Annotated in this window: 61 protein-coding genes and 1 riboswitch (2 of these 62 only partly in view); of the genes, 8 read left to right on the top strand and 53 right to left on the bottom strand. The window is 45.6% G+C overall.

The features are described 5' to 3' along the window. From lpdA to FQV28_RS05890, 5 genes are all read right to left on the bottom strand, one after another. Positions 1 to 642, bottom strand: partial view of a dihydrolipoyl dehydrogenase gene (gene lpdA, locus FQV28_RS05910; RefSeq protein WP_146494641.1) — the beginning only. The gene continues 786 nt to the left of window position 1, outside the view; the window shows 642 of its 1,428 coding nt (coding positions 1-642); its start codon is at positions 640 to 642; its stop codon lies off the left edge, out of view. A 23-nt stretch (positions 643 to 665) separates the two neighbouring features. After that, a complete protein-coding gene (buk, locus tag FQV28_RS05905; RefSeq protein WP_146494640.1) occupies positions 666 to 1,751 on the bottom strand; it encodes a butyrate kinase in 1,086 nt (361 codons plus the stop codon). A 21-nt stretch (positions 1,752 to 1,772) separates the two neighbouring features. After that, on the bottom strand, positions 1,773 to 2,867 hold the full coding sequence (locus tag FQV28_RS05900) for a Leu/Phe/Val dehydrogenase (protein WP_146494639.1): 1,095 nt from the start codon (positions 2,865 to 2,867) through the stop codon (positions 1,773 to 1,775). Positions 2,868 to 2,889: 22 nt separating this feature from the next. Beyond that, positions 2,890 to 3,801, bottom strand: coding sequence for a phosphate butyryltransferase (gene yqiS / locus FQV28_RS05895; protein WP_146494638.1), 912 nt, complete (start codon positions 3,799 to 3,801; stop codon positions 2,890 to 2,892). Between the two features lie 133 nt (positions 3,802 to 3,934). Further along, the gene (locus FQV28_RS05890) at positions 3,935 to 5,980 is read right to left on the bottom strand and encodes a sigma-54 interaction domain-containing protein (RefSeq protein WP_146494637.1); all 2,046 of its coding nucleotides are present in this window, start codon (positions 5,978 to 5,980) and stop codon (positions 3,935 to 3,937) included. A 125-nt stretch (positions 5,981 to 6,105) separates the two neighbouring features. Between FQV28_RS05890 and FQV28_RS05885 the strand changes: the two genes are divergently transcribed. Continuing rightward, positions 6,106 to 6,339: a DUF2627 domain-containing protein gene (locus FQV28_RS05885; RefSeq protein WP_146494636.1), complete on the top strand. Its 234-nt coding sequence runs from the start codon at positions 6,106 to 6,108 to the stop codon at positions 6,337 to 6,339. Between the two features lie 65 nt (positions 6,340 to 6,404). Here FQV28_RS05885 and FQV28_RS05880 read toward each other — a convergent pair whose 3' ends face one another. The 18 genes from FQV28_RS05880 to FQV28_RS05795 all read right to left on the bottom strand — a co-directional run bounded on the left by FQV28_RS05880 (position 6,405) and on the right by FQV28_RS05795 (position 24,276). Further along, a complete protein-coding gene (locus FQV28_RS05880; protein WP_146494635.1) occupies positions 6,405 to 6,848 on the bottom strand; it encodes a plastocyanin/azurin family copper-binding protein in 444 nt (147 codons plus the stop codon). 328 nt (positions 6,849 to 7,176) lie between these two features. Continuing rightward, on the bottom strand, positions 7,177 to 7,926 hold the full coding sequence (gene spo0A, locus FQV28_RS05875) for a sporulation transcription factor Spo0A (RefSeq protein WP_146494634.1): 750 nt from the start codon (positions 7,924 to 7,926) through the stop codon (positions 7,177 to 7,179). A 35-nt stretch (positions 7,927 to 7,961) separates the two neighbouring features. Further along, positions 7,962 to 9,659 (bottom strand): DNA repair protein RecN, encoded by a 1,698-nt coding sequence (recN, locus tag FQV28_RS05870; RefSeq protein WP_146494633.1) that lies wholly within the window; start codon positions 9,657 to 9,659, stop codon positions 7,962 to 7,964. 18 nt (positions 9,660 to 9,677) lie between these two features. Next, a complete protein-coding gene (ahrC, locus tag FQV28_RS05865; RefSeq protein ID WP_106532627.1) occupies positions 9,678 to 10,127 on the bottom strand; it encodes a transcriptional regulator AhrC/ArgR in 450 nt (149 codons plus the stop codon). A gap of 97 nt (positions 10,128 to 10,224) precedes the next feature. Further along, positions 10,225 to 11,046 (bottom strand): TlyA family RNA methyltransferase, encoded by an 822-nt coding sequence (locus FQV28_RS05860; protein WP_146494632.1) that lies wholly within the window; start codon positions 11,044 to 11,046, stop codon positions 10,225 to 10,227. Further along, positions 11,043 to 12,947, bottom strand: a complete 1,905-nt coding sequence (gene dxs, locus FQV28_RS05855; protein ID WP_146494971.1) for a 1-deoxy-D-xylulose-5-phosphate synthase — start codon at positions 12,945 to 12,947, stop codon at positions 11,043 to 11,045. The genes FQV28_RS05860 and dxs overlap by 4 nt, the downstream gene beginning before the upstream one ends. 93 nt (positions 12,948 to 13,040) lie before the next feature. Next, on the bottom strand, positions 13,041 to 13,919 hold the full coding sequence (locus tag FQV28_RS05850) for a polyprenyl synthetase family protein (RefSeq protein ID WP_146494631.1): 879 nt from the start codon (positions 13,917 to 13,919) through the stop codon (positions 13,041 to 13,043). Then, the gene (xseB, locus tag FQV28_RS05845) at positions 13,916 to 14,152 is read right to left on the bottom strand and encodes an exodeoxyribonuclease VII small subunit (RefSeq protein ID WP_146494630.1); all 237 of its coding nucleotides are present in this window, start codon (positions 14,150 to 14,152) and stop codon (positions 13,916 to 13,918) included. Before xseB ends, FQV28_RS05850 begins: the two co-directional genes overlap by 4 nt. A 1-nt stretch (position 14,153) precedes the next feature. After that, positions 14,154 to 15,506, bottom strand: coding sequence for an exodeoxyribonuclease VII large subunit (gene xseA / locus FQV28_RS05840; protein ID WP_146494629.1), 1,353 nt, complete (start codon positions 15,504 to 15,506; stop codon positions 14,154 to 14,156). A gap of 70 nt (positions 15,507 to 15,576) precedes the next feature. Beyond that, complete coding sequence (gene folD, locus FQV28_RS05835) at positions 15,577 to 16,452, bottom strand: bifunctional methylenetetrahydrofolate dehydrogenase/methenyltetrahydrofolate cyclohydrolase FolD (RefSeq protein WP_146494628.1); 876 nt, start codon at positions 16,450 to 16,452, stop codon at positions 15,577 to 15,579. Between the two features lie 15 nt (positions 16,453 to 16,467). Further along, positions 16,468 to 16,857 carry a transcription antitermination factor NusB gene (nusB, locus tag FQV28_RS05830; protein WP_146494627.1) on the bottom strand — a complete coding sequence of 130 codons (390 nt, stop codon included), beginning with the start codon at positions 16,855 to 16,857 and terminating at the stop codon, positions 16,468 to 16,470. Between the two features lie 228 nt (positions 16,858 to 17,085). Beyond that, positions 17,086 to 17,484, bottom strand: coding sequence for an Asp23/Gls24 family envelope stress response protein (locus FQV28_RS05825; RefSeq protein WP_146494626.1), 399 nt, complete (start codon positions 17,482 to 17,484; stop codon positions 17,086 to 17,088). Positions 17,485 to 17,503: 19 nt separating this feature from the next. Then, entirely contained in the window at positions 17,504 to 18,853 is a 1,350-nt protein-coding gene (accC, locus tag FQV28_RS05820; RefSeq protein WP_146494625.1) for an acetyl-CoA carboxylase biotin carboxylase subunit, read from the bottom strand. A gap of 13 nt (positions 18,854 to 18,866) precedes the next feature. Then, positions 18,867 to 19,373 carry an acetyl-CoA carboxylase biotin carboxyl carrier protein gene (gene accB, locus FQV28_RS05815; protein ID WP_146494624.1) on the bottom strand — a complete coding sequence of 169 codons (507 nt, stop codon included), beginning with the start codon at positions 19,371 to 19,373 and terminating at the stop codon, positions 18,867 to 18,869. A 124-nt stretch (positions 19,374 to 19,497) separates the two neighbouring features. Next, positions 19,498 to 20,055, bottom strand: coding sequence for an elongation factor P (gene efp / locus FQV28_RS05810; protein WP_146494623.1), 558 nt, complete (start codon positions 20,053 to 20,055; stop codon positions 19,498 to 19,500). A gap of 17 nt (positions 20,056 to 20,072) precedes the next feature. Next, on the bottom strand, positions 20,073 to 21,140 hold the full coding sequence (locus FQV28_RS05805; protein ID WP_304608780.1) for a M24 family metallopeptidase: 1,068 nt from the start codon (positions 21,138 to 21,140) through the stop codon (positions 20,073 to 20,075). Continuing rightward, entirely contained in the window at positions 21,137 to 21,577 is a 441-nt protein-coding gene (aroQ, locus tag FQV28_RS05800) for a type II 3-dehydroquinate dehydratase (RefSeq protein WP_146494622.1), read from the bottom strand. Before aroQ ends, FQV28_RS05805 begins: the two co-directional genes overlap by 4 nt. 140 nt (positions 21,578 to 21,717) lie before the next feature. Continuing rightward, entirely contained in the window at positions 21,718 to 24,276 is a 2,559-nt protein-coding gene (locus FQV28_RS05795) for a vitamin B12-dependent ribonucleotide reductase (RefSeq protein WP_146494621.1), read from the bottom strand. Positions 24,277 to 24,685: 409 nt separating this feature from the next. Here FQV28_RS05795 and FQV28_RS05790 point away from each other — a divergent pair, with 409 nt between their 5' ends. Then, positions 24,686 to 25,069, top strand: coding sequence for a rhodanese-like domain-containing protein (locus tag FQV28_RS05790; protein WP_146494620.1), 384 nt, complete (start codon positions 24,686 to 24,688; stop codon positions 25,067 to 25,069). A gap of 150 nt (positions 25,070 to 25,219) precedes the next feature. Here the strand turns inward: FQV28_RS05790 and FQV28_RS05785 are convergent, their stop codons facing one another. The 11 genes from FQV28_RS05785 to comGA all read right to left on the bottom strand — a co-directional run bounded on the left by FQV28_RS05785 (position 25,220) and on the right by comGA (position 34,347). Continuing rightward, positions 25,220 to 25,567, bottom strand: a complete 348-nt coding sequence (locus FQV28_RS05785; RefSeq protein WP_186763788.1) for a hypothetical protein — start codon at positions 25,565 to 25,567, stop codon at positions 25,220 to 25,222. A gap of 178 nt (positions 25,568 to 25,745) precedes the next feature. Continuing rightward, positions 25,746 to 27,209 carry an aminomethyl-transferring glycine dehydrogenase subunit GcvPB gene (gene gcvPB, locus FQV28_RS05780; RefSeq protein ID WP_146494618.1) on the bottom strand — a complete coding sequence of 488 codons (1,464 nt, stop codon included), beginning with the start codon at positions 27,207 to 27,209 and terminating at the stop codon, positions 25,746 to 25,748. After that, entirely contained in the window at positions 27,202 to 28,569 is a 1,368-nt protein-coding gene (gene gcvPA, locus FQV28_RS05775; RefSeq protein WP_146494617.1) for an aminomethyl-transferring glycine dehydrogenase subunit GcvPA, read from the bottom strand. The genes gcvPB and gcvPA overlap by 8 nt, the downstream gene beginning before the upstream one ends. A 27-nt stretch (positions 28,570 to 28,596) precedes the next feature. Further along, entirely contained in the window at positions 28,597 to 29,706 is a 1,110-nt protein-coding gene (gcvT, locus tag FQV28_RS05770; RefSeq protein WP_146494616.1) for a glycine cleavage system aminomethyltransferase GcvT, read from the bottom strand. A gap of 183 nt (positions 29,707 to 29,889) precedes the next feature. After that, positions 29,890 to 29,981: riboswitch (glycine riboswitch) on the bottom strand. A gap of 141 nt (positions 29,982 to 30,122) precedes the next feature. Continuing rightward, entirely contained in the window at positions 30,123 to 30,635 is a 513-nt protein-coding gene (locus FQV28_RS05765; RefSeq protein WP_146494615.1) for a shikimate kinase, read from the bottom strand. A 205-nt stretch (positions 30,636 to 30,840) separates the two neighbouring features. After that, entirely contained in the window at positions 30,841 to 31,275 is a 435-nt protein-coding gene (gene comGF / locus FQV28_RS05760) for a competence type IV pilus minor pilin ComGF (protein WP_146494614.1), read from the bottom strand. Beyond that, entirely contained in the window at positions 31,263 to 31,559 is a 297-nt protein-coding gene (locus tag FQV28_RS05755; RefSeq protein ID WP_255472816.1) for a hypothetical protein, read from the bottom strand. Before FQV28_RS05755 ends, comGF begins: the two co-directional genes overlap by 13 nt. Further along, a complete protein-coding gene (comGD, locus tag FQV28_RS05750) occupies positions 31,552 to 31,995 on the bottom strand; it encodes a competence type IV pilus minor pilin ComGD (protein ID WP_255472839.1) in 444 nt (147 codons plus the stop codon). Before comGD ends, FQV28_RS05755 begins: the two co-directional genes overlap by 8 nt. After that, the gene (gene comGC, locus FQV28_RS05745) at positions 31,977 to 32,294 is read right to left on the bottom strand and encodes a competence type IV pilus major pilin ComGC (protein WP_146494612.1); all 318 of its coding nucleotides are present in this window, start codon (positions 32,292 to 32,294) and stop codon (positions 31,977 to 31,979) included. Before comGC ends, comGD begins: the two co-directional genes overlap by 19 nt. 12 nt (positions 32,295 to 32,306) lie before the next feature. Further along, complete coding sequence (gene comGB / locus FQV28_RS05740; protein ID WP_146494611.1) at positions 32,307 to 33,350, bottom strand: competence type IV pilus assembly protein ComGB; 1,044 nt, start codon at positions 33,348 to 33,350, stop codon at positions 32,307 to 32,309. After that, positions 33,304 to 34,347: a competence type IV pilus ATPase ComGA gene (gene comGA, locus FQV28_RS05735; RefSeq protein ID WP_146494610.1), complete on the bottom strand. Its 1,044-nt coding sequence runs from the start codon at positions 34,345 to 34,347 to the stop codon at positions 33,304 to 33,306. The genes comGB and comGA overlap by 47 nt, the downstream gene beginning before the upstream one ends. A gap of 372 nt (positions 34,348 to 34,719) precedes the next feature. On the opposite strand from comGA, the gene FQV28_RS05730 reads away from it, so the two are divergent. Next, on the top strand, positions 34,720 to 34,962 hold the full coding sequence (locus FQV28_RS05730; protein WP_146494609.1) for a DUF2626 domain-containing protein: 243 nt from the start codon (positions 34,720 to 34,722) through the stop codon (positions 34,960 to 34,962). Between the two features lie 55 nt (positions 34,963 to 35,017). Here the strand turns inward: FQV28_RS05730 and FQV28_RS05725 are convergent, their stop codons facing one another. After that, on the bottom strand, positions 35,018 to 35,656 hold the full coding sequence (locus FQV28_RS05725) for an MBL fold metallo-hydrolase (protein ID WP_146494608.1): 639 nt from the start codon (positions 35,654 to 35,656) through the stop codon (positions 35,018 to 35,020). 155 nt (positions 35,657 to 35,811) lie between these two features. Here FQV28_RS05725 and FQV28_RS05720 point away from each other — a divergent pair, with 155 nt between their 5' ends. Next, positions 35,812 to 35,991 carry a DUF2759 domain-containing protein gene (locus tag FQV28_RS05720; protein ID WP_146494607.1) on the top strand — a complete coding sequence of 60 codons (180 nt, stop codon included), beginning with the start codon at positions 35,812 to 35,814 and terminating at the stop codon, positions 35,989 to 35,991. Positions 35,992 to 36,147: 156 nt separating this feature from the next. Here the strand turns inward: FQV28_RS05720 and FQV28_RS05715 are convergent, their stop codons facing one another. From FQV28_RS05715 to FQV28_RS05655, 13 genes are all read right to left on the bottom strand, one after another. Continuing rightward, on the bottom strand, positions 36,148 to 38,055 hold the full coding sequence (locus FQV28_RS05715; protein WP_146494606.1) for an LTA synthase family protein: 1,908 nt from the start codon (positions 38,053 to 38,055) through the stop codon (positions 36,148 to 36,150). 169 nt (positions 38,056 to 38,224) lie between these two features. Beyond that, the gene (locus FQV28_RS05710; protein WP_146494605.1) at positions 38,225 to 38,413 is read right to left on the bottom strand and encodes a YqgQ family protein; all 189 of its coding nucleotides are present in this window, start codon (positions 38,411 to 38,413) and stop codon (positions 38,225 to 38,227) included. After that, positions 38,410 to 38,982, bottom strand: a complete 573-nt coding sequence (locus FQV28_RS05705; RefSeq protein ID WP_146494604.1) for a 5-formyltetrahydrofolate cyclo-ligase — start codon at positions 38,980 to 38,982, stop codon at positions 38,410 to 38,412. The genes FQV28_RS05710 and FQV28_RS05705 overlap by 4 nt, the downstream gene beginning before the upstream one ends. Positions 38,983 to 39,046: 64 nt before the next feature. Continuing rightward, positions 39,047 to 39,196 (bottom strand): 50S ribosomal protein L33, encoded by a 150-nt coding sequence (gene rpmG / locus FQV28_RS05700; RefSeq protein WP_146494603.1) that lies wholly within the window; start codon positions 39,194 to 39,196, stop codon positions 39,047 to 39,049. 165 nt (positions 39,197 to 39,361) lie between these two features. After that, positions 39,362 to 40,021, bottom strand: coding sequence for a phosphate signaling complex protein PhoU (phoU, locus tag FQV28_RS05695; protein ID WP_146494602.1), 660 nt, complete (start codon positions 40,019 to 40,021; stop codon positions 39,362 to 39,364). Between the two features lie 18 nt (positions 40,022 to 40,039). Continuing rightward, entirely contained in the window at positions 40,040 to 40,852 is an 813-nt protein-coding gene (gene pstB / locus FQV28_RS05690; protein WP_370455117.1) for a phosphate ABC transporter ATP-binding protein PstB, read from the bottom strand. Between the two features lie 33 nt (positions 40,853 to 40,885). Further along, entirely contained in the window at positions 40,886 to 41,764 is an 879-nt protein-coding gene (gene pstA / locus FQV28_RS05685; RefSeq protein ID WP_146494600.1) for a phosphate ABC transporter permease PstA, read from the bottom strand. Position 41,765: 1 nt separating this feature from the next. Beyond that, a complete protein-coding gene (gene pstC / locus FQV28_RS05680; RefSeq protein WP_146494599.1) occupies positions 41,766 to 42,692 on the bottom strand; it encodes a phosphate ABC transporter permease subunit PstC in 927 nt (308 codons plus the stop codon). 69 nt (positions 42,693 to 42,761) lie between these two features. Beyond that, a complete protein-coding gene (locus FQV28_RS05675; RefSeq protein WP_146494598.1) occupies positions 42,762 to 43,730 on the bottom strand; it encodes a PstS family phosphate ABC transporter substrate-binding protein in 969 nt (322 codons plus the stop codon). A 170-nt stretch (positions 43,731 to 43,900) separates the two neighbouring features. Next, complete coding sequence (locus FQV28_RS05670) at positions 43,901 to 46,081, bottom strand: peptidoglycan D,D-transpeptidase FtsI family protein (protein WP_146494597.1); 2,181 nt, start codon at positions 46,079 to 46,081, stop codon at positions 43,901 to 43,903. 112 nt (positions 46,082 to 46,193) lie between these two features. Further along, positions 46,194 to 46,802, bottom strand: coding sequence for a superoxide dismutase (locus FQV28_RS05665; RefSeq protein ID WP_146494596.1), 609 nt, complete (start codon positions 46,800 to 46,802; stop codon positions 46,194 to 46,196). A gap of 110 nt (positions 46,803 to 46,912) precedes the next feature. Continuing rightward, entirely contained in the window at positions 46,913 to 47,392 is a 480-nt protein-coding gene (locus FQV28_RS05660; RefSeq protein WP_146494595.1) for a DUF456 domain-containing protein, read from the bottom strand. A gap of 110 nt (positions 47,393 to 47,502) precedes the next feature. Next, entirely contained in the window at positions 47,503 to 49,134 is a 1,632-nt protein-coding gene (locus FQV28_RS05655) for a Na/Pi cotransporter family protein (RefSeq protein ID WP_146494594.1), read from the bottom strand. Between the two features lie 167 nt (positions 49,135 to 49,301). Between FQV28_RS05655 and FQV28_RS05650 the strand changes: the two genes are divergently transcribed. The 3 genes from FQV28_RS05650 (at position 49,302) to FQV28_RS05640 (ending at position 51,675) form a co-directional block, all read left to right on the top strand. Then, positions 49,302 to 49,820, top strand: coding sequence for a DUF1189 family protein (locus FQV28_RS05650; RefSeq protein WP_146494593.1), 519 nt, complete (start codon positions 49,302 to 49,304; stop codon positions 49,818 to 49,820). A 145-nt stretch (positions 49,821 to 49,965) separates the two neighbouring features. Then, complete coding sequence (gene ispG / locus FQV28_RS05645) at positions 49,966 to 51,084, top strand: flavodoxin-dependent (E)-4-hydroxy-3-methylbut-2-enyl-diphosphate synthase (protein ID WP_186763803.1); 1,119 nt, start codon at positions 49,966 to 49,968, stop codon at positions 51,082 to 51,084. A gap of 12 nt (positions 51,085 to 51,096) precedes the next feature. Next, positions 51,097 to 51,675, top strand: coding sequence for a hypothetical protein (locus FQV28_RS05640; RefSeq protein WP_146494591.1), 579 nt, complete (start codon positions 51,097 to 51,099; stop codon positions 51,673 to 51,675). A gap of 161 nt (positions 51,676 to 51,836) precedes the next feature. Here the strand turns inward: FQV28_RS05640 and FQV28_RS05635 are convergent, their stop codons facing one another. From FQV28_RS05635 to FQV28_RS05615, 5 genes are all read right to left on the bottom strand, one after another. After that, on the bottom strand, positions 51,837 to 52,247 hold the full coding sequence (locus tag FQV28_RS05635; RefSeq protein ID WP_146494590.1) for a Fur family transcriptional regulator: 411 nt from the start codon (positions 52,245 to 52,247) through the stop codon (positions 51,837 to 51,839). Further along, positions 52,244 to 53,098 carry a metal ABC transporter permease gene (locus FQV28_RS05630; RefSeq protein WP_146494589.1) on the bottom strand — a complete coding sequence of 285 codons (855 nt, stop codon included), beginning with the start codon at positions 53,096 to 53,098 and terminating at the stop codon, positions 52,244 to 52,246. Before FQV28_RS05630 ends, FQV28_RS05635 begins: the two co-directional genes overlap by 4 nt. Beyond that, a complete protein-coding gene (locus FQV28_RS05625; RefSeq protein ID WP_146494588.1) occupies positions 53,091 to 53,864 on the bottom strand; it encodes a metal ABC transporter ATP-binding protein in 774 nt (257 codons plus the stop codon). Before FQV28_RS05625 ends, FQV28_RS05630 begins: the two co-directional genes overlap by 8 nt. A 273-nt stretch (positions 53,865 to 54,137) precedes the next feature. Beyond that, positions 54,138 to 55,031 (bottom strand): deoxyribonuclease IV, encoded by an 894-nt coding sequence (locus FQV28_RS05620; RefSeq protein WP_146494587.1) that lies wholly within the window; start codon positions 55,029 to 55,031, stop codon positions 54,138 to 54,140. Between the two features lie 13 nt (positions 55,032 to 55,044). After that, positions 55,045 to 56,340 carry a DEAD/DEAH box helicase gene (locus tag FQV28_RS05615; protein ID WP_146494586.1) on the bottom strand — a complete coding sequence of 432 codons (1,296 nt, stop codon included), beginning with the start codon at positions 56,338 to 56,340 and terminating at the stop codon, positions 55,045 to 55,047. A gap of 128 nt (positions 56,341 to 56,468) precedes the next feature. Here FQV28_RS05615 and FQV28_RS05610 point away from each other — a divergent pair, with 128 nt between their 5' ends. After that, positions 56,469 to 56,749 carry the start of a 4-hydroxy-3-methylbut-2-enyl diphosphate reductase gene (locus FQV28_RS05610; protein WP_146494585.1) on the top strand. It continues 700 nt past the right edge of the window, so 281 of the gene's 981 nt are visible here — the first part of the coding sequence; the start codon lies at positions 56,469 to 56,471; the stop codon falls past the right edge of the window.

The following is a 56,749-nucleotide window of genomic DNA, read 5'->3' as shown; positions in this document are numbered from 1 at the left end:
CGCATATTCGATGACCGTTACTTCAACACCAAAATCATTGAGCATCGACGCCCATTCGATTCCAATAACGCCTCCGCCGACAATCAGAATTGATTGGGGCAGTTCTTCCATTAACAAAGCTTCATCAGAACTCATAACAAATTTGCCGTCAATGGCTAAACCAGGCAACGTCCGCGGACGGGATCCGGTTGCAATGATGACATTATTTGGAATAAGCATTTCATTTTCTTCGCCATTATTCATTTCGACCGATACCGTACCGGCATTCGGGGAAAAGATGGACGGCCCGAGAATGCGGCCGATTCCTTCATATACATCAATTTTGCCTTTTTTCATCAATCCTTGGACACCAGCGTGCAGTTGATCGACGATGCCTTGTTTGCGCTGCTGGACACGCGAAAAATCAAGCGACACTTCTCCGGTTTGAACACCGTAGTCCGCTGCATGATTTTTTGTCGTGGAGTAAACTTCAGCGCTTCTGAGCAATGCTTTGCTTGGGATGCACCCTTTATGTAGGCATGTACCACCGAGGTTGCCTTTTTCAACAATCGCTGTTTTCAAGCCAAGCTGGGACGAACGGATGGCAGCTACATAACCGCCTGTTCCGCCTCCGAGAATGACTACATCGTAATTTTGAGCCATAAAGATGGCCTCCTTTTTAACTTTTATCCATTTGGATAGATTTTCGCTTTTTCTTCACCTTTTAATACACGCACCGCGCCTTCAGCCAATGCTTGAAGTTCGTTTTCACCTGGATGCACAGCTACGTCCGCAATCCAACTGACGCGTTTTGAAATGGACTCGACAAAGCCTTTGCCGTAGGCCAGGCCACCCGTCAAAATGATTGCGTCGACATTGCCTTTTAGAACAGCGCTGGCAGAACCGATTTCGCGTGCAACTTGATAAGCCATCGCTTCGTAGACCATTTCAGCCTCTTGGTCACCTTTTTGGATGCGTTTCTCAACCGTGACAGCGTCATTGGTTCCTAAATACCCGACCAAACCGCCTTGCCCTACCAATTTTTTCATGATTTCATGGCGATAATATTGCCCCGAGAAACACAATTCCACCAAATCACCCGCCGGTACAGTACCGGCGCGTTCCGGACTGAACGGTCCATCTCCGTGAAGGCCGTTATTGACTTCGATTACTCGCCCTCCGGAATGGACGCCTACAGTGATGCCTCCGCCCATATGGGTGACGATTAAATTCAACTCTTCGTATTTTCGGCCCTGGTCTTTCGCATAATGCCTGGCGACCGCTTTCTGGTTTAAGGCATGAAAAATCGACTTGCGGTCAATCAATGAAAAGCCCGAAATGCGGGCAATTGGATCCAGCTCATCGACAACTACTGGATCGACGATGAACGAGGGGATATTCAACCCGCTTGCAATTTCAAAAGCGATAATGCCTCCTAAATTGGATGCATGCTGGCCTGAATAGCCCTTCCGCAAATCTTCTAGCATGGCATCATTGACTGAGTAAGTTCCACCTTCAATCGGGCGCAGAAGCCCGCCCCTTCCACATACCGCAGAAAGGTTGGAGACGTTCATCCCTTCTTCATCAAGGGCTTCTAGAATCGTCTGTTTGCGAAAAGCGTATTGATCGATAATAGAGGAAAAGCCGGCAATCGCTTCGGCAGAGTGCCGGATGGACTTTTCCATGATCAGGACATCGTTGTCAAAAACGCCGATCTTAGTCGAAGTTGAACCAGGATTGATGACTAGTACCCGATACAGCTGTTCTTGCACAGCGGCCCCTCCGTTCTGTCTTTAGCGTCTGCTAAGAATATTGTGTTCATTGCGCAAAAATTGGCTGCGTGAAGTCCGGACGCGTTCGATGCGCTCTTCTGCCATGCGGTCAGCTGCGATATAGCTTGGAACGTTGTCGCGTTTTGAGATTTCAAAGATTTTTGTGATGCTGTCGTAAATTGTTTCAACACGCTTCATTGCGCGTTCTTGGTTATAGCCGTATAGCTCATCTGCAACGTTGATAACACCGCCGGAGTTGATAACAAAGTCAGGAGTATAAACGATGCCGCGCGCTTCCAGTTCGTCGCCGTGGCGAGCTTCTTTTAATTGATTGTTTGCAGCGCCAGCTACTAATTTCACTTTTAATTGCGGAATGGTTTCGTCATTAATGATGGCACCCATCGCACAAGGCGCAAAAATATCCGCTTCTTGTGAATAGATTTCATTCGGCTCTACTGCAGTTGCGCCAAAATCATTGACCGCTCGCTGCACGGATTCTTGGTTGATATCTGTGACAATCAGCTTTGCGCCTTCTTCATGAAGGTGTTTGCAAAGTGTATACGCAACGTTGCCGACGCCTTGTACCGCTACTGTTTTGCCTTCCAGTGAATCGTCGCCAAAAGCTTCCAAGGCGGCTGCTTTCATTCCGGTATACACACCGTAAGCTGTCACCGGCGAAGGATTGCCCGATGAACCAAATGCTGGTGATACGCCGGTTACAAAGTCGGTTTCCTCACGGATCAAATCCATATCGGCAACAGTTGTACCCACATCTTCAGCTGTGATGTACCGCCCGTTCAAGCCTTGGATAAAGCGGCCAAACGCACGGAACATTTCTTCGTTTTTATCTTTTAACGGATCACCGATAATTACCGTTTTGCCGCCGCCCAGGTTAAGGCCGGCCGCTGCGTTTTTATATGTCATTCCGCGTCCAAGGCGGATGGCGTCTTCAATCGCTTCTTCCTCTGTTGCATAGTTCCACATGCGTGTACCGCCAAGTGCCGGTCCGAGTGTTGTGTCGTGGATACAGATGATTGCTTTCAAGCCGGAATTTTTATCTTGGCAAAAAATCAATTGCTCGTAGTCGTGCTCTTCCATCTTTTTGAAAATTTCCATTGTCAGTTCCTCCTAGTGGGTCTCATGAAATAGTTGATGAACAGATTGCTAAAGCGAGCGAAAATAACTTGCTTTCTGCGCTGTCTGCGCGGGATGTCAAGACGATTGGCGCTTTTGCACCGGCAATGACCCCTCCCACTTTCGCATTAGAAAAGTATACCAATGATTTGTATAAGATGTTGCCGGATTCAATATTCGGCACGAGAAGAATGTCGGCTTTGCCGGCGGTATCCCCCAGTATTCCTTTGTGTGCAGCCGCTTCAGGCGAAATGGCGTTATCAAGCGCCAATGGCCCGTCGACAATGCAGTCTGTGATTTGTCCGCGCCGGTTCATGGCAGTCAAAGCTGCGGCATCGAGCGTGGCTTGCATATTCGGATTGACCACTTCAACCGCAGCCAGCGGCGCCACAATCGGCTTCTCAACGCCGACAGAACGCGCAATCCGAACGGCGTTTTGGATAATTTGGGCTTTTTGTTGAAGATCCGGGGCAATATTCATCCCCGCATCTGTAATAAAGATCAATCGGTCGAATCCTTTGATTTCAAAAGCCGCCACGTGGGATAACACATTGCCAGTGCGCAAACCGAAATCAGGATTCAAAACAGCTTTTAAAAGAACAGCTGTCGGTATATGGCCTTTCATCAGTACATTGGCATCATTCATGTAAACTGACTTTACAGCTTCTTTGGCTGCTTGTGCAGCACCTTTGACGTGAAATGTCTGTATTCTCGGATGGTATTCCAAATGAGGAAAGCTGTTTTGGATCAATGCCTTTAGCTTCGACTCATCATCATACAACCGGAAACTGGCTAATCCATGCCCTAAAGCTAAACTTACTGCCTCCAATACCGCACTGTCAGCAGCTGCTGCAACTGCAACAGAATTTTCTTCGTTTTCCGAAATGCTGTCTACCAAATCGGTTAATGTGGTCATATTTGGTCACCCCATTCCTTTTTATTAAAACAGATAAAACCCAATGATATAAGGCATGTAAGCGTTTTATTTCACTTTTCAGCCCTTATATTCTGCAAATAATTGCAAAACCGTGCAAGGTTTTGCAAAATGTTTAGTTCAATCCATATTTTTCTAATTTATAGTACAAGGTCCGCAATGAAATTTCGAGTTGTTTGGCCGTCTTTGATTTATTACCTTTAAATTGTGTAAGCGCATGATGCAAAATCGCCCGCTCTACAGTATCCAGCTGTTCTTGCAGCGGAACAGACGCTTCAACGACCACTTCATTTTTGGCTTCTGCCGCTTTTAGCATATTCAGCGGAATATGTTTTTCGGTCAATACATGCTCATGCATCTGCATGAAAATCATCGAACGACTGATGACATTCTCAAGCTCCCGGACATTGCCAGGCCAGTCATAGACGCGCAAAAGCTGCAGCGCTTTGTCGGTGATTGCCTCCACTTTTCGGCCGTATTCCTGATTAAGCTTCAAAAGCAGCCGTTCCGCGATGCTTGGAATATCTTGCTTGCGGCTGCGCAGCGGCGGAAGCAAGATAGGCATCCGGTTCAGCCGGTAATACAAATCTTCCCGAAAGGTCCCATCAAGCAACGCTTTTTCCATATTGGCGTTGGTCGATGCAATAACCCGGACATTGACCGGTATCGGTTTTGTTCCTCCTACGCGAAGCGTTTCATGTTCTTGCAAAACACGCAGCAGCTTGCTTTGGATCGCAGGTGAAAGTTCCCCGATTTCATCAAGGAAAATGCTGCCGTTATTCGCTTCTTCAAAAAGCCCGCGCTTTTCTCCGCTTTTGGCAAACGGAACCGCGCCTTCTTCATAGCCGAAAAGCTCGCCCTCCAGTATTTCTTCAGACAGCGCTGCACAGTTGACGCGCACAAACTTGTTATATTTCCGGTCGCTCGCGCTATGGATAGCATGGGCAAACAATTCTTTCCCTGTTCCGGATTCACCGCGCAGCAAAACGGTGACCAATGTTTGTGCCGCAAGTTTCGCCTGCTGAAGCGACAGCTGCATTTCAGATGAATTGCCGACAATATCATCAAACGTGTATTTCGACTCCAGTGTCCGGATGATGCTGCGTGCACGGTCCAACTCCTTCATCAAGGATCTGATTTCAGTCGTGTCATGGATGACGCCGACACTGCCTTTTAATTTATTGTCGACGATGATCGGCGCTACGTTGACAATCACTTCCCGGTTTGCAGGGCCGACTTTCATTTTAACGCCGCGGACCGGCTTGCGGGTCTTCAGCGCTTTAAAATGCATGCTTTCCCCTTCTGAAATATCGGCTGAAGCTGGCTGGCCGATCACGTCTTCGGTCTGCAAACCCGTAATGCGCGTATATGCCGGATTGACGATTAACCCGTTGCCCTTTTCGTCTACAACTGAAATGGCATCGTCGCTTGACTGGATGATTGCTTGAAGCATCGTCTGGACTTCTTTTAAATCGGTAATTTCTTCTGCCAACGACACAACTTCCGTAATATCTTTGAAAACCGCAAAAGCGCCGATAATTTCTCCGTGTTCATCAATCATCGGAAATCGGGAAGTCACAATTTTCGAGCCGTTCTGCAATTGCAATTCCTTATTTAGTTCAGTCCGGCCGCTTTCGCAAATTCGCGGCAGTTCGCTCATGGAAATTAATTCGTGGATGTGCAGGCCGATAGATGAAGCAATATCGACTTCAAGCATGCGTGCTGCACTTTTGTTCAGAATAATGACACGGCTGTTTTTATCAATTCCAACCATGCCTTCTTCAATGGAATTGAAAATGATTTTTTGTTTATGGCTTTCTTCGCTTAATCGCGTAATAAAGTGCTCTTTTTCATTGAGCAAATTGACGAGCACATTGGCAATGCTGCCTGGAATAATGACCGTCTTTTTCAAAAAATGGATTTGCAAATCGCGTTGGACTTCATCGCTGCCAGTTGCATTAAAGACGATATCAACATCGGATTTCTCAAACTCACGATAAGTTTCAACAGTGCGAATGCCGCTTTTTTGAGCGGTATGGATGGCAGTAGCATCCAGATTGATATCCACTACGCCATGGACATGTAAAAAATCAGATTCCAAGAGCATTTTCAAAATGGCAGATCCACCAATGCCGCCCCCGACAATCAAAACATTTTGCAACTTCGTTCACACCCCTAACTAAATTCCATGCAAAAGCTTGCACTCCTTTCTTTAGCGTAACGCAGGATGGATTTCTTGACAACTCTAATGGAATTGGGAACAATAGAGCTTGAAGGAGTGGAAACATGGGACGTTTTTTAGCATTTTTAGTCTTGCTTATTCCCGGCATTATGGCTGCTTATGGCATAAAGCTTATGCGTGATACATTGTTTAACAAACTATTGGAACCTTTTCCGGCATTATGGCTGCAATTCACACTTGGTACGATTTTCGTTGTGCTTGGCATCGGCTTTTTCGCAGGTTTTTTGCTCAACCGCGACCGCAAAAAAGGCAATGTCCAAAAAAGATTCCAGAAATAAAAAAAGCTTCCGCCATGCTGCGGAAGCTTTTTTTGTCCGGCCTGCTATAATGCGAAACCACTTTATTAATCGAACGTAACATTATGTTCAACATCGTCTTGATTGGTCCAAGTAATCACAGTTCCAGGTTCTACAGTAATGGTTTTATCCGCAAACTTAAAATCAGCAATATCGATCGCGGCTTCGCCAGAATTAGCAGCTCCTTCTTCTACAGTGACAATCATTTGCATTTTCGGATGGGGTTGGCAATGAATCGGAAACTCTCCAGGATCACTAAAAACATAACTGGTTGTTTCTCCTTTAGCCAAAAGCGGAGAAGCTTCACCACTGTTAGCTTCCGGGGCATCCTGTGCATTCGCTTCATTTCCAGTTTGACCCTCTACATCCGGACCTTCTTCCATTTCCTGCTCAACCGCAATCATATCATCTTCTGCCGGTTGAGTTTCTGTGCCATAGGCTCCCGTCAACAACAACCCTCCAATAAGAAAAACACCCGATCTTTTGTTCATATGAACTTCATCCTTTCAAGAATAGTGGATATAAAGAAAAAGGAAACCGGCTGCAGCTTTTCTTATTGGACGCGTATTATCAACTCTTCTTACTTGCTAGTATGCGCGTGAACCAGAAGACAAGCAACCGGTTTTTGGTCCTCACAATTGAAGATCTCCTTTCTTGTTTCTTGTTTTTGTTTTCTGAGTTTTCCTTATGTAAATTATTACAATTACTTTTTTAACATTTTTTATTTAGGTTTATAGAAAAAAGCCTATTAAACGGAATCGTTTAATAGGCTTCTTCAATATATTTAAATTCTTTTTAATATAAAAAAAGGAGTCCGCTTCAATCAAATTTCAGGCTTTCAGCCACCATTGCTATGAATTGTGAGTTTGGAGGCTTAGCTTCCAGATGTTCCTCGCTATAGCCGAATATTTTAGATAATTGCTTGGTTTCGTTGTTGCTCCAGGCGATTTCAATAGCGTTACGAATCGACCGTTCTACACGCGGCGGTGTTGTGTCGAACTTTTTTGCTACTCCTGGATACAACAACTTGGTCACTTTGTTCAGCATGTCCGGATCGTCCAACACAAGTGAAACGGCTTCTTTCAAATAAGCATACCCTTTCAAATGTGGAGGAATGCCAATTTCTTTAATGAAATTATTGATGAGTTCGTCCCGCTGCTTTTTCTCAGTTTTCGGATCAGCCGGCGTTTCCCGGTTTTGCATAATGTGATTGATCTGTATCGCAAGCCGTTCTGCTTCAAAAGGTTTCATAATGAAATAAGAAGCCCCATATTCCGCTGCCTGGCTCATAATCGCCTCTTGCCCAAAAGCCGAAAGCATGATGACGGAAATAGCTTTCAAATCTTCGTCTTCTTTTATGGCATCAAGCACAGCAATGCCATCTAAATACGGCATGATGACATCAAGCAACAAAATGTCAACCTGATGTTCTTTTAGCATATTGATGCACATCTTGCCGTTATATGCAATTGCCACCACTTCCATATTCGGCTGGCTGCTCAAGTAATCGCTCATAAGGTCTACTAATTCGCGATTATCATCTGCAATTGCAATTTTTATTTTGTCCATCAACTTCTCCCCCTGGTGACTGTTTCTTGCTTAAATTATCTCATTGCGAGTTTGCGGTCATGGGCGAGGGTCAGAAGCTCTTCAGCGTGCTGCAGCGTCAAATCCGTAATCTCCGCACCAGACAGCATCCGGCTCATTTCCTCGGTGCGTTCCCGCCCGCTAAGCTCATTGACGGCTGTGATGGTCCGCTGGTTTTCAACCCGTTTTTCAATAAACAAATGCTGGTCCGCCATGGCTGCCACTTGAGGAAGATGGGAAATGCACAGCACTTGGGAATGGACGGAAATCGCGGCGATTTTCTCAGCGATGGCTTGCGCCACACGACCGCTGACGCCTGTGTCAACTTCATCAAATATAAGCGACGTCACGCCTTGGTGTTTTGAGAAGATTGTTTTCAGCGCCAGCATCATCCGGGACAACTCACCGCCAGAAGCCACTTTGGTCAGCGGTTTCAATGGTTCGCCCAAGTTGGTGGAAATGTAGAACGAAATGGCATCCCGTCCGTTGCGGTCGAATTTATTGTTTGGCAGCGCGTCAAAAATCACTTCAAACGAGGCTTTGCCCATATGCAGTTCCTGCAATTGCTCCATAATGGCCTGGCCCAGTTGTTTGGCCGCCTTTTTCCGGAGCATAGTCAGTTCCTCCGCTTCAACACGAAGATCTTCGGTCAATTCTTTCAATTTTTCCTGGTCAAGCTGAAGCCGTTTGTCGCGGTTCATCAGTTTGTCCAGTTCGTCTGCCTGGGTTTCCTGATAAAGCAGGATATCTTCCACAGATGCGCCATATTTTCGTTTTAACGACTGGATCAACGCCAATCGCTGTTCGATTTCATTCAGCCGCTCAGGGTCGAACTCCATATCGTCAATAATCCGTTTGATTTCTGCTGAAACGTCTTGGATCTGGTAGAAAGCGCCCGACAGTGTTTCGGAATGGGGCGTAAACTGCTCATCCACGGACGCAGCGTGTTCTAGTTCGGACATTGCCGAACCCACCCAATCCAGCCCTTTCGATTCGCCTTGAATCGCTTCGTGGGCGGCAGACACAGATTCGTAAATTTTGTTGAAATTCTGAAGCTTTTTGCGCTCTTGCAGCAGCTCTTCGTCTTCCCCTGCAACAAGCTCTGCCGCACCAATTTCGCGCAATTGAAAAGTCAGCAAATCGATGCGCTGGGCTATTTGCTGCTCATTTTCATTATACGACGCAAATTCGCGCTTCAAACGGCTGTATTTGTCATAAGTATGCGCATAGCTTTCTCGCGCTTTCGTCAGGCTTCCCCCTGCAAACTGGTCCAATAAATGCAAATGCTGCTTTTCATCCATCAGTTCCTGGGTTTCATGCTGGCCATGGATATCAATCAAGACGCCGCCTATTTCACGCAAAATGGATATTGTCACCAACTTGCCATTGATTCGGCAGACGTTCTTCCCTTTATCGTTCAACTCGCGCCGCAGTACAATGTCTCCATCACTTGAAGGAATGCCGAACTCCTCCAATTTGCGGAAAACGGGATGCCCCTCGTTGTCGAGCGAAAACAAGCCCTCGATTTCGGCTTTCTTGGAACCGTGGCGGATAAACTCCTGGCTTCCGCGTCCTCCGGCCAACAAATGGACGGCGTCAATAATGATCGATTTACCGGCACCCGTTTCTCCTGTCAGGACAGTCAAGCCCTCCGTAAAACTGACGGTCAATGCATCGATGATTGCAAAATTGCGAATATCCAATTCCCTCAGCATAATGATGTCACCTCTTCGTTAAAGCATTTCAATCAAGCGCTGTTTTAAAATTTCCCGGTGCTCGGTATCCCGGCAAATGATCAAGCATGTATCGTCTCCACAAATCGTCCCTAAAATTTCTTCCCATCCGAGATGGTCAATCAATGATCCTATGGCGTGTGCATTCCCCGGCAGCGTTTTCATAACTAAAAAATGGCTTGCCCCGTCAATGCTGACAAATGCGTCCGTCAGCGCCCGGTGCAGCTTCTGCATCGGATTAAACCGCTGGTCTGCAGGCAAACTGTATTTATAGCGCCCATCTTGAAGCGGCACTTTCACTAGATGGAGCTCTTTTATATCGCGCGAGACGGTCGCTTGTGTTACGGCATAACCCGACGCTTTTAATAGGTCGACCAAATCGTCCTGCGTTTCGATTTCCTGGTTCGAGATCAAATCTCTGATTTTTATATGACGTTGCCCTTTGTTCATCGGGACCTCCTTGGATGAATAAATATTCTATATCCTTAATATCGTACCTTTAAACTGACCTAAAAACAAGAAAACACATCCCAAAAAGGGATGCGTTTTACAACTTTTCGTGTGCCGTTTTCACCACTTCATCAACGTCCGCTTCCGATATTTCGTGTATTTCGCTATTTTCATTGGCAGACTGCAAATGAAACAAGAATTCGATGTTGCCTTCGCCTCCAGTAATCGGAGAAAAACTCATATTTTTCACATGAAATCCTGCCTGTACCGCAAACTGCCCTACTTTTAATAACACAGCGCGATGGACTTTCGGGTCACGGACAATGCCTTTCTTCCCGACATGTTCCCGGCCAGCCTCGAACTGGGGTTTTACAAGGGCGATCACATCGCCGCCTGGCACAAGAATCCCTTTCAATACAGGCAAAATGATTTTCAGCGAAATAAATGACACGTCAATGGTCGCAAATTCCGGAAGGCCCTGCTCGAAATCCTCCGGCTTGGAATGGCGGAAATTGGTCCGTTCCATAACCGTCACTCGTTCGTCCTGGCGAATTTTCCACGCAAGCTGATTGTATCCCACATCAAGCGCATAGCAATGCTTTGCTCCGTTTTGCAGTGCACAATCTGTAAACCCCCCGGTAGAAGAGCCAATATCAAGCATCAATTTCCCTTCGACAGACAAATCAAATTCAGCCAGCGCTTTTTCAAGTTTCAACCCGCCGCGGCTGACGTATTTCAGATCGTTGCCTTTCATTTGAAGCGGCGCATCTTCCGGGATTTTTTCTCCTGGCCGGTCCATCCGCTCTTCGTTCGAATAGATGATGCCGGCCATGATGGCCCGCTTCGCTTTTTCACGCGTCTCACAGATTCCCCGTTCGACTAACAAGACATCCACGCGCTCTTTTTTCGGTTTGTTCATAGTGCTTTAAATCCTGCTTTTGTTTGAATTTGGACATGCTTTCTTACTCTATTTACAACTTCATCACTATTCAGATGAATTTCGTCCATCAATTCGGCTACGTCTCCGTGCTCGATAAATTCATCCGGAATCCCCAGTCTGTCAATTACTGCATCCCGGTAACCGGCTTCTTGCGCAAATTCCATCACTGCGCTGCCGAAACCGCCTTGCAGTACCGCTTCTTCAATTGTGATAACCGGCACGCCGCGGCCGAAAATTTCATGGAGCATCGCCGTATCCATCGGTTTGATAAAGCGGGCATTGACCACTTCTGCGCTAATGCCTTGTTCCTCTAAATGCATCGCTGCGTTCAAAGCCATTGGGATCGTAGTCCCAAATGTCAGGATGACAGCTTCAGCTCCCGGTTTCAAGACTTCCCAAGATCCGATCGGCAGAACTTGCAATTCGCTGTCCATTGGAACGCCGAGGCCATTTCCGCGCGGATAGCGGAGCGCAATCGGTCCGTCATTGTACTCGATTGCCGTTTTGACCATATGCTGGCCTTCATTTTCGTCTTTCGGCATCATGATGACCATATTCGGCAAATGTCGCAAGAAGGCGATATCAAAGACGCCTTGGTGCGTTTCTCCATCTGCCCCCACCAATCCAGACCGGTCGATGCCGATAAAGACGTTCAAGTTCTGGCGGCAAACGTCATGGAGCACTTGATCATACGCACGCTGCAAAAACGTCGAATAAATTGCAAGGAACGGTTTCATGTCTTGTGTGGCAAGTCCAGCAGCCATTGTTGTGGCATGCTGCTCAGCGATGCCGACGTCAAACATGCGTTCCGGAAACTCAGAAGCAAAACCTTCGAGTTTTGAGCCGACCGGCATTGCCGGGGTGATTGCCACAATGCGTTCATCGGTGCGGGCCAGCTTCCTTACTGTTTCTGCAACCAGACCGCTCCAAGAAGGTGCTTTGTTCGACGATTTCACTAAATCGCCGGTTTCCGTTTTATAAGGGCCGGTTCCATGCCAAGTACCAATTACGTCTTGTTCGGCTGGCAAAAAACCTTTTCCTTTTTTTGTCAAAACATGCAAAAGGACAGGGCCTTCCACTTTTTTCGCATAGCGAAGGTTCTCTTCCAGCTCTTCCAAGTTGTGCCCGTCAATCGGCCCCAGGTACGTAAAGCCAAGTTCTTCGAAAAAGACGCCGGAAACCAGCAAATACTTCAAGCTGTCTTTGACGCGTTCTGCAGTTGATGCCAATTTGCCGCCTACTGCAGGAATTTTTTTCATCAAATATTCAAGGTCGTCTTTTGCTTTGTTGTATTTGCCTGCAGTCCGCAGTCTTCCCAATACATTATGCAGGGCACCGACATTCGGTGCAATCGACATTTCATTGTCGTTTAAGATAACGATCATATTTGTCTGTTCATGCCCAATATGATTCAAGGCTTCAAGTGCCATACCGCCCGTTAAAGCCCCATCTCCAATAATCGGAATAACGTGGTTTTTGTCTTTTTTGATGTCTCGGGCAGCGGCCATGCCCATTGCTGCTGAAAGCGAAGTGGAGCTATGGCCAGTTTCCCAGACATCGTGGGCGCTTTCATTCCGTTTTGGAAACCCGCACAAACCTTTAAACTGGCGCAAGCTATCAAACTGGCTCGCACGGCCTGTTAAAATTTTATGTACATAGGACTGGTGCCCCACATCCCAGATCAGCTTATCTGCAGGGCTATCAAACACTTTATGCAAAGCAATTGTCAGCTCTACCACGCCTAGATTCGGGCCGATGTGACCGCCTGTTTTTGATAAATTTTCAATTAAAAATCTCCGAATATCTTCACTTAATCGAACGAGCTGCTTGTTGTCCAGCTCTTTTAAGAAAGATGGATTGGTAATCGTATGAAGATCCATTGCCATCACTCACCTTTTCCAAAAATTTTTCCGTAAATAACCTGTTCTCATTATATCAATAGATGGAGAATGCACAAACTGGAGCTCCACAAATCAATTTTTTCTTTGAACGATCAATTCTGTCAGTTCTCGAAGCAAGGCCGGTTCGCCATTCAATGAATTGAGGGCGCTGAGCGCTTCTGTTGCATGAAACTCCAGCTTTTCTTTTGCTTTTGGCAAAGTCAACAGGCTTGGGTATGTGCTTTTTTCGCTCGTTTCGTCCTTGCCGGCCGTCTTTCCAAGTTCTTCAGAAGTGCCGGTAACATCCAAAATATCGTCCTGGATTTGGAAAGCGAGGCCAAGGTGTTCGCCAAAGCGGCTAAGCGCCATAATTTCTTCTGCAGCAGCCTGCGCAAGTATTGCGCCAGCCAAAATACTGTATGTCAACAGGGCGCCGGTTTTCAGGCGATGAACTTGCTCCAATTCTTCGAGCGTCAACTTTTTCTCTTCCCCTTCGATATCGAGTACTTGCCCACCGACCATGCCTTCCGCTCCTGAAGAAACGCTCATCAGATCGATCAGGCGAATTTTATCATCGCTCGAAACATGCTCAAGACGTGCCACAATGCCAAAACTATACGTCAGCAGCGCGTCGCCTGCAAGAATTGCCAGTGCTTCACCGTAGACAACATGATTGGTTGGCATGCCGCGCCTTAAATCATCGTCATCCATGCTCGGCAAATCGTCATGGATCAGTGAATACGTGTGAATCATTTCAATCGCCGCCGCAACTTTCAAGGCGTCGGGATGCTGAATTCCGAATTCTTCGAGGACAGCCAGCAATAAAATCGGACGGATGCGCTTTCCGCCGGCTTGCAGGGAATAATTCATCGCTTCTTTTAATGACTGCGGTACAGCCAGTGAATCGATCAATGCGGTCATTTCTTTTTGGATTAATGGTTCATAGTGTTTTCTGAATTGGCTTAAGTTCATTTAGAAGCCCCGTCCTTTTCAATGTCCACCGGCACTTCTTTGCCGTCGTTCATCATAGTGACAAGCTGTTTTTCTGCATTTTGCAATTTATCATGGCACACTTTAGAAAGTTCCATGCCTTTTTGGTAAAGTGTCAATGCCTGTTCAAGCGGCACATCGCCTTGTTCTAACTGGCGAACAATTTCTTCTAGTTGTTCCATCGCTTCATTGAACATGATTTCTTTTTCTGCCATCTTAAGACTCTCCTTTATCCGTTGGGATCTTGCTTTCTACTTTGGCATTTACCGTGCCGTCCGTCATCGAAATTGCAATGCGGTCGCCTGGTTCCACTTGTGCAATGCTCTTAACGACAACTTCGTCCTTATAAGGGATCGAATAGCCGCGTTCCATAATTTTGAGCGGGCTTAAAGCGTCTAATGTTCGCATAGCTGAAGCAAGCTGCTGAGTGCTGCTTCTCATGCTGCGCTCCATTCCCTGATCCAATCGCCGCGACAAGCTTTCAACATCCATTTCGGATTGCTTGATGCGCTTTAGCGGTATCCGGCTTTGCAGCTGGCTGTCCAGATTTGCACGGCGTTCTTTTGAACGGTTCAGCTGCTGGATGATTTCACGCTGCAGCGAATCGGTCGCCCGCTCGACACGTTCGATGAACGGCCGGTACAAACGGTCGGGATAAGCGAGCGGCAGCGAAGAAGTCAAGCGGTTCAATGCTGCTTTGTCTTTGGAAACCGTGTTTGCAATTGTGCGGTACATGCCGGAACGGTAGCTCAATATGCGGTCGAGCAATTCGGTCTTGCTCGGCACTGCCAGTTCAGCTGCTGCCGTCGGCGTTGCTGCCCGCAAATCCGATACAAAATCTGCAATGGTCGTATCCGTTTCATGGCCGATAGCTGAGATTATCGGAATGCGCGACCCGAAAATGGCGCGTGCCACGCTTTCTTCATTGAATGCCCATAGGTCTTCAATTGATCCACCGCCACGGCCGACAATCATAACATCAAAATCACTTTGGTTGGCCGACTGGATCGACTTTACGATGGACGGGGCAGCGCCTGTCCCTTGCACAAGAGTCGGATACAGTACCACTTTTGCAAGTGGATAGCGGCGGTTCAACGTAATGAGAATATCGCGAACTGCTGCACCTGTTTGGGCTGTAACCACCGCAATTTTCTTAGGGAACCGCGGAAAGCTCTTTTTGTGCGCAGCACTGAACAAACCTTCTCTGCCCAGCTTTTCTTTTAATTGTTCAAAAGCCAAATAATAATCGCCGATGCCATCCGACTGCATCGATTGGGCGTACAACTGGTATTGGCCGGAAGCCTCGTATACTGTGACATCCCCTCGGATCAACACAGTCATGCCACTTTCCGGCTTGAATTTGACCCCTCTGGCATTCGCCGCGAACATGACGGCTGGCAGCCGTGCGGCATTATCTTTGAGAGTGAAATAAATATGGCCGCTCGTATGGATCTTGACGTTCGACAATTCGCCTTTAACATAAACATCCCGCAAATGAGGATCGGCATCAAATTTCTTTTTTATGTATTTCGTCAGCGCCTTGACGCTTAAGTATGGGTCGGTCGACAAAATTTCAACCCCTATCTTGGAAATTAAAAAGCTGTCTTTCTTCCGAAAAACAGCTCTTTTTCTATTTATTTTACATGGTTCTTCCGCTTTTGTCTTTTGTCAGGCCATTTTCAGCCGACTGCACTGTATTTTCCATCAGCATGGCAATCGTCATCGGCCCGACGCCGCCAGGCACTGGGGTTACATAGGATGCCTTTTCAACTACATCTTCAAAATCCACATCTCCGCACAGCTTGCCGTTTTCATCTCGGTTCATGCCGACATCGATAACAACAGAGCCGGGTTTGATGTGTTTGGAATTCAGGAATTTTGCAACACCAATAGCCACAATCAAAATGTCAGCTTGTTTGGTGTAATAAACCAAATCCTTGGTCTTTGAATGAGTATATGTGACGGTCGCATTTTTTTGCAGCAGCATTTGGCCCACAGGCTTGCCGACAATGTTGCTTCTGCCAATGACGACAACATGCTGGCCTGCAGGGTCGATTGCGTAGTGTTCGAGCAGTTTGACGATGCCGTTCGGAGTGCAAGGCAAGAAGGCATCCCGCCCGATCATCATATTGCCGACTGATACCGGGTGGAACCCATCCACGTCTTTTTGCGGGTCGATGGCCATAATAACACTGAATTCATCGATATGCGCGGGCAGCGGCAGCTGAACCAGTATGCCGTGAATATATGGATCGTTATTCAATCCATCGATGGTCGATAAAAGCTCCGCTTCGGTCAAATCTTCCGGGAATTGGAGCAAATCGGAGCGCATACCCAGCGCTTCACATGTTTTTTGCTTGTTTTTCACATATGTATGGGAGGCAGAATTGTCTCCAATGAGCACCACCGCAAGGCCCGGCACAACCCCTTGAGCTTTTAGTTTATCCACGCGTACTTGAACTTGGTCTTTAATTTTTTGGCTTACTGCTTTTCCATCAATGAGTTTCGCAGTCACATTCATTCCTCCAAATCAATTTTCTTGTTCATCGGTAAATTTTGACAGAACGCCATTCACAAAGCGGCTGGATTTTTCATCGCCAAACGTTTTACTCAATTCAATCGCTTCGTTCATGATGACCCGAGACGGTGCATCTTCCATGAAACTAAGCTCAAAGACAGCCATTCTAAGGATAGTCCGTTCAATTTTCGGCAATCGTTCAAGCGACCAATTCTCTAAATGGTCTTTCAATTTTTCGTCGATTGATGCCAGGTTGGAATGGGTTCCTTGAACCAGCAGATCATAAAAATTATCGCGCTGGCCTTCCATAACGTGTTCAATCGCTTCTTCAATCGTCAATTCTGTTCCTTCTAATTGAAATAAGGTTTGGAGCGCCTTTTCTCTTGCTTCGTGTCGTTTCATATCTTTTTTGGTCTCCTTTTTGGGCTAATTATTCCTCATTATACAGGTAATCCACCCGAACTTCCATGTTTGAAATAGTCTGAAAAGACAGTGGCCAAACTTCATTTGGCCACTGTCTTTTCGACGAAGTGCGGAGAGATGCCTTGGCTCGGCCTCCAGTTAAATCTTGAATGTAAAACAAAAAGCTGTCCAATAAGCCGGCGCATAGCCAGCTTGGACAGCCTGTTGTTATTCACTAGGGTGCTGCATTTCAAACTGTACACCCGTAATGTGGACATTCACTTCCTGTGTTTGAAGCGACGTCATGTTTAAAAGCGTTTGGCGAACCTGTTCCTGGATTTTCAAAGCTGTTTGCGGAATCGATACACCATAATTGACGACGCAATAAATGTCGATCGCCAAGCCATCTTGCGCCAGTTCGGTTTTCACGCCTTTGCCGTGCACTTTTTTCCCTAAACGTTCTGCTACTCCAGAAGTGAAGTTGCCCCGCATGCTCGCAACGCCTTCGATATCAGACGCCGCAATGCTAGCAATAATCTCTAACACTTCAGGAGCAACTTGGATATTTCCCAAATCTTGCGCACCTTTCGGTTTCATTTGCACGTAAGAAACTGTTTTTTCAGCCATTTGGTCAATTCCTTTCTTTTTAGGATCCTAGCACATCGTATTTTTCAAGGAATTTCGTGTTGAAATCACCTGATTTGAATACTTCATGATCCATCAACTTCAAATGGAACGGGATGGTTGTGTGCACTCCTTCGATCAAGAATTCGCCAAGTGCGCGTTTCATTTTGGCAACCGCTTCTTCACGTGTGTCCGCGAACGTGATCAGTTTTGCAACCATGGAATCATAGTATGGAGGAATGCTGTAACCTGGATACATCGCTGAATCGACCCGTACGCCCAAACCTCCCGGCGGCAAGTAAATATCTACTTTGCCCGCTGAAGGCATAAAATTCTTCGCTGGGTTTTCAGCATTGATCCGGCATTCAATGGACCATCCCTTAAACGTTACATCTTCTTGCTTAAAAGCAAGTGTCTCGCCTGATGCCACTTTTAACTGCTGCTGGATCAAGTCGATTCCTGTAATCATCTCAGTTACTGGATGTTCCACTTGGATGCGGGTATTCATTTCCATAAAATAAAACTTTTGATTGGCAACATCAAAAATGAATTCCACAGTCCCAGCACCGCGGTAATTGACTGCTAGCGCTGCTTTTACTGCCGCATCGCCCATTTGAGCGCGGATTTCAGGAGTCAAAGCAGGAGATGGCGCTTCTTCAACAAGTTTTTGCATCCGGCGTTGAATCGAGCAATCGCGTTCGCCCAAATGGATGGCGTTTCCGTGTGAATCTGCCAAAACCTGGATTTCAACGTGGCGGAAATCTTCGATGAATTTCTCGATATAGACGCCTGGATTGCCAAAAGCAGCAGCTGCTTCTTTTTGTGTCATGTGAAGGCCTTTTATAAAATCTTCGCGGTTTCTGGCTACGCGAATGCCTTTGCCTCCGCCTCCGGCAGTCGCTTTGATGATCACCGGGAAACCGATTTGCTCAGCGATTTTCAAGCCTTCTTTTTCGTTGGCAATAATGCCGGTCGATCCTGGAACTACCGGTACGCCTGCTTTCCGCATCGTTTCACGGGCCACGTCTTTTGTTCCCATACTCGAAATGGCAGCAGAAGTCGGCCCGATAAACATGATATCCACCGCTTCACAAAGTTCCGCGAAACTGGCGTTTTCTGCCAAAAAGCCGTAGCCGGGATGAATGCCGTCGCAATTGGTCAATTTGGCAACGCTGATAATATTGGAAAAGTTTAAATAACTGTCTTTTGAAAGTTTTGGCCCGATGCAATAAGCTTCGTCAGCCAGCTGGACATGAAGGGCTTCCCGGTCTGCTTCCGAATAAACGGCAACCGTCTCAATGTCCATCTCTTTGCATGCCCGGATGATCCGGACAGCGATTTCTCCGCGGTTTGCGATTAATACTTTTTTCATCGTTATCCCCTCCTCAGTTAGTTTTTACGAGGAATAGAGGCTGGCCGTATTCGACAAGCTGGCCATCTTTAACGAGGATTTCAGCGATTTCCCCATCCACTTCCGCTTCGATTTCGTTGAATAATTTCATTGCTTCGACGATGCAGACAACTTGGTCCGCACTTACTTTTGATCCTGGCTGTACGTAAGCCGGTTCTTCAGGAGAAGGCGACTGATAGAAAGTTCCCACCATCGGAGAAAGAATTGGATGCAGGTTTTTGCTGTTGCTCGCCGGAAGTTCAGGTGCTTCTTCAGAAACCAATTCTTCCGCTTTCGGTGTCGCTGGCGGCACCACCGCTACTGGCGCCGGAGCTGCAGGAGCCGCTGGTGCAGAGGCTCCAGACTGCGCTGCTGGCGCTCCGCTGAAAATTCCACCATTCTTTTTCAGCTTGACTTTCGTGCCTTCGGACTCATATGTGAACTCATCGATTGAAGAGCTGTCCACTAGTTTAATGATTTCACGGATTTCTTGGATTTTCAAATTGTCCTACTCTCCTTTATGTATAGTATTTTGGTCTATTCCATTCTAGACTTTTTCGGGTCTTTTTGAAATAGCTTAGTTATATTTAAAAAAGGCCTCCTTGTTTCAGAGGCCACTTTCAAGCTTACGCGCGAGACACGTATGATGAATCTGTTGTATTGATGATCAACTTATCGCCTTCGTTGATGAAAAACGGCACTTGAACAACGAGTCCAGTTGACAGCTTAGCTGGCTTTGAACCACCGCTTGCCGTGTCGCCTTTGATGCCCGGGTCAGTTTCCGCTACTTCAAGGACAACGGAATTCGGCAATTCAACACCCAGGACTTCTCCTTGGAATTGAATCACTTGAACTTCCATATTCTCTTGAAGGAATTTCAATTCATATTCGATATTTTGTGATGGAAGCTCGATTTGGTCATATGTTTCTGTATCCATAAACGCATGGGAATCGCCGTTGGCATACAAGTACTGCATCTTGCGGTTATCGATTTGTGCTTTAGCAACTTTCTCCCCTGCACGGAATGTTTTTTCGGTTACACTGCCGGTACGCAAGTTGCGCAATTTCGTGCGCACAAACGCTGCACCTTTACCTGGTTTAACGTGTTGGAATTCCATAACGCGCCAAATGCCGTTATCCACTTCAATGGTCACGCCTGTTTTAAAATCGTTTACTGAAATCATGTAAGTTCCTCCGTTTGTTATAAAATACGTAGCTCTTTTGTGGAGTTAGTCAATCGTTCATTTCCTGACTCGGTTATCAGTATATCATCTTCAATGCGCACTCCGCCAATCCCTGGCAGATAAATTCCCGGCTCGACGGTTACAGCCATGCCTGGTTCAAGGACCGTCTCTGATTTAGAAGACAGGCCAGGGGCTTCGTGCACTTCAAGGCCGATACCGTGTCCTGTTGAATGTCCGAATGCTTCACCATAGCCTTTTGACTTGATATAATCACGCGCAATGGCGTCTGCTTCGATGCCCGTCATGCCCGGCCCAATTTTTTCAACCCCCAGCACTTGGGAGTCCAGAACGATCTGATAAATTTCCTTCAATTGTTCGGATGGTTCGCCAACTGCAACTGTCCGGGTAATGTCGGATATATAGCCATTGTATAGCGCCCCGAAATCAAGTGTCACCAGCTCGCCTTGCTCAATCACTTTGCCAGTGGCCACGCCGTGCGGCAATGCTGAGCGCAAGCCCGAAGCCACGATAATGTCGAACGAAGAAGAGGTAGCCCCTTGCTGTCTCATGAAAAATTCAAGTTCATTGGATACTTCCAGTTCGGTGCGGCCAGCACGAATAAATCCGCAAATATGCTCGTAAGCCGCATCTGCTATTTTCGCTGCCTGTTTCAAAATCTCGACCTCATCCGGCGTCTTGATCATGCGGATTTTTTCAATCAGGCCACTGACCGGCTTGAGTTGAGCGTCCAATTTTTCCTGGTACTGGACAAATGTTGCATACGTCATATACTCCTGTTCAAAAGAAATGGTTCCGACGCCGTATTCTTTTGCGAGTTCCGCCACTTCCTCAAGGAGATTGGTTTTCGCTTGCACGACCTCAAATTCAGTTGCTTGCGCTGTTGCTTGCTCGGTATAGCGGAAATCAGTGATGAACCAAGCTTTGTCTTTTGTAACAAGCGCCAGCCCGGCAGATCCTGTAAAGTTGGTTACATAACGCAGGTTGTAGCGGCTCGTCACCAATAAAGCTTCAAGTTGCTGTTTTTCCATTTCAGTGCGTAATTTCTGTAATTTCAATGTAGTCATCCTCTCTGATTCCCTAATAATAAAGCGTGCAACGCCAATTTATAAACGTCTTTGCCAAAACCTGTGATTTGTCCGGCAGCTACCGGTGCTATGTAAGAATGGTGACGGAACTCTTCCCGTTTATAAACATTGGAAATATGTACTTCGATAACCGGCACCTGAATAGCCGAAATGGCATCCCGTATGGCTACACTCGTATGTGTATACGCACCAGCATTCAAAACAATCCCTTCCAGCCCCTCGTCTCCCGCTTGATGAATCCAATCGATCAACTCGCCTTCGTGGTTTGATTGGCGGCACGTCAATTCAAAGTTCTGTTCAGCAGCGAACTCTGCAAGCTCAGCTTCCAGCTCCGCAAGCGTAAATGTTCCATAAGCATCCTTTTCGCGTTTCCCCAGCCGATTCAAATTCGGCCCATTCAAACATAATACCCTCATTTCGCCACTCCTCTCAATCACATCCTTCCCCATTTTATCATACGAAGCAGATCGAGCAACTATTACTATAAGGCTAAGCTGGCTGTTTTTCGCCAAACAAAAAACGCGGCGGCCGAAGCCGTCGCGTTTGGGAGCATGAATCAAAGCCCGCATTTCAATTGAGCGTTGCAGTTGGTGCAAGTGTTGCAGCCGCCCATTTCTTCTACAGTCCCTTTTCGGCAGACCGGGCAAGTGTCGCCTACTTCCGAACCGATCGTAACGTTTGTTGAACGCAGATCTTGAATCGTATCGATAAGGACGATTGGACGTTTTGAGGAAGCTTCTTCTTTATGTTCTTCTTCAAACGTATTTTCTTCCGCTTTCAACGTTAGAACCTGTGAATCACGGCTGCCGTCGACATAAACCGTGCCGCCTTTTGCTCCGCCTTTGTAAAGCCGTTCGTAGACGCCTTCCACTTGCTCGACTGTGTAACCGCGAGGCGCGTTCACTGTTTTCGAGATGGAAGAATCGATCCAGCGCTGGATGATGCACTGAACATCAGCGTGCGCTTCAGGAGCCAAGTCCATCGAAGTTACAAATGCTTTTGGCAAGTTTTCTTCATCCGCTTCTGGATTGTTTTTCAAGTACTCACGGACAATATCCGCTTTTACTTCGATAAATTTACCAAGGCGTCCGCTGCGGTAGTATGTGAATGAGTAGTACGGTTCTAGACCGGTTGATACACCGACCATTGTTCCAGTTGAACCAGTTGGCGCAACCGTCAATAAATGCGAGTTGCGGATCCCTTTTTCAAGCACCGCTTCCCGGATATGTTCCGGCATGCCTTGCATAAAGCCTGTTTCTGTAAAGGCTTTTCGAAGAGCTGCTGTTTCTTCATCAGTCTTGCCGACTAGGAACGGGAAGCTTTCTCTTTCAACTGCAAGTTCTGTTGATTCTTCATATGCAGCAACAGCAATCGTTTTAAAGATTTCGTCTACCAATTGGTTGCCTTCTGGCGATCCGTACTCTTTATCGCAATAGATAAGCAAGTCAGCTAAGCCCATAACCCCAAGGCCAACCCGGCGTTCGCCAAGTGCCTGGATGCGGTTTTCTTCCAGGAAATAAGGCGTTGCGTCAATGACGTTGTCCTGCATGCGCACGCCGACACGGACCGTTTCTTTCAACGCATCAAAATCAACTTGCTTTGTCTCTGCATCAGCGAATTGCGCCAAGTTGACAGCTGCCAAGTTGCAGACAGAATACGGTGCTAATGGCTGCTCGCCGCAAGGATTCGTCGCTACGACTTTTTGGCCATAAGCTTTGGCATTCGTTTTGTCATTGGCATTGTCGATAAAGAAAATGCCTGGTTCAGCCGAATAAGTTGCACAGACGTTGATCAAGTTCCAAAGGTCGCGCGCTTTCATCGTGCGGTAAGTGCGGACTCTATGGCCCATTTTCTCCCACTCGCGGACATCGCCGACTTCATGCCATTGGTCGTTGTAAATGGCCATTTCTTCTTTGGAATAAGACTCGACTGCCGGGAACCGCAAGTCGAAATCCGCATCTTCTTCCACAGCTTTCATGAAATCATCTGTTAATGTCACGGAAATGTTGGCACCCGTTAAGAATTCTTCATTATGGACTGAATATGTTCCGCCATCACGCAATTTCGCTTCAGCATCCTGCATGATTTTTTCGTTGAATCCGCCCATGCCTGGAATTGCCCGGTAATTCAAGATCCCTTGGTACATCGCCTCTTCTTGTTGAGTCAGCGGTTTGAACTTTAATTTGTCATGCGCCAATTTTTTAATCGTTTCATCTTCCGTATTTTCGATCAAGTAGCGAAGGATGCGCGGATTTTGCATTTTCGAAATGATGAATTCCGCGATATCCGGATGCCAGTCAGCGAGCATGATCATTTGGGCGCCCCGGCGTGATCCGCCTTGTTCGACCAAGTGAGTCAGTTTCGCAATATCATCCAGCCAAGAAACCGAACCAGAAGATTTGCCGTTGACGCCGCGAGCTAGCGTATTGCGCGGACGAAGTGTTGAACCGTTCGTTCCAACGCCGCCGCCGCGAGACATGATCTCCATTACTTGCTTGCGGTGATCGGAAATGCCTTCGCGTGAATCCGCTACAAACGGCATTACGTAACAGTTGAAATACGTAACATCCGTATCCGCTCCTGCTCCGTAAAGAACACGTCCTGCCGGGATGAATTTTAATCCGACAAGCTGCTCATAGAATTTCTCGAACCAATGCTGGCGCTTTTCGGGTGTTGTTTCAACAGAAGCAAGGCCGGTCGCATTGCGCTTAGCAATTTGTTCGTAATAAACTTCAAGCGGCTTCTCGATCACATCAAGAGACCTGGAGACGATTCCGGTTTCTTGCTCTTCCGGCTTGTCAATCGCGCTTCTATAGTCTTCTTCGATCCAAACTTGCGCTTTGTTTGCCGCTTTATCCAGCGATACAATGAAGCCAAGTCCCCGAGCCGGGAATTTTGGATCTTCTTTTACTGTCAACACGACAAAATCTCCCGCTTTGAGCGTCTTTTTTTCCGTATCTTTGAACGAGTACCGGTCAATCATGACCAGACGCGAAACCCCTTTATGTGTAATTTTCATATCCGGTGTTACCGCATGGACCTGCGGAAAAGAATTGATATCCTCGTTTAAAGAACCGGCATCAAGTGTGTATTCAGATTTTGTAACAGAAACCATTTGACAATTCCTCCTTCATGTTATATGGAGTCAAACACTATATATAGTATTTCTACAGTTCCCATCATACTAGATATTGAAACTTTTTGGAATGGCAAAATTTTGTCCAGTTTACCCCAAAATTTTCAAAAGCTCTTAGTATCAAGGGTTCGGCTTTCTCTTTAAGCCCTAAAATGATACAAAAGACTCGTATTCCTCCACTATTTTCCTTTTAATTTTTGAAATTTTCCTACTTTTCAGGTTTACATATCATTGTTATTATCATCTTCTTTATGTATGCATATCTTATGAGGAAAGAAGCTTGAATTCACAGGATTGTCTCCAAAATCTGCACGAAGTGCAACAAAGTCATTGAATAACGGCTGCCCCTTCTTTTATAATGAAGAGAGAATAGAAAGGGGCAAGAACATTGGATTTTCTGTACAGCATTTTAATCGCTTTGCTTGTAGTGGTCATATTTGCGTTGATTTCTTATTTCCGCGTCAAGAAAGCTGTTACGACTCTCAACCAAGAACAATTTATCGAAGGCTATCGAAAAGCTCAACTTATCGATGTCCGGGAAGCGAAAGACTTTGCTGCCGGCCATATTTTAGGAGCTCGCAATATCCCTCAAACTCAATTGCGCCAACGCTATAAAGAAATCCGCGCTGACAAGCCGGTGTATTTATACGATCAAAACGGAGCACGCAGCGGACGTGTTGCACTTTTCCTGAAGAAAAAAGGCTATAACCAGCTTTTTCAACTGCAAGGCGGGTTCAAGCAATGGACCGGCAAAATCAAATCAAAATCATAAGCACGCAAAGCCTTTCCATAATGGAAAGGCTTTTTTCTGCCATTACTTTGATAACTCCACAAAGCGCAGCTGTCGAAACGATAAATCAATCTATAAATAAGAAAAAAAAGACCCTAACAACGTCAAGGTCTATATCTTTTACTATATTATTCAAGCCTCTAATTTATATCGTTTGGCATGTCTCAAATCCATCTTCGCAGCCACTACTTCTTCCAATTCCGCAATATTGACTTTAGGATTGGCGGGATCGAATACTGTGGAGATGTAGCTTACCACAAATGAATATGTAGCTTTAAGCCGGAAGTTTCGATAGTCAGCGGAATCTTCGGTCGTTGTCCAGTAAAACGTATTGTCATCTGCATCTATCAAAGCAACCACGCGAAGTTTGCCATTTTTGAAACAAGATGAAAACTCCAAATTCTTGGTGTACCGTTTTCCTTTTTCGAACCCATTCACTTCATTGATTGCCAGCACCATCGAAATCCACCTCTTTCCCATAGTGTATACACGTTTAATATAACAGAACCTATGTTCTATTTCAACAAAAACACTCAAAAAAATTAAAGATTCTTGCATTTACTGAGATATGCCCACAGCTTCTTATTCTTTACGATAGGATCTCGCCTGCAAATAGAAAAAAGGCGTCCCGAATCATTCTCGGGACGCCTTTTTTCTATTACTCAGCTTTCGTGTAGCGCAACACCGGTTTACGTGCAGCTTTCGCTTCATCTAAACGGCTGATGACCGTCGTATGAGGCGCATTTTGGACGATTTCCGGATTGTCTTCCACTTCTTTTGCAATTTGGATCATCGCATCGATAAAGGCATCCAGTGTTTCTTTGGATTCCGTCTCAGTCGGCTCGATCATCATGCCTTCTTCCACGTTCAGCGGGAAGTAGATGGTCGGCGGATGGTAGCCGAAATCCAGCAGGCGTTTTGCCATATCCAGCGTACGCACGCCAAGTTTCTTCTGGCGGCGTCCGCTTAGGACAAACTCGTGCTTGCAGTGGCGGTCATACGGCAAATCGAAATGAGGCGCAAGGCGGCGCATCATATAATTGGCGTTTAGTACAGCATATTCTGTCACCGCTTTTAAGCCGTCCGGCCCCATTGAACGGATATACGTATACGCGCGGACGTTGATGCCAAAGTTGCCGTAAAACGGCTTTACGCGGCCGATGGATTCCGGGCGGTTGTAATCAAACGTCAACCCTTCTTCGGTTTTCACCAATACCGGTTTCGGCAAGTAAGGAATCAAATCTTTTTTCACGCCGACCGGGCCAGAGCCAGGTCCGCCTCCGCCGTGCGGTCCAGTGAAGGTTTTATGCAGGTTCAAGTGGACCACGTCAAAGCCCATGTCGCCCGGGCGCGCTTTTGACATAACGGCATTCAAGTTGGCCCCATCATAGTACAATTTGCCGCCAACTTCATGGATGATGGCAGCCATTTCAAGGATCTGCTCTTCAAAAAGGCCGAGCGTGTTCGGGTTAGTCAGCATCAAAGCCGCTGTATCCGGCCCGACTACGCGCTTCAAATCTTCCAAGTCGACCAAACCGTGCTCGTTCGATTTGACCGTTACCGTTTCAAAGCCAGCAACTGTTGCGGAAGCCGGGTTGGTGCCGTGTGCTGAATCGGGAACAATGACTTTCGTTCGGTTCATATCGCCGCGAGATTCATGGTAGGCGCGGATCATCATAAGGCCGGTCCATTCCCCGTGCGCACCGGCAGCCGGCTGAAGCGTCACTTCGTCCATTCCAGTGATCTCAACCAAATGCTCTTGCAAATCATATAACAATTCCATTGCACCTTGGACTGTTGATTCATCCTGCAGTGGATGAATGTTCGCGAACCCAGGGAAACGAGCAACCGTTTCATTGATTTTCGGATTGTATTTCATCGTACAAGAACCGAGCGGATAGAAGCCTGAATCGACACCGTGGTTGCGTTTTGATAAAGCAGTGTAATGGCGCATAATGTCAAGTTCCGAAACTTCCGGCAAGTCAGCAGCTTCTTCACGCACTAAGTCTTGCGGCAATACATCAGCTAAATCGATTTCAGGTACGTCAAGAGTCGGCAAGCTATAGCCAACGCGGCCTTCTTTCGTCATTTCAAAAATGAGCGGTTGATTGTCTTTATGCATGAGTAGCCCCCATTTCCTGCACTGTTGCAGCCAATACCTGCACGAATGCATCGATTTCTTCTTTTGTCCGTTGTTCCGTCACTGCTACTAAAACATGACCGGCAAGCTCTTCGTAACTGCGGCCGAGATCATAGCCGCCGATGATGCCTTGCTCTAATAACGCAGCATTCAATTCACGGACTGATGAGTTTACCTTGACGACGATTTCATTGAAATGAGCGCCTTCAAAGGCGATTTCAAAACCGGCTTGTTTTAGCTGTTGCTTCATATAATGTGTTTTCGTAATATTCTGGATCGCCATTTCTTTCGTTCCCGCTTTGCCAAGCGCCGTCATAGCAACAGATGCTGCAAGGGCATTAAGCGCCTGGTTAGAACAAATATTCGATGTAGCTTTATCGCGTCGGATATGCTGTTCGCGCGCTTGCAGCGTCAAAACAAATCCTCGGCGCCCGTCTTCATCAGTCGTTTCTCCAACCAAACGGCCAGGCACTTTACGCATTAAAGCTTTCGTCACGGCGAAATAACCGCAATGCGGACCACCGAATGCTTCAGCAATTCCAAAAGGCTGAGCATCGCCGACTGTAATGTCTGCCCCTAGTTTTCCTGGAGGCGTCAAAGCTCCTAGCGCTAACGGGTTAGCAGAAACCGTGAACAATGCACCCGCTTCGTGGATGATCGGTTCCAATTCTTTTAAGTTTTCCACTTGTCCGAAAAAGTTCGGGTATTGAATCATGACAGCAGCTACATTATCATCGAGCATTTCTTTCAAAGCTTCGATATCTGTATGGCCATCTTTCAAAGGAATTTCTTCCACTTCAATGGATTGGCCGAGTGCATATGTCCGGACAACGTCGCGGGATTCCGGATGGACTGCACGGGATACCAAAATTTTCTTGCGGCGTGTATGGCCTGCAGCAAGCATCCCCGCTTCCGCCAAAGCAGTTCCGCCGTCGTACATGGAGGAGTTCGCCAAATCCATGCCCGTCAGTTCACTGATCATCGTTTGGAATTCAAAAATCGCCTGAAGTTCCCCTTGCGAAATTTCCGGCTGGTAAGGTGTATACGCAGTGTAAAATTCAGAACGCGAAATCACATGGTCTACGATAATCGGCTTGTAATGGTCATAAACCCCAGCCCCTAAAAAAGAAGCAAAGCGGTTTGTGTCGGCATTTTTCGCCGCCAGCTGTGCCAATTCTTTGGTTAATGAAGATTCAGACTTTGCAGGCTTGATGTTGTATTCGCCTTTGAAACGGACTTTCTCCGGAATGTCGGCAAACAATTCATCGATTGACTGAATGCCAATGGCATCCAGCATTTCTTTTTCGTCTTGAGACGTCATTGGTAAATAGCGATGTTTCATCGAGTGCTGTCCCCTTTTCAAATTAGTTTAGTTGGAACGTTTATAAAATGGCGTTTGGACGGTTTTCGCTTTTAGCCTTTTGCCGCGAATTTCAACTTCGACTTCCGTATCAAGTTCGGCATATTCACTCGAAAGGAGCGCCAGGCCGATATTTTTCTTCAAAGTAGGAGATTGTGTACCTGTTGTCACTTCTCCAATTTTTTTGTCACCGATATACACAGGGTAGCCGTGGCGCGGAATGCCTTTATCAATCATTTCGATGCCGACTAATTTACGCGGCACGCCGTTTTCCTTTTGGAAAGCGAGCGCTTCTTTGCCGATAAAGTTTTCTTCTTTTTGCAATTTCACCACAAAATTGATGCCTGCTTCAAGAGGGGAAATGTCTTTGGACAATTCCTGGCCGTAAAGCGCCAAGCATGCTTCAAAACGCAGCGTATCACGCGCGCCAAGCCCTACCGGCAAAACACCATCTTCTTTGCCCTCAGCCAAAATTTTATCCCATAGCGCTTTTGTATCTTCCGGGTTTGCATAGATTTCAAATCCGTCTTCCCCGGTATATCCGGTGCGGGACAGCAAGACAGAATGCCCAGCGATTTCCACATCCTGCTTAAAGCGGAACGGGCGGATTTGGGATACATCCTCATTGGTCATCCGCTGCAATACTTTTGCTGCTAGCGGTCCTTGGAACGCCAGCAACCCATATTGGTCGGAGACATTTTGCAGCTGGACGTCACCTGTTACAGCTTTTTGCATCCATTCGAAATCTTTTTCAATGTTCGATGCGTTCACCACCAGCATAAAGTGGGTATCATCGATTTTATAAACGAGTAAATCATCTACAGTACCGCCATCTTCATAGCACATGGCAGTATATTGGGCTTGGCCATCTTTGATTTTTGAAACATCATTTGTTACGAGGTGCTGCAGGTAAGCCAAACTGTCCGGCCCTTCAACCAGAATTTCCCCCATATGGGAAACGTCGAATAGCCCGGCTTTTGTCCGTACCGCTTCATGTTCTTCTTTGATGCTCGAGAATTGCACAGGCAATTCCCAGCCCCCAAAATCAATCGTTTTCCCGCCATACTGAGCGTATGCCTCAAATAGAGGAGTGCGTTTAAGTTGTTTTAATTGTTCCATGAATGATCCTCCTCAGTATCAAATTCCTTTAAAGAGCTGGGCGGTTGTCCGTTCAACAAATTGAACGAAAAAAGGACAGAGATTTCCCTTAGTAAGGGAAATCTCTGTCCTGGAACCTGAAAGTTTACCATGATTTAATGGCTTTCCTCTTTGGTAGCTGCCGCGCAGCGTTCTCCAGAGATGCGTCCTGCCCGAGTCTTTTTGCCTGAGAGATTCATAACTACCGTTACTTGCTCCTTCGGCGACGCTTTCGCGTGCTCTCCCCGTGCACTCATCCGCCCAAATCGAATCGATTGGTCCAAACCGCTATACAAAACGTATAACTTCGTCTATATCCTAACATTATTAAGGGGTAAGCGCAATCAAAATTAGACATAAGCTGAAAATGCGAACTTTATATAGATAAAAAACAAAAATCATTCGCTTTTTAGGCGAATGACTTGAAATGCAGCATATTGTGTTATTTGGCGCAGCGTCCGGAATTCTGTCCGGATCGTAATATGCGCAGCCGACTTGTAATGCGGATAGCGCGATTTGTACAACGCCTCTATTTCTTCCCTCGTCGACCTTTTGACGATTGGCCGGTTTGCGTCTTTGTGGATCCTTCTCCAAATTTCTTTGAAAGGAGCATCAAGAAACAGCACAAGGCCCGTTTCACGCATAATTTTGCGGTTGATTTTTCGCATCGTTGTCCCGCCGCCTGTCGAAATGATGCAGTATTCTTCATGAAAGTTTCTTAAAAACTCCGTTTCCAGCTCGCGGAAATGATTTTCTCCAAACTTTTCGAAGATGTCCGGTATCGTCATTCCAGTTTGCCGCACAATTTCTTTGTCCATGTCGTAAAAAGGCACTTTTAAAAGAAAACTCAGCCTTCTTCCGATGGCACTTTTCCCGCAGCCCATAAACCCAATTAAGTAAATTCTCTTCATGTTCCCACCCGATACTACCTTCTACTCAGGTATTTTATTTTTTTCGATTTCCATTAGTAGTTGTATCGTAGCATGTCTGTGCTTATTTTCCAATCCATCGTATGTCTTGTAATGGATAGAATATAGTATCAGGCTGTGGGACATCAGAATAAGAGCCGACAGGAAGAAGACGATGGCCGAGGGATACAAGGCACCTTTTTCATTCCTAAGGGCGCGTAAGAACATATTCCGCCTCTTCAGTTAAGCCGTCTGAAAATATTGCATGAACCGTCAATTTTGTCCCATCGACCCGGAATGAACAGCTCTCCACTCCAGTAAGCATCGGTTCATGGCCTTGTCTGAATTTTTGTTTTCGGACCAATTGCGGATAACTTTCAATATCGTATTCCTCCCCGTTCCGACTGATGCGTATGCCTCCTCCGTTGTTTATTTCCTGGATCGAATCAACGTCCCGCAAATATACTTTGAGTTCTTCAGTAAACAGCTGCCATTCCAGTATTTTTGGGTGAAGGGAATTGGAAAACGAGATGGCAAAGGTGAAAAAAAGTGCAATGAGCGGCAACAGCAGCATCAATACCATTAAATCCACTAAAGACCCAATAAACGAGAATCCTCTTTCATCTTTCGCTATTCGAGGCATACTACTTCCGGTTCTCCTTTATAGGTGTTGTAGCTGGCACACATATGAGTGTCCATCTGCCAATGATAGACCGTGCCGTTAATCGTCCTCATACCGCTTTTGGCATTCTCAGATTGCATCTCGATCGCCCCTTCATACATCGTCTCAAATGCTGCGGCACGCTCTCTTTTCAGCTGAAGTTTTTCGTGCATCCCGTGCAAAACAGGCAGCAAACTGCCAAATAGCACAAATACCATTGCGAGGCTCAGCATTGTCTCTGCCCATGATATTCCTTTTTCATTCAAAAAGAACCACTCTCCCCTTGCCAAGATAGACAACTAACGCCCTTTCACCGGTGCTTGTATCAAAGCGCATGGTCCCTGACTTTGTAACCGAACCGTTCGCACCGTAATAGATCTCTGTTAGGTTGCTCGTCTTTTTCAATTGCACCGATTCCGGCAGCTTCCGGACAGTAGGCGGCTTTAAAATATCCGTGACGATTTCATACGAATGGCTGCTTTCACGGAATACCACCATAGCTGCACGTTCTAAACGATAGCTTTCGCTTTGCGCGAAATAAATATCATGGAGAAGCAATTCGAAAAAACGCTGTTCTTCCCGTCTTTCCTCATAAGCCCAGTAAGCGGGCACGGAGATAGCGACGACGGCCATTAAGATGGCCAATACGAGCAGCATCTCGATCAGCGTAAATCCGTCTTTGCCTAAACTGGTTTTTTGGATGACACGATACCGTCCGTTGAAATTTCCACCAGATCACCGTTCGGGCAATTGGTTTCGTTTGTTTTTAAATACCCTTTCGTCACTAGGTTTTCGATTGTTGGAACGGCTTTTTCATCCATTCGATAGGATTCGACCTGCCCTTGGACCATCTGCACGAATGCTTTGCATCCTTTTGTATCAACCGCTGTTGTTTGCTTGGAGACATTCGGGATAGCGATGGCAATCAATACAGTTATGATGAGCATTACAATAAGCATTTCGATCAACGTAAATCCTTTTTGGTTTTTCAATAGACGCATTCTTTTTCCCCCTCAAATTGTTTGGACTAGATTATACATAGGCAATAAAATCGCCAAATAAGCGCCGATGATGCATACTGCGATCATCAAAAAGAACGCAGGTTGGATGACACGCAGCAATTGCTGCGTTTTCAGTTCAATCCGCTCCATCAGCACTTCACTGTAGAGAATCAATTCTTTCCCCAAATATCCCGACATTTCACCGTGCTGGACAAAAGTTGACATGTCATCGGCTACAAACTCAAAACGCGAAAGGGCAACCGAGAGCGGCAACCCTAATTTGATTTCTTCTTGGGCGTCGTCCGACATCAGCCCGATGACCCGTTGGTAGCTTTGGGTTTTCAGCAAATCGAGCGATTCCTGGATGGAGATGCCACTATGGAGCAAAGTGCCCAGTTCCCGGGCAAACAAATGCGACCAATATAATTTCATAAAATTGCGAAGCACTGGCACCGACAAAATCCACTTGATCTGCTTGCTGGCAGGCTGTTTTCTCAACAGTTTGAAAAAAGCGGCGGCACTGAGGGCTCCAAAAGCAAACAAGCCAATAAAAAAATCAGGGAGCTTGAGCAAATATTCAGGGACGCTATTCCCTTCTTCTCCTGAATGCATTGACTCCATCAATTCAGTTAAATTCGGAACATAACTGGTTCGGAAAAACAAAAAAAGGATCGATGTGAAAATTAGCAGGGAGACTGGATAAACCAACAAAGCCTTTAATTTTTTCTGCACGTTTTCAGTGCGGACATAGCTTTTTGCAATGCTATCGATGGCTTCCCCAAGTCGCCCATGGTGTTCCGCTATTTCTACCGGAAGCAGCACCTGGTCCTTGAACCCTAAAAACTTAAAAAGCTCTGCTGCATTCCCGCCGCCTTTTAATACCGCAGTCATTCCGTCTAGAGCTTCCTCCACTTTTTTTGTATGCAGCGGCAAAAGAAGCGTTAATGCGGTCGGCAGTAAATATCCTTCTTTCATAAGAACCGACAGCCTCGTCAGGAAATGATCGCGGTCATACAGGGAAACCCGATTTGAGCGCATAGGAAGATTCAATCGCACCTATTTTCACCCCTTCCCGGATTTGCCCTCCGAATGTTAAAAATTCAGGCAAGGCATAAGCTTTTCGGTCTTTTGCTGATTGCAGCGCTTCGTCGAGCCGCTCGCCGTGAAGAATTTCATACAGTGCCCGGTAAGCCGTCGTTTGAAGGTCTCTTTCGGGAAATATCGGGACAATGCGCTGCGCAGAAATGGCGGTCAGCGTTTGAGCCATATCTTCATAAGATACGCCCAAGTCAAAAAGCCTGTGCAGACAACCGACCGAGTGCCGGGCATGGATGGTCGAAAACACCAAGTGCCCTGTCAATGCGGCTCTTACTGCAATCTGCGCTGTATCGGCATCGCGGATTTCACCGATCATGATGATGTCTGGGTCGTGGCGCAAAATCGCTTTCAAGCCTGCCGCATAGGTCAGGCCCGCTTTTTCATTCACTTGGATTTGCAGCATGGCATGGTTTTTCCGTTCTACGGGATCTTCCAAGGTGATGATATTGCGGTTTAATGCTTCGGCGCAATGCTTCAATAAAGAATAAAGCGTCGTTGATTTTCCGCAACCGGTCGGTCCGGTAAGCAGGATCAAGCCTTGGGGAGCTTCAGCCAGCTTCTCAAGAAGCCGGGCAGAGTCGCTAAAAGCCGCCAGTTGGCGGATGGACTGAGCTGCTTCATCCGGAATCACCCGGATAACAATGCTTTCTTTTGTCAAAACAGAAGGCAGCGTCGATATTCTGAAATAATAAGGATTTTGGTTGATTGGAAGATGAAATGAGCCGGTTTGGGGTTTTCGTTTTTCACTCATGTCTAAAAGGGAAAGGTACTTGAAATAAGCGATCATGCGATCGCCCAAATCAAAGGGGATAGTCATCACTTGCCGCAAATGCTGGAAAGAACGGAAAGAAACACTGTAGCCGGTTGAATCGGGTTTGATATGGATGTCTGTTGTGCTGTTGTCTGCCGCTTTATGCAACAGTTCGGTGCATCTTTTTTCAATTATCACTTGCATAGCCACCTCCTGTTTTGATGTGAACAACCGGGGGCCGTTGTTCCCTCATAGTATAACCAGCGCTTTTAGAAATGGGAATAGTTTCCTGCATAATAAATATTTAACCCCCTGATTTCGGGGCAAATTTCATTTTTGGCATCCTATTTTGCTGTCTCGCTAGATAAGTTAGTGCTTGGCTCCGGCCCAATCCAGTTGCCCTATTTCTTGGACCTTTAACAGCTGGAACCGATCTACTCCCTCTATATTAAAAAAGTTTTTTCTACAATACACTTGTTTGTCACAAAGAATGGGCAACTCATTGTTTACACACTCACTCTATTGCCTATATAATGGTATAGAGAATATTGTGTTGTGGCAAAGGAGGGATTACCCATGGATAAGATGTTCAAATTAATGGGATGGTGGACAGGTATTTTTGCTGTTCTTTTCTACGTTGGCGATATGAACGAAGTGGCTTTATTGATGGTGGCTAATACTGGATTTTTTGTTCTTCTAGGATACTTAAACATTTCGGAGCGTATGTACTTGTATATTTTCGGGGCTTACTTGACTGTTTTCTTCGTCGGCTTTACGTATTATACGACGTTCATCCATATTCCCGGTGCTGGACATTAATTTTAAAACTGTACAAACAAAAAAAGCGGCCACTCAGGCCGCTTTTTTGTTTCAATTAATACCCTCGCAAAAACGGATTGCTGTTTCTCTCCTGTAAAGGAGTTGTTTCCGGCCCATGCCCTGGGTACAAGATCATATGCTCAGGGAGGGTCAATAACGATTCGCGGATAGACTGCAGCAGTTTTGCCTCTGATCCTTCAATCAAATCGGTCCGCCCGATGCTTCCACGGAACAGCGTATCCCCGACAATCGCAAAACCTTCTGGACCAAAAGAATATGTAATGCTTCCCGGTGAATGGCCAGGTGTGTGGAAAAGCTCCATATTAAACGAGCTAATTTCCAAGCTTTTTTCATCATCAATCAATACATCCGCATCTTTCATCCGGTAATCCGGAACCATTGCATATTTTCCGGAGCCGTTGAGATTCGGCCGGCTCAGCCAGTCTTTCTCCAGCTGGTGCAAATACACCGGAATCGTGAATTGTTCCCGCAGCTCGTCGATGGCACCGATGTGATCAAAATGGGCGTGCGTCAAAAGAATGGCCAAAGGCTTTAACCCTTTCTTTTTCAACAAAGACGTGATTTTCCCACTTTCTTCCCCAGGATCGAAAATCAAGCATTCTTTCAAATTGTTTGATATGATATAGCAATTTGTCTGGACCGGACCAAGTTCCATTTGATCTATTTTTAGCATCCTTCTTCACCTCAATCCAATTATATCATGACTTCCCGGCACTCTACTGTTCAACGGAATGACACTTTTTAGTTCTCGACAAATCGCAGGAAAGACATTACAATATAAAGAGTACAAAACGGCACTGGCTGTTGAAGTTGAAGGGAGTGTCATAGATGAATCTACTTATGGTTATTTTTGGTCTAATTGCGATTTTTGCAGCAGTAGGCACTGTTCAAACCTTTAAGCAAAAACAAGTATTAGGATTTCTTTTTAATTTAGGAACATTCGTGATTTTCGGCGCCTTCACTGTTGCTACGATCATCACACAAGGCTATCCGCCTGCATTACACTAAGCAATATGGAAAAACCGTCGCCTTATAGCGGCGGTTTTTTTGTGGGTGTTTTGAGAATGGTTTCCCGATGCCCTACTTCAATTTTCTTCGGCACACCTTATGCACTCATTTAGCAAGGTGATGTGATAAAAAAAAGAGAGCGCCGCGGCGCTCCCTTTACTTTTCTGCTTGTATGATTTCACTGTTTGGCTGAAATTGTCCATCTTCTTCGTTATAGAACCTCAAAAGGTCACCATTGATAATCGATTCGGAATAATCCAGTTCTGTCAGCGCTTGGTCAATATAAGGTTCGCAGTTCAGCGGATCGCTTTCTTCGCCCGTTTCTCTGTCATAACAGACATTGCCTGCGTAAACACTATCTTCGGTAATAAAGCGGCCATCGCGGAACACCACGAATTCTTCATGCTCTTCCGAGAACAAATCCCCACCGAATTGAATATCTTTTATCGTTTCCACGCCAAGCATATTCAGCACCGTCGGCCGCAGATCGATCTGGCCTCCCACTTCTTCCTCTACACGTCCTTCTCCGTAACCCGGGATATGGATGAATAGCGGTACTCGCTGAAGCTGTGCCGTTTCATATGGCGTGATTTCTTTGTTTAAATATTGTTGCATTGCTTCATTGTGGTTTTCCGAAATTCCGTAATGGTCCCCGTACATAACAATAACCGAATTTTCATACAGCCCTGCTGCTTTCAGTTCATCGAATAAAGTTTTCACCGACTCATCCATGTATCGTACCGTTTGGAAATAGCGATTTAGCGTACCTGAAACAGAATCGTATTCGCCGATAAATTGGTCTTCCTCATCCAAAAAGAATGGATGGTGGTTGGTCAGGGTAATCAGACGGCTGTAGAAAGGCTGCGGCATTTCGGCCATATGCGCAACCGACTGCTCCATGAACGGTATGTCCTTCATGCCCCAGTTAACCGCGTCGCCTTCCCCGATTTCAAAACTGTTGATATCCAAAAACTCGTCTATCCCCAAAGATTCATACATCATATCCCGGTTCCAGAAGCTCTTCGCGTTCGGGTGCTGAACCGTCGTATGATAGCCCTTGCTTCCCAGTTTTTCAGACAAGGAATTGAACGTATTTCCGCTATGCGTAAAGAAAACTGCACCGCCGCTAAGCGGATATAAAGAGTTTTCAAACAAAAATTCAGAATCGGACGTTTTCCCTAATCCCGTCTGATGGTAGAAGTTTGGAAAATAAATGGTATCTTCGTCTTTCGTCAATTCATTCATAAACGGTGTGATGGTTTGGCCATTCATCGTATTGTTGATCGGAAATGTCTGCATCGATTCCAGAGACACAACAATCAAGTTTCTTCCTTCTGCTGCCCCGAACATATCTTCAGAAGGTTCTGCCTGATTTGCCCGGACGTAGTTGTTCACTTCAACAAGTTCGGATCCATCCGCGAGCGCGCGCTGCGCTTGAGATTTTGATTGGACATAAAGATCATAAAGATGATAATTGTACATGCCGATATTTTTAACAAGCATTTCACGATCAAAACCCCGTGTTAATAATTGAGGGCGCTCAGCTTCAGAAAGACCCAAATTAAAAAATAAAATAGCGGCTGACAATATGAAATAGGCTTTCCGCTGAACCAAAAGCGATTTGATGTTTCCAGTGTTTACTTTTAAAAATTTAATGGCGAACAGCAGTATAAAGACGTCGGCAAAATAGAAGATATCCGTCCAAAAGATGCTTTCAGACGCACTTGAACCCAAATCGCCGAAATTTTCGGTCTGAAAAAGCACCGGCAACGTGATAAAATCGCTGAAAAACCGGTAAAACGCTACGTTGGCATAAAGAACGATTGATGAAATAACTGTCACTGTTACCAAATAGCGATTTTTCCCTTTTTCGCTTTTGAAGAAAAGCGAAATGCCGTAAACAAAAAGAATCAAGCTTAATGGGTTGATGAACAAAATAAACTCTTGCAATGCATTATCGATGGTTATCGAAAAGCTGGTTTTATAGACAATATACGTTTTTAGCCAAGTTGCAATAATTGCTATTACGAGGATTGAATGTTTTGGCCATTCCTTTTTTAACATCCTCCACATCCTCCTTTTGCCAATTTTACAAATTCTCGTTCCACTTTATCTTCTTTCCGGACCTTCTCTTCTCTGTTAAGAGAGCTTAAACTGCTTATGATCTTATCATAAAAGCACACCTATATCTAGACGAACGAATTACCCGAAAGTTTCAGGATCCGAAGAACTTTTAATTCCCATTTCTCTTTTGGCGCAAGATTAGCAAAGCCGCAGAAAAATCTTTAGCGGAAATGAATTGCTGCTTGTAAAGTTCTTTGATTTCATCTTCCATCAAGTCGAGATCCGCTTGGCGGTCTCCCGTATAAATAACTGTGCCGTAGCTTTTTAACAGCTGCATAACATCATAAAGGGTTTTCATCGGTTCACCTTCCCGTTCCAATAAACACTCTCAGTATATATACCCTCAACCGGTACATCATGAACCTCAACCGGCACAGAATCGACAATTTGCAGGTCGAACGCCAACGAACGCGTCACACCAGCATAATTGGACAAATACCGGTCATAATAGCCGCCGCCAAAGCCAATCCGGTAGCCGGATCGTGAAAAGACCACTCCTGGCACAATCATCATATCGATTTGCTCGGGACCGAGGTATGTAGTCTCTGAAACTTTCGGTTCTTTCAAATTCATATAGACCCTCTCGAGCTGATCAAAATTCACAATTTCATAGAAATCCATTGTACGGGTCAGCGGATCACATTTCGGGACAGCTACGCGCTTGCCGTTTTGCCAGGCATACTCGATGAGCGGAAGAGTATCAACTTCCGGAAATGCTGCAATGGTCACGCCAATCGTTTTCGCTGCTTTGAAAGCCGGGTCTTCCAGCAGGCAGCCTCGGATCTTCTCGGACTTTTCCCGATAAATGTCTTTGTCCATTTTTTTCATTTGATCCAATACTAGTTTTCGCTGCTGAACTTTTTCCATATGTATAACACTCCTTCGGAAAGAAAAAAAGCCAAAACCCATATAGGTTTTGGCAATCAATGAATTACTTCGTTTCACGGTGTAAAGTCATTTTCTGTTCACGTGAGCAATATTTTTTCATTTCAAGACGCTCAGGGTTGTTGCGCTTATTTTTAACAGTGCTGTAGTTACGTTCGCTACATTCTGTACAAGCTAATGTGATGTTAACACGCATCGATATCCCTCCTAATTCTTTCAAAGATCGTTTAAAACTTAAGCATTTGATCTATACGACTTAACTATTATAGCACATTCCGATATAAAGTCTACCAAGAAAACTCAACTTTTATACTTTTAAAAAGACAAAATTCCCGGCAATTTCCCATTGCCGGGAACACCATCAATTATTCAAATTGTAATGCTTCCCGCGAACCAGATAAAACAATTGTTCCGCGATATTTGTTGCGTGGTCGGCTGAACGTTCCATGTAACGCGATATGAACGCCAGTTGCGTGATTTGGCTCAATTTTTCCGGATTTGAGGCTCCTGCCATCATAAGTCTGCGGATAGATTCACCGTACAGCTCATCCACTTGGTCGTCCAATTCCGCAATTTCTTTTCCTTTGACAACGTCTTCTTCGATAAACGCTTCAATCACTTGCCTTAGCATGGCTGTTGCCAAATTGCGCATTTGCTTGATCAACTCAATCGGTGTAACGAGTTCTTCTTTTCCAATGCGGATCGTTTCTTTGGCAATATTAACGGCATAATCGCCGATCCGTTCCAAATCCGACGCAATCTTGATGAGAACGACAAGCCTTCTCAAATCTGTTGCAACAGGAGATTGTTTAGCGATGATCAAAATTACGCGATCATTAAGCTCTTCTTCAAGTATATTGATATCAGAATCATCTTCAATTACTTCCAGTGCCGCATCAATATCATGGTTGATCAATGCATCAATCGATTTGTCCAACGCCTCGATGGCCATTGTGCTCAATTCAATCAATTGATTCTGGGCTAAATTCAATTCAAAATCAAATTTTTCACGTACTGACATAGATTTTTCTTCCCTTCCTTAACCGAATCGTCCTGAAATATAATCTTCCGTCCGTTTATCGGATGGGTTAGAGAAAATTGCGTCGGTTTCATCAAATTCAATTACTTCCCCGTTCAAGAAGAAAGCAGTTTTGTCGGAAATCCGGGCAGCCTGCTGCATATTATGCGTCACAATGATGATGCTGTAGTCTTCTTTCAGTTCCTGGACCAATTCTTCGACTTTTAATGTAGAGATTGGATCCAACGCCGAAGTGGGTTCATCCATCAAAATGACATCCGGTTCAATCGCCAATGCTCTAGCGATGCAGATCCGCTGCTGCTGGCCACCTGAGATGCTGTACGCATTCTCGTTCAGCCGGTCTTTTACTTCATCCCAGATTGCTGCTCCGCGCAAACTTTTTTCGACGATTTCATCAAGAATTTTTTTGTTTTTGATGCCGTGGATGCGCGGTCCGTATGCGATATTATCGTATATTGATTTTGGGAATGGATTCGGTTTTTGGAATACCATGCCGACACGCGTCCGCAGCTCTTCCACTTGATAATCCGAACTGAAAATATTGCGGTCCCGGTACAGGATTTCACCGGAAGTCTTGACCGATGGCACAAGTTCAACCATCCGGTTCAACGTTTTAATATACGTGGATTTCCCGCACCCTGACGGGCCGATGATCGCTGTTACTTCATTTTCATTAATGTCTAAATCGATATTTTTCAATGCATGTTTTTCGCCATACCATAAGTTAAGTTCTTTGGTCTGGTATACCGGCACTTTTATGCCTTGCTCTTGCAATTTTGTCGCAGATTTTTTCTTTTCTGCTTTAATAGTCATTGTCATTGTGAAGCCCCCTTCAACTTTTACACATTAATAACGTTTCTGAAATTTATTCCGGATAATAACTGCAACCGAGTTCATCAACAGCAAGAAAATCATTAAAACGATAATTCCAGCTGCGGCAACTGTCTGGAATTCCTGCTGCGGCCGGCTCGCCCAGTCGAAAATTTGAATTGGCAAAGCAGTGAACGTATCCAGGACGCCTGCTGGCAAAAACTGAATAATGACCGGAACTCCGATAACGATGAGTGGTGCTGTTTCACCGATAGCTCGCGACAACGCCAAGATGCTTCCTGTCAAAATCCCCGGGATTGCTGCAGGCAAAATGATTTTTACGATAGTCTGCCATTTGGTGGCTCCCATTCCGAGCGACGCTTCCCTAAGCTCGCCTGGTACAGAACGGATCGCTTCTTGGGCAGCTACGATGATGACCGGCAAAATGAGCAAACTCATTGTGAACCCTGCAGCAAGTATGCTGTTGCCCAGAGCAAATGCCCGGACAAAAATCGTCAAGCCGAGCAATCCGAATACGATGGATGGAACTCCTGCTAAATTCGCAATGTTGATTCGGATAAACGAAGTGATTTTATTTTTCTTTGCGTATTCTTCCAAGTAGATGGCAGAACCGACGCCAAGGATAATCGATGTCGGCGCTACAACCGCCATAAGCCATAAAGAACCGATTAAGGCCGCTTTAATTCCAGCTTTTTCAGGAAAACGCGACGAGAAATTGGACAGGAAGTCGAGTGATAAATGCCCTGCTCCTTGCGTAATGATCCGGTAGGCCAGTAACACGAGCGCCAGAATCGCAAGCAATGTCGCCGCCAGAAAGATTCCTTTAAAAATAACGTTCGCTACCAAACGGCCGTTCATGCGTTTAACAACTTGTTCATGTTCAATATAGCGCATCTTAATATTCCTCCCTGAACCGTTTTGAGACATATCCAGCGAGGATATTCATCAGCATGGTAAAGATGAACAATGTAAACCCTACTGCGTAGATGGAATAGTAAATGGTTGTCCCATATCCGGCGTCCCCTTTTGATACTTGAACGATATAGGCAGTCATCGTCTGGATGGAATCAGTGAAATCCCCATTGAACTTTGGCGTTGAGCCGCCTGCAAGTGATACGATCATCGTTTCGCCAATTGCGCGGGACACTGCGAGAACGATTGATGCGATAATCCCGGACAAAGCAGCAGGTACGGTGATTTTCCAAGCAACCTCGAATTTTGTCGAGCCCATTGCAAGAGCGCCTTCGCGGATTTGCTTTGGCACGGACGACATCGCGTCTTCTGACAACGATGCAATCATCGGAATGATCATAATACCGACGACGATTCCCGGTGATATAGCGTTAAAGATTTTAATTTCAGGAAAAACGCTTTGCAAAAGCGGAGTGACAAACGTTAAAGCGAAAAATCCGTAAACAATTGTTGGCACGCCTGCAAGAACTTCAAGCACCGGCTTGACGATGCGGCGCACTGTCTCACTGGCATATTCACTTAAATAAATGGCTGATGCGATGCCGATTGGAACCGCAACAATTACAGCAATTAGCGTTACTTTCAACGTGCCGATGATCAATGGCAAAATTCCAAACAGCTGCTCTTTATTGGAAAACGGCAGCCAGGTCGTGCCAAATAAGAAATCGGCTATGGAAACGCGTGTGAAGAACGTAATGGTTTCAACAACTAGCGTTACGACGATCCCGATTGTCGTTAAAACCGAAACCGACGCAATAAGGAATAAAATGACCGGAATCATTTTCTCCATGAATTTTTTGTTCTTTTTCCCTTTCGACTGCGCGATCATTTCCTGCACAGATGTTCGCATAAAGAATCCCCTTTCAACCGCAAAAGGTGAGCAGCTGGCTGCTCACCCCTAAATTTAGGCTCAATCCGTTTATTGTTTAAGCGCTTCTAAATCTGCCAATCCTTTATCATACTCTTCTTGAGGAAGGGCTACATAACCGACAGCTTCAGCCATTTCTCCAGCATTTTCAAGTGTATACTCTAAGAAGTCATAAACTTGTTCTTCTTCGGCAGCAGATGTGTTGTTTGCGTATGTGAACAATGGACGCGACAGCGGAGAATAGTCACCTGACTCGATTGTTTCGTTTGTCGGTTCTACTCCGTTGATTTTAACAACTTTCAACGTGTCCTGGTTTGCTTGGTAATAAGCGTATCCGAAAAACCCGATTGCATTTGGATCTGCTTGAATTCCTTGAACCAATACGTTGTCATCTTCAGAAAGTGTAGCTGCGCTTACCAAATCTTCTTCTTCAAGGATCACTTCGTTAAAGTAATCAAATGTTCCGGAATCTGTTCCTGGCGCATAAAAGACCACTTCTTCATCCGGCCATTCAGGGTTGATGTCTGACCATTTTTTTGTTGTGCCGTCTTCGACCCACAATTTTTTCAAATCTTCAACTGTAAGATCTTCGACCCAATCATTTTCTTTGCTTACGACAACGGACAATCCGTCATATGCTAACAAAAACTCGGTATAATCAATGCCTGCATCTTCAAGGCTTTTAGCTTCTTCTTCTTTAATCGGACGTGATGCATTCGAGAAATCTGTCTCACCTTGGATGAACTTTTCAAAGCCCCCGCCTGTTCCGGAAACTCCGACAGTCACTTGGACATTCGGCTGAGCTCCTGCGTATTCTTCAACAATACCTTCCATGATCGGTGCAACAGTCGATGAACCGTCTCCTGAAACTTCACCTTCCAGTTGTGCAGCTTCTGATTCTGAGCTCCCTTGTTCTGCCGATTCCGAACTCCCTTGTTGAGTGGTGTTGCCGCCGCAAGCACCAAGCAGTACAGACGATCCAAGAATTGTTGATGCCATGACAAACTTCCAGTTTTTCATTGAGTAGTTCCCCCTAAAGTTTATGTTTGCTTTACAAGTTAAACTATATAGGGGCAATGTTGAGCTTGTATGAACCGAATGTTAAGAAAATGTAAATGCGGGAAAATAAAAAACCGCTATGCTTTGGCATGTTTCCATGCGCGCATAGCGGTCCTATTCAGTCCGGCTTCTTATTCAGCTTCGTCGTTCTTTTCTTTATAAGGCGCCTTGATGGTTGAAGGCGATTCTTCATTTGTCTTAGCCTTCAATTCAAAATACTTATCCACTGCAGCCCGAGCAATCTTATGGGTTGTTCCTGGCACAACTTTTGTATTGGTTGTGATATATGGAATCAGGACAGCATAAGCAATTTGAGGATCATCATATGGCGCAAATCCAACATGTGCGGTATTGATTGAATCCATGGTGTAAAAAGGGCTTTCCGGATCGTCGTAATACTCGATTTCAGCCGTACCGGTTTTGCCGGCAGCTGTATAGTCAGTATCGCCGAAATAAGAGCGGGCAGATCCTCTACTTCCAGTGTAAACAAGTCGCATGCCCTTTTTCACCTGATCAATCTCTTCTTGTGTATTGTTGATGCGGTTCAATATTTTGGGTTCCACTACTGTTTCCACTGGACCGAGTGTCTTGCCATCAGATGAAGCTTGCCGAATTTCTTTGACAATATGCGGCTCCATCCGGTAACCGTCATTTGCGATAGTTGATATATATTGAGCCAACTGCATCGGCGTATACGTGTCGTACTGGCCGATTGCCAAGTTAAGGAACGTTCCGGGTTCAGATTCAAGAAACTTACCTTTAAACCCACTTCCTTCATTCGGTAAATCCACGCCTGTCGGAACCCCAAGTCCGAATTGGGCAAATGAATTTCTGACTGTATTATAATCTTCTGCATCAACAGAAAAACCGCGTTTATACTGATAAGTGTTGCCTGAAATAGCGAGTGCAATTTTAAACATATAGACGTTGGATGAAACTTCAAGCGCCTGCGTATCCGTTAATGGGACACGGTTGAACAAACTTTGGTTGAAGAGAGATCTTTTGACCTCATTGGCAAATTGCAGCGGTTCATCAATCATCACTTGATTCAGCTCGATGACGTCTTGCGCATAGCCGGTGAGCAAGGTTGCGCCTTTAACGACGGACCCCGTAGGATACGCGGATGTGATGGCTCCGAAAGAATAATCCTTGACTACGGTTTTGCCGTCCTCATCTTTTCCGATTTGTTTGCCGACCATCGACAGCACTTCTCCCGTGTTCGGATCCATCATAACCAGGTAAGCGTCGCGGACTAGCTGGGAATTCGGCCCCGCTTTCAGCTCGCGCAAATGGTCTTCCACAATATCCTCGAGTGAAGATTGCAGTTCCGTATCCATTGCCAGAACCAAGTCTTTGCCTGGCTGGCCTTCGTCGACCGGTACGGTATCAATGACCCGGCCTCTTCCATCCGTGATGTTTTTAACGACCGATTTTTGGCCTTGCAGAACTTCTTCGTATTGCTGCTCGAGAAAACTGGTCCCTACCCGGTCATTGCGGGAGTAATCGCGTGCCAGGTAATAATCCAGCTTGCTCGCTGGTATTCCTTGTTCCGGTGTTGTTGTGCTGCCGAGGATTGTTAAATCGCTCGATTTGACTCGTTTCCAGTCAGTGATGGTGTTTACGCCGTTTAGTTTCGGGTCTGTCAGCCGCTCTGAAACCCGTGCAAACTCTTCTGGTGTAACGTCCTTGTTTTTTATAATCTGTGGCGACAAAGCGTAGCCGGACGTCATCTCACGAAAAATCGCCAGCACCTCCAGTTGCTCTTCCGTCAAACTTTCGAGTTCTTTGTCAGTGATTTTTTCACGGATCAATGCATCCAGCTTTTGTTGTTTCTCTTTTTCGGTAATGTCCTCGTTGTCAATGGCTGCCCGCTCTTCATCGGTCACTTTTGCTGTGGCGGCTTCGGTATCGAGCATAATATAGTAGTCCTGTTTATCGCGAAGCGTGACTCGATCGGTTTCTTTTTCGATCAGCTTTGCAAGTTCCTTAGCAACATCGAGCATTTCATCTCTTTTTGTTGTCTGCATCGCTGTGTACGTAATAGCGTTTACCGGCTCATTATCCACCTGGACGCGTCCTTCGCTATCGAAAATGCGGCCTCTGGGCACGCTTGTATTGACTGGAACTTCTTCCGTCCGGGCAATCGCGCGTGCAAAATCTTCGCCTTTGACAATTTGCAGATAGCCCAAGCGCAGTATCAAAACTGAAAACAGCAAGAATATGGAGAAAAAGAGGATATTCATTCGGAAGACCATATGGGATTTTAACTTTGACTTCGCTTGTGTGACTTGCCTCTTTTGAGGGGGTTTCATTTTTCATGCACTCCTTTCACAAAAATGTGCATTAGTTAGTATATCATTTGCATATAAAAAGCACACACTTTTTCTGACGAAAAAGTGTGTGCAAAGTTTCAATTTTTGACAATTATTTTGCTGCATCAAAGCGGCGTGATACTTCTTCCCAGTTTACAACATTCCAGAATGCTGCAAGATAGTCCGGGCGTCTGTTTTGGTACTTCAAGTAATATGCGTGTTCCCATACGTCTACGCCAAGAATTGGAGTTTGGCCGTCCATTAATGGAGAGTCCTGGTTTTGAGTAGAAGTCACTTCAAGTTCACCGTTATTTACAACTAGCCAAGCCCATCCAGATCCAAAGCGAGTTTTTCCTGCATTTTCAAATTGAGTTTTGAACTCATCAAAGCTTCCAAATTTGCTGTCGATCGCTTCTGCCAAAGCGCCAGTCGGATTGCCGCCGCCGTTTGGAGAAAGCAATTGCCAGAAAAGCGAGTGGTTTGCGTGTCCGCCGCCGTTGTTGCGTACAGCTGTACGGATAGCTTCAGGAACTGAACTTAAATCAGAAATCAATTCTTCCACTGATTTTGAAGCAAGTTCTTCGTGGCCTTCAAGAGCCGCATTTACATTCGTCACGTACGTGTTGTGGTGCTTTGTGTGGTGAATGTTCATCGTTTCCTTATCGATGTGTGGTTCTAGTGCATCGTATGCGTAAGGTAGTTCAGGTAATTGGTAAGCCATGAATGAATTCCTCCTTGAGTCTAATGTTCTACGTTCATAGCGTAACAAAAATTTTTAAACGGCACAATCAAAATGCATGGCTTAGTTCACGATTCAGACCTTTGACCGATTCAAGTTACCCAGAAGAAAAGCGCCACCATGATAACTTGAATAATGCCTTTTGTGAAAACCGATGTGACAAATCCTACAACAGATCCAATTCCGGATTTAACGGATTGCTTAAGCGTCGACTTATTAAACAGAATTTCCGCAAGGATGGCTCCCACAAATGGACCCACCAAAATCCCGACAATCGGGATGACGAATGGACCTATGATAAGGCCGATCGTGCTCCCCCAAAGCCCAGCCTTCGAACCGCCAAACTTTTTGACCCCAAAAGCATTGGCAGCTGCATCAGCACCGAACAGCAATATTAAAAATAAAATTTCAATCGCCCAGAACCACCAAGGTAGATCTGCAAAATTAAAAAACAAACCGTAAACCACAAATCCGCCGAATATGAAAAGCGCTGCCGGAATAATCGGATAAACAAGGCCGATAAATCCAATTACAAAACATAGTGCAATAAGCACCCAAGCGATAACTTCCATTCTGGTTTCCTCCTAAATAAAAAGCTCTCTTTCATCCTGCCTGACATTTTTTAAAATGTAAAGCGATGAAAGAGAGCACAGAGAAGCTCAAAATATTAAACTTTTTTTATTTAAGCACGGTTCCCTAAAATGGCTTCTGCAATATTGACAGAATGATCTCCGATTCGTTCCAAGTTGCTGACGATATCGACGAAAACAATTCCTGCCTGTGCAGAACATGCGCCTTCATTAACGCGCATAATATGCTTCTTGCGGAATTTGCGCTCCATCTTGTCGATCAAATCTTCTTGTTCAGCCACTTCTCTCGCGATATCATGGCTAGTTGTATCCAGCGCATCGAGCGCTTTTTGGACGGTTTCAATCGTCAATGTGAACATTTCTTCAAGATCGGCCATTGCTTCTGTTGTCATTTTCACGCGGTTTTCTTCCTGGTAATCAACCAGCTCAAGGATATTTTCAAAATGGTCCCCGATCCGCTCGATGTCGCGCACCGTTTCCATCAAAACCGTATGGCGCGAAGAATCCGCAGCTGAAATGGATTCCGCTGAAATCAACACCAAGTATTCGGTGATCTTCTGGTCCAGGTTGTTGATTGCCTGTTCCAATTGATAGCCTGTTTCAGCATTTTTCCGGCTTTTCGTGACCAAGTATTCATATGTTTCCTGAAGCCCTTGGACCGAGTAGTTACCCATGCGGATAATTTCCTCTTTTGCTTGTCCAAGCGCAATTGACGGTGCAGTATCAATGAAATGGGTGTCTAAATGTTTTGGCGCAAATTCGATTGTCCGTTCTTCACCCGGGATGAACTTGGTCACCAAGTATGCCCATGCCCCGATCAGCGGGAACTGGATAATCGTGTTGGCAACGTTGAACGATCCGTGGGCAAATGCAATCTGCATTTTCGCTTCCAAATTAAGCAGGCCTGTAATCCATTCGATATAGGCAGTGAAAGGTACAAGCAAGATCAGGAATACGATTGATCCGACCACATTGAAAAGTACGTGGACCGCAGCTGCGCGGCGCGCGGTAATCGATGCGCCAAGGGAGGCCAGAACCGCCGTAATTGTCGTTCCGATATTATCTCCAAACAATACAGGAAGCGACGCGCCTAGGTTTATAACACCTTCAGCATAAAGCCCTTGCAATATGGCAACTGTGGCACTTGAACTTTGAACAATCAAAGTAAATACTGTTCCGACAACTACTCCTAAAATCGGCAAGTCGCTTAGGTTGACAGTCAAATCAATGAATGCTGGCAATTCGCGCAGCGGCTTCATCCCTTCGCTCATCAACTCCAATCCATAAAATAGCCCTCCGAAGCCAAAAATAACTTGCCCCAGATTTTGAATGCTGTTTTTACGGAAGAAAAAGATTAACACTGTTCCAACCGCAATAATCGGCAGTGCGTAAGCTCCGACATCCAATCCAATGATGAAGGCGGTGACGGTAGTCCCGATATTGGCCCCCATGATGACGCCGATAGCTTGTCTTAATGTCATAAAGCCGGCACTCACCAAACCAACAACGATAACCGTTGTCCCTGAACTCGATTGTATGAGGACGGTAACAATGATCCCGACAAGCACCCCCATGAACGGATTGGTGGTGAAGCGGTCAAGAATTGCGCGAAGACGGTCGCCTGCAGCTTTTTGTAAACCGTCCCCCATGTATTTTATGGAAAAAAGAAATATCCCTAGCCCTCCGAAAAAGGTAAAGAGTATCTCTTGCCAGTTAGTTTCCATGTTGAATAATCATCTCCCAATTGAATTTATGCCTACTCGCCTATTATGCAGTTTTTATTAAGCTTTTGTGAAGCTTTTTCTTTAACATTTACAAAATCTTAACAAAAGGAAATTTTTTGTGCCTCTCAGCATGTTAGGATAAAATCATGTACGAAAGGAAGAGGGCTATGAATCTATTTCAATTGTTTAAAGCAAGTATAATGGAACCTAAAAAGCAAGCCGCCGTCCGTATACTTACTATCGGAAAGATTTTGCAATACGTTTTTTTGATTGTTCTGCTCATGGCGCTCGTTTCATTTGCCGAGTTGGCTTTTGGTTTGGACGAAGTGACAAATGGTGTTGATGGGCTTTTGCAATATATAGAAGAAATCGAATGGCTGCTTTATCCGTTCGCTTTTGTTTTTCTATTTGTCACAACTACAATTTATCATTTTGTGAAAATCAGTTTTTTCGCATTTATTGCCCTCGGCCTGTTAAACATTAAAAAACGCAGAGGAGAATACCGGCACGTGTGGCGGACCGCCGCTCTTAGTGTAACAGCGCCTACCCTGGTCTCGTTCACCATCAGCTTCTTTACGACAAACGCATGGCTGACCTCGGCAATAAGCTTATTTACCATCCTGTATTTGTATTTGGCCATTGGCTATTACCCCAAAAGGCCGCCCGCCCGAAACCAGAAAGCATAATCGTTCTTCCTTGTCTTTTCTAGCGGGAGACTGCTAAAATGGCTATAGGTGTTGGAAAGAGCTAGATAATAATCCTAGTTGAAGAAACGTGGAACTGGCAGGTTCAGCCAGACATTCCCAAAAGGAGAGAATTTTAATGAGTGAAATTATTCACCGTACAAAAACACGCCCCGTAAAAGTCGGCGACCTGACTATCGGCGGCAGTAATGAATTGTTCATTCAAAGTATGGCGACAACCAAAACGCATGATGTGGAAGCGACAGTGGCCGAAATCCTTCGCTTGGAAGAAGCGGGTTGCCAGATCGTCCGCGTAGCTTGCCCGGATGAGCGCGCAGCGTATTCTATCGGCGAAATCAAAAAGCGCATCAACATCCCTTTGGTTGTTGATATCCATTTTGACTATAAATTAGCATTGATCGCGATTGAACAAGGCGCGGACAAAATCCGCATCAATCCCGGCAATATTGGACGCCGCGAAAAAGTGGAAGCGGTCGTAAATGCCGCAAAAGCGAAAGGCATCCCGATTCGAATCGGTGTTAACGCCGGATCGCTTGAACGCAAAATTCTTGAAAAATACGGATACCCGACTGCTGATGGCATGGTCGAAAGTGCGCTGCACCATATCAAGATCCTTGAAGACCTTGATTTCCATGACATCATTGTCTCTATGAAAGCATCGGACGTCAGCCTAGCTATCGAAGCATATGAAAAAGCTTCAAAAGCTTTTGATTATCCCCTGCACTTAGGAATTACAGAATCCGGCACATTGTTCTCCGGAACTGTGAAAAGTTCAGCCGGCATCGGAGCTCTTCTTGCAAAAGGCCTTGGAAATACGCTTCGTATCTCGCTAAGCGCCGATCCTGTCGAAGAAGTGAAAGTTGCCCGCGAATTATTGAAAGTATTTGGTTTATCTTCAAATGCTGCGACGTTGATTTCGTGCCCGACTTGCGGACGCATTGAAATCGATTTGATCTCTATCGCAAATGAAGTGGAAGAATACATTTCCCATATTAAAGCACCGATCAAAGTTGCAGTTCTTGGTTGTGCCGTGAACGGTCCGGGAGAAGCGCGCGAAGCGGATATCGGCATTGCCGGCGCTCGCGGCGAAGGCCTTCTTTTCATGCACGGTAAAACAGTGCGCAAAGTTCCTGAAGAGACAATGGTCGAAGAATTGAAAGTCGAAATCGACAAAATCGCACAAGAGTACTTTGAAAAGCAAGCAGCTGAAAAAGCTGAGCAAGAGGCTCTTGAACAACAAATTTAAGGTTGTGACCCTATGAGATACCGCTTTGGCATCGATATAGATGGAACAGTGACTTGCCCTACGTCCCTTATTCCCCATATCAATGAAGCATTCAACAGCCAGTTGACACTGGACGATATAAAAGAGTACGATTTGACATCAGCCCTGCCCCATCTGGAACCAGGTGAATTTTATACTTGGTTCCGGGGTTCGGAGTCCAAAATCTATGCGTCTTCCCCGGTTTCTGAGAACGCTAAGAATATTCTTAATGACTGGAAAAACCGCTACGAGTTGTATTATATTTCAGCACGCGGCCAGGAAGTCCGCGATGTTACATTTGACTGGTTTGCAAAACATTCCATTGCCTACGATCATATTGAGTTGATCGGTACGCACAAGAAAATCCAAGCCGCCAAAACCCACAAAGTCGACTTGTTTTTTGAAGACAAGCACGACAATGCCGTCGAAATTTCAGAAGAACTGGATATTCCGGTGTTGCTGTTTGATACACCCTACAACCGCCTGCCAATTCCCAAAAACGTGATTCGCGTTTATAATTGGCTAGAAGCGGACGAATTCGTGAAAAGAGAATTTTCGAGCGTGAAAGCTTAAGGGGCTGAAGGCTTCTGCAATTTGCAGAGGCCTTTTTTTCATTTCAATCACTTCTAGCGACCCCATTTGCAAAATCACTTTAGCCGCTTCAGTATGTATTATTGAATAGATTTTTACTTGCAAAATAAAAAAGCGTAAGCGGGATCTCTCCGCTTACGCTTTTATTGGCATTCCGGGCATTTGCCGTAGATTTCAAATTTATGGTTCGCGATTTGATAGGAAGGCAAGGCCGCACCCAGCATGTCCATCGGGCACACGGGAACTTCTTTGATCTTTCCGCAGTCCAAGCAAATAAAATGGTGGTGATGATGGTCGCTTTCGCATTGCATACGAAAGTGGCGTTCGCCGGACAATTCGGTTTCTTCTAAAATACCAAGCGACACGAAAGTGGCAAGATTGCGATAAACTGTATCATAGCTCATGCCGGGATAATCTTTTTGCATCACATCGAGCAAATCACGGGCTGTCAAATACCGGTCATCTTCTGAAAACATTTTCAGGATTTGCTGACGTTTTGATGTTTCTTTAAATCCGTTCTCCTTCAATATCTCCCAAGCTTTTGGCAAATTCATACGACGGCCCCCTTTTTCATGGAAACGGTAATTTTTTTATAGCCTATGACGAGTAAAAGCAGCAAAATCGAAGTGACAACGATAGTCCCTCCCGGTGCCAAATCAAAGTAGAATGCTGTAATCAGTCCTGTAAGGACAGAAACTTCGCCGAATATGACCGACCAAAAAATGGTTCCTTTAAAGCTTTGGCCCATTCGCATCGCCGCAGCTACCGGTATGGTCATCAAGGATGAAACCAAAAGAATGCCCACGATGCGCATTGAACCGGCAATGACAAGGGCTGTGACAATCATAAACAGAAAGTGGATCCATTTAGCCGGAAGCCCTGATGCTTTCGCATACTCATCGTCAAAAGATAAGACGAACAGTTCTTTAAAAAACAGACGGACAAAAGCAAATACGATGAGGGCAATGCCGATAACAATGCCTAGGTCTTCCCTGCTGACGGCTGAAACAGATCCGAACAGGTAGCCGAACAAATCAGTGGAGAACCCTTCGGCCAAAGAAATAAAAATAGCCCCAAAACCGATGCCGGCCGATAAAATGATTGGAATGGCAAGTTCTTCGTAATGTTTATACAAGCTCCTCAGCCGTTCGATCAGCACTGAACCGGCAACAGATGCTACAATGCCAAGAAATAACGGGTTCAGCATGGCAAATGCAGCTACGCTTTGGCTCAAATACAAGCTTCCGGCAATGCCGGCCAGTGTTACATGGCTTAAAGCGTCTGCAATTAGCGATAACCTGCGCACCACGATAAAGACGCCGAGGAGAGGCGCTATTACGCCGATAATCAATCCGGCCGCAAAAGCGTTTTGTAAGAATTCATAGGATAATATAGCTTCAATCATAGCTGTGGCTTCCTCCGATATGATGGATTTTCCGGACGGAATGGCCATACCAGGCTTCGCGCTGCTCATCGCTCATTGTGTGAAGCTGATCTTTAAATCCGTGGAAATGGATGGTTTGATTTAAACAAGCAACATGTGTAATACGGTCAGTTACTGTATCGACGTCATGCGTCACCAATACGAGCGTAATGTCTTTGTCCCGGTTTAGCGAAGCGAGCATGTTGTAAAATGACTGCACATTGCGATGGTCGATTCCGACTGTCGGCTCATCCAAAATCAGCACTTTCGGTTTCGCAACAAGCGCCCGCGCAATAAATACCCGCTGCTGCTGGCCTCCGGAAAGTTCGTTCATCCGATTATCCATAAATGCTTCCATGCCAACCGCTTCTAATGCTTCTTTCACATTCGCTTTCGCGTGTTTCGGAATGCGGCGGAACAAGCCAGTTTTTTTTACCAGGCCACCTGTTACCACTTCTTCCACAGTTGCAGGAAAACCAGAATTGAACGAATTGGATTTTTGCGATACATAGCCAATCCATTCCCGGTTCTTGAAGTTTTTAGCGTCCACCCCAAACAAGCGGATTGCCCCTTTTGTCGGTTTGATAAGACCCAGCATGATTTTCAATAGTGTCGACTTGCCTGAACCGTTCGGTCCCAGTATCGCAAGAAAGTCGCCTTCTTCCACTGTTAACGATATATTCTCTAAAGCTTTTGTTTGTTCATACTCAAAACTGATATTGTCAATTTCAATCAATGGCGCATTCATAGTGCTGCCTCTTTTCTAATTAAGAGTCATTACGATTTACATTAGAAAAGTATAAGCCAGTCAGAAGCCAATGTAAATAGATTAGACTCAAAAACTCTTCTATAATATAAAGCGTTCTGACAACATGTTGACAAGGGATGCTAAAAATCAAATTGGTCTTTAATCATTGGTAAACTGCCAAACAACTTGTCTTTTTCAAGTTCGCTAAAAGCACCATTGGAAGGGAATGCAAAAAGCTGCCGAAGTTTCTCGGCAGCTTGAAAAGATTCCGGATCAAATAGGAGTTTTCAAATCTTCAATGACGCCTGGTGTAAACACGCCAGACTTGAACATTTCAATCTCAAAAGCGTAAGGCGGCTTTTTATTTTTTGCATCTAGTCCCACATATGGCGTCTCCAGGATTTTTGGAACGTGCATCAAGTCCGGATGATGGACGATGCCGTGCAGTGCTTCGAATCCAATTTCACCAAAGCCGATGTTTTCATGGCGGTCTTTTCCGGCACCTCGGACGTTTTTGCTGTCATTGATGTGGAGCACTTGCAGACGGTCAACACCGATGATTCGGTCGAATTCTTCAAGAACCCCATTAAAATCTTCTTTGATGTTATAGCCAGCATCGTGCGTATGGCACGTATCAAAACAAACAGACAAGCGTTCGTTATGTGTCACACCGTTGATGATTGCCGCAATTTCCTCGAAATTGCGCCCGATTTCCGTCCCTTTTCCAGCCATCGTCTCCAGCGCAATGTTGACCGGATAATTCTGTGTCAACACTTCATTCAAGCCTTCAATAATTTTAGTGATGCCAGCGTCTACGCCGGCCCCGACATGCGCGCCCGGATGCAAGACAATTTGTGTTGCCCCGAGCGCTGCTGTCCGTTCAATTTCTTTTTGAAGGAATTCAACAGCCAGCTCAAACGTTTCAGGTTTGACAGTATTGCCTAAGTTGATGATATACGGTGCATGGACTACGATATTCGACAAATTATTTGCCGTCATATGCGCCTTTCCTGCTTCGATATTTAACTCTTCGATTGGTTTGCGGCGCGTGTTTTGCGGTGCCCCCGTATAAATCATGAACGTGGAAGATCCGTACGAAGCAGCTTCTTCACTAGCTGCAAGCAGCATTTTCTTTCCGCTCATGGAAACGTGCGATCCTAATAACATGAAAAAAAACTCCTTACTTTTTGCGATTTTTGCGGCGTTCAACTTTTTTGATTTCGTCCATTTTCCATTTCATTTTCTTTTTGTATCCCGGTTTAACCGCTTTTGGTTTATGGACCATCGATTTCGCTTTCGTATCTGCTTCATTTGCTGTTCTTACGCGATTTTTCCGGCTATGGCGCTCTTTCAAATCGACGAACTCGCCTTTTACAATATCTTTTTGCTGGAATGGAATGCCCATTTTTTCAACACGGACGATTGCATCTTCTTCTTCCGGTTTAAATAATGTAATGGCAAGGCCTTTCATGCCAGCACGGGCAGTACGGCCGACGCGGTGGATAAAGAATTCCAGGTCTTCCGGCAATTCGTAGTTGATGACATGGCTGACGCCTTGAATATCGATGCCGCGCGCAGCTAAGTCAGTTGCAACAATGTATTGGAACTCCAAATCCCGGATCTGCTTCATCATTTTCACACGTTCACGAGGTGCCAGATCGCCATGAACACGGCCGACCCGGATGCCTTTTTTCGACAGTTCAGTTGCCACGTAATCAGCATTAGTCCGAGTGTTGACGAAAATGATCGCCAAATAAGGGTTGATGATGTCCATTACTTCAATCAGGCGTTCCACTTTCTTTTTGCTGCGGACCGGTACCAAGTAAAAATCCAAACCTTCAGCTGTCGGGCGTTTGTCCCCGATATTGATATGGACTGGAGACTCCATGTATTTTTTCAAAAACGGCTTCAGTTTTTCGGGAATGGTTGCGGAGAACACATACATCTCCAGTTTTTCCTGCATTTTTGCAGCCACTTGATCGATTTCTTCAATAAAGCCCATGTCGAATGCCAAATCTGCTTCATCAACCACAAGAATTTTGGCTGTATGGACCAATAAGGCGTTCTCGCTGACCAAATCTTTCAAGCGGCCTGGTGTGCCGATGACAATGTGAGGCTGAGTCTTTAATTTATTGATTGAGCGCTGCTTGTCGGTCCCGCCGATGAACGACTTGACTTCGATATCCGAGCCTTCAACCAATTTTAAGATTTCGTTGTATATCTGTGTGCCAAGCTCTCGCGTCGGCGCTGCGATAACTGCTTGCACTTCCTTTTTCTCCACGTCGATTCGCTCGACAATCGGAATGATAAAACTATGGGTTTTCCCTGTTCCTGTATGGGATTGGCCAATTGCAGAGCTGCCTTTCAGTATATGGGGCATCATTTCTTTTTGGATCGGTGTCGGCTCCTGGAAACCTAGTTTTGCCACCGCTTCCTGCAGAAACGGTTTGAATGGATAATCGTTGAATTTTGTCATGGGATGAATTTCCCTCCTTAAGCTTTGTACATTATAGCACGAATTAAAGGCACTTTGCATTTCATCTTTTGTAATAGGCGGCTGTCTCCGTTATAATGAGTGTATGATTGTTGAAAGGAGTGCGGTACATGAAAGTCAAAAAAATATCGCCAAGAGGTTATTGCTATGGAGTGGTCGATGCAATGGTCATTGCGAAAAATGCGGCAATGGACGAAACTTTGCCACGCCCTATATATATATTGGGAATGATTGTCCATAACAAACATGTGACGGATGCGTTTGAGGCAGATGGCATCATCACCTTGGACGGCAAAAACCGTTTGGAGATTCTCGAAAAAGTCGAGACGGGAACGGTCATTTTCACGGCTCACGGGGTTTCACCGCAAGTCCGGGAGCTCGCTAAACGAAA

This window comes from Planomicrobium sp. CPCC 101079 (assembly GCF_007859275.1).
In the GTDB taxonomy this organism is placed as follows: domain Bacteria; phylum Bacillota; class Bacilli; order Bacillales_A; family Planococcaceae; genus Planococcus.
This window is presented reverse-complemented; position numbering and strand designations above follow the sequence as displayed.

What these genes read in the sequence shown, in the direction of transcription:
- FQV28_RS05900 (WP_146494639.1), bottom strand. Translation starts at nt 2,867, where the DNA reads ATGGAAATTTTCAAAAAGATGGAAGAGCACGACTACGAGCAATTGATT.
- yqiS (WP_146494638.1), bottom strand. Translation starts at nt 3,801, where the DNA reads ATGACCACATTAACCGATTTGGTAGACAGCATTTCGGAAAACGAAGAA.
- FQV28_RS05885 (WP_146494636.1), top strand. Translation starts at nt 6,106, where the DNA reads ATGGGACGTTTTTTAGCATTTTTAGTCTTGCTTATTCCCGGCATTATG.
- FQV28_RS05880 (WP_146494635.1), bottom strand. Translation starts at nt 6,848, where the DNA reads ATGAACAAAAGATCGGGTGTTTTTCTTATTGGAGGGTTGTTGTTGACG.
- spo0A (WP_146494634.1), bottom strand. Translation starts at nt 7,926, where the DNA reads ATGGACAAAATAAAAATTGCAATTGCAGATGATAATCGCGAATTAGTA.
- recN (WP_146494633.1), bottom strand. Translation starts at nt 9,659, where the DNA reads ATGCTGAGGGAATTGGATATTCGCAATTTTGCAATCATCGATGCATTG.
- ahrC (WP_106532627.1), bottom strand. Translation starts at nt 10,127, where the DNA reads ATGAACAAAGGGCAACGTCATATAAAAATCAGAGATTTGATCTCGAAC.
- FQV28_RS05860 (WP_146494632.1), bottom strand. Translation starts at nt 11,046, where the DNA reads ATGAACAAACCGAAAAAAGAGCGCGTGGATGTCTTGTTAGTCGAACGG.
- dxs (WP_146494971.1), bottom strand. Translation starts at nt 12,947, where the DNA reads ATGGATCTTCATACGATTACCAATCCATCTTTCTTAAAAGAGCTGGAC.
- FQV28_RS05850 (WP_146494631.1), bottom strand. Translation starts at nt 13,919, where the DNA reads ATGAACTTAAGCCAATTCAGAAAACACTATGAACCATTAATCCAAAAA.
- xseB (WP_146494630.1), bottom strand. Translation starts at nt 14,152, where the DNA reads ATGGCAGAAAAAGAAATCATGTTCAATGAAGCGATGGAACAACTAGAA.
- nusB (WP_146494627.1), bottom strand. Translation starts at nt 16,857, where the DNA reads ATGAAACGACACGAAGCAAGAGAAAAGGCGCTCCAAACCTTATTTCAA.
- FQV28_RS05825 (WP_146494626.1), bottom strand. Translation starts at nt 17,484, where the DNA reads ATGGCTGAAAAAACAGTTTCTTACGTGCAAATGAAACCGAAAGGTGCG.
- accC (WP_146494625.1), bottom strand. Translation starts at nt 18,853, where the DNA reads ATGAAAAAAGTATTAATCGCAAACCGCGGAGAAATCGCTGTCCGGATC.
- efp (WP_146494623.1), bottom strand. Translation starts at nt 20,055, where the DNA reads ATGATTTCAGTAAACGATTTTAAAACAGGCGTGACCATTGAAGTGGAT.
- FQV28_RS05805 (WP_304608780.1), bottom strand. Translation starts at nt 21,140, where the DNA reads ATGACTACATTGAAATTACAGAAATTACGCACTGAAATGGAAAAACAG.
- aroQ (WP_146494622.1), bottom strand. Translation starts at nt 21,577, where the DNA reads ATGAGGGTATTATGTTTGAATGGGCCGAATTTGAATCGGCTGGGGAAA.
- FQV28_RS05795 (WP_146494621.1), bottom strand. Translation starts at nt 24,276, where the DNA reads ATGGTTTCTGTTACAAAATCTGAATACACACTTGATGCCGGTTCTTTA.
- FQV28_RS05785 (WP_186763788.1), bottom strand. Translation starts at nt 25,567, where the DNA reads ATGGGAAAGAGGTGGATTTCGATGGTGCTGGCAATCAATGAAGTGAAT.
- gcvPB (WP_146494618.1), bottom strand. Translation starts at nt 27,209, where the DNA reads ATGCATAAAGACAATCAACCGCTCATTTTTGAAATGACGAAAGAAGGC.
- gcvPA (WP_146494617.1), bottom strand. Translation starts at nt 28,569, where the DNA reads ATGAAACATCGCTATTTACCAATGACGTCTCAAGACGAAAAAGAAATG.
- gcvT (WP_146494616.1), bottom strand. Translation starts at nt 29,706, where the DNA reads ATGGAACAATTAAAACAACTTAAACGCACTCCTCTATTTGAGGCATAC.
- FQV28_RS05765 (WP_146494615.1), bottom strand. Translation starts at nt 30,635, where the DNA reads ATGAAGAGAATTTACTTAATTGGGTTTATGGGCTGCGGGAAAAGTGCC.
- comGF (WP_146494614.1), bottom strand. Translation starts at nt 31,275, where the DNA reads ATGCCTCGAATAGCGAAAGATGAAAGAGGATTCTCGTTTATTGGGTCT.
- comGC (WP_146494612.1), bottom strand. Translation starts at nt 32,294, where the DNA reads ATGCGTCTATTGAAAAACCAAAAAGGATTTACGTTGATCGAAATGCTT.
- comGA (WP_146494610.1), bottom strand. Translation starts at nt 34,347, where the DNA reads ATGCAAGTGATAATTGAAAAAAGATGCACCGAACTGTTGCATAAAGCG.
- FQV28_RS05730 (WP_146494609.1), top strand. Translation starts at nt 34,720, where the DNA reads ATGGATAAGATGTTCAAATTAATGGGATGGTGGACAGGTATTTTTGCT.
- FQV28_RS05725 (WP_146494608.1), bottom strand. Translation starts at nt 35,656, where the DNA reads ATGCTAAAAATAGATCAAATGGAACTTGGTCCGGTCCAGACAAATTGC.
- FQV28_RS05720 (WP_146494607.1), top strand. Translation starts at nt 35,812, where the DNA reads ATGAATCTACTTATGGTTATTTTTGGTCTAATTGCGATTTTTGCAGCA.
- FQV28_RS05715 (WP_146494606.1), bottom strand. Translation starts at nt 38,055, where the DNA reads ATGTTAAAAAAGGAATGGCCAAAACATTCAATCCTCGTAATAGCAATT.
- FQV28_RS05710 (WP_146494605.1), bottom strand. Translation starts at nt 38,413, where the DNA reads ATGAAAACCCTTTATGATGTTATGCAGCTGTTAAAAAGCTACGGCACA.
- FQV28_RS05705 (WP_146494604.1), bottom strand. Translation starts at nt 38,982, where the DNA reads ATGGAAAAAGTTCAGCAGCGAAAACTAGTATTGGATCAAATGAAAAAA.
- rpmG (WP_146494603.1), bottom strand. Translation starts at nt 39,196, where the DNA reads ATGCGTGTTAACATCACATTAGCTTGTACAGAATGTAGCGAACGTAAC.
- phoU (WP_146494602.1), bottom strand. Translation starts at nt 40,021, where the DNA reads ATGTCAGTACGTGAAAAATTTGATTTTGAATTGAATTTAGCCCAGAAT.
- pstB (WP_370455117.1), bottom strand. Translation starts at nt 40,852, where the DNA reads ATGACTATTAAAGCAGAAAAGAAAAAATCTGCGACAAAATTGCAAGAG.
- pstA (WP_146494600.1), bottom strand. Translation starts at nt 41,764, where the DNA reads ATGCGCTATATTGAACATGAACAAGTTGTTAAACGCATGAACGGCCGT.
- pstC (WP_146494599.1), bottom strand. Translation starts at nt 42,692, where the DNA reads ATGCGAACATCTGTGCAGGAAATGATCGCGCAGTCGAAAGGGAAAAAG.
- FQV28_RS05675 (WP_146494598.1), bottom strand. Translation starts at nt 43,730, where the DNA reads ATGAAAAACTGGAAGTTTGTCATGGCATCAACAATTCTTGGATCGTCT.
- FQV28_RS05670 (WP_146494597.1), bottom strand. Translation starts at nt 46,081, where the DNA reads ATGAAACCCCCTCAAAAGAGGCAAGTCACACAAGCGAAGTCAAAGTTA.
- FQV28_RS05665 (WP_146494596.1), bottom strand. Translation starts at nt 46,802, where the DNA reads ATGGCTTACCAATTACCTGAACTACCTTACGCATACGATGCACTAGAA.
- FQV28_RS05660 (WP_146494595.1), bottom strand. Translation starts at nt 47,392, where the DNA reads ATGGAAGTTATCGCTTGGGTGCTTATTGCACTATGTTTTGTAATTGGA.
- FQV28_RS05655 (WP_146494594.1), bottom strand. Translation starts at nt 49,134, where the DNA reads ATGGAAACTAACTGGCAAGAGATACTCTTTACCTTTTTCGGAGGGCTA.
- FQV28_RS05650 (WP_146494593.1), top strand. Translation starts at nt 49,302, where the DNA reads ATGAATCTATTTCAATTGTTTAAAGCAAGTATAATGGAACCTAAAAAG.
- FQV28_RS05640 (WP_146494591.1), top strand. Translation starts at nt 51,097, where the DNA reads ATGAGATACCGCTTTGGCATCGATATAGATGGAACAGTGACTTGCCCT.
- FQV28_RS05635 (WP_146494590.1), bottom strand. Translation starts at nt 52,247, where the DNA reads ATGAATTTGCCAAAAGCTTGGGAGATATTGAAGGAGAACGGATTTAAA.
- FQV28_RS05630 (WP_146494589.1), bottom strand. Translation starts at nt 53,098, where the DNA reads ATGATTGAAGCTATATTATCCTATGAATTCTTACAAAACGCTTTTGCG.
- FQV28_RS05625 (WP_146494588.1), bottom strand. Translation starts at nt 53,864, where the DNA reads ATGAATGCGCCATTGATTGAAATTGACAATATCAGTTTTGAGTATGAA.
- FQV28_RS05620 (WP_146494587.1), bottom strand. Translation starts at nt 55,031, where the DNA reads ATGTTATTAGGATCGCACGTTTCCATGAGCGGAAAGAAAATGCTGCTT.
- FQV28_RS05615 (WP_146494586.1), bottom strand. Translation starts at nt 56,340, where the DNA reads ATGACAAAATTCAACGATTATCCATTCAAACCGTTTCTGCAGGAAGCG.